This window comes from Achromobacter sp. Bel (assembly GCF_012928505.1).
Lineage (GTDB): Bacteria > Pseudomonadota > Gammaproteobacteria > Burkholderiales > Burkholderiaceae_B > Achromobacter.
The window spans coordinates 1-55,055 of record NZ_JABBJN010000037.1 but is presented as its reverse complement, the minus strand read 5'-3'; the positions used below and the strand labels follow the sequence as shown (position 1 = coordinate 55,055).

Annotated in this window: 57 protein-coding genes; 30 read left to right on the top strand and 27 right to left on the bottom strand. The window is 66.8% G+C overall.

Going from position 1 to position 55,055, the window contains the following annotated elements; genetic code table 11:
• The coding region (locus HG262_RS21330) for an enoyl-CoA hydratase/isomerase family protein (protein WP_169272919.1) at nt 1-581 on the bottom strand (581 nt) is incomplete at its 3' end.
• Nucleotides 582-745: 164 nt separating this feature from the next.
• On the opposite strand from HG262_RS21330, the gene HG262_RS21325 reads away from it, so the two are divergent.
• Genes HG262_RS21325 through HG262_RS21305 form a run of 5 tightly spaced genes read left to right on the top strand, consistent with a single transcriptional unit; the run spans nt 746 to nt 5,311 of the window.
• Nucleotides 746-1,675: a LysR family transcriptional regulator gene (locus tag HG262_RS21325; protein ID WP_169272918.1), complete on the top strand. Its 930-nt coding sequence runs from the start codon at nt 746-748 to the stop codon at nt 1,673-1,675.
• 54 nt (nt 1,676-1,729) lie between these two features.
• A complete protein-coding gene (locus tag HG262_RS21320) occupies nt 1,730-2,947 on the top strand; it encodes an AI-2E family transporter (protein ID WP_211187635.1) in 1,218 nt (405 codons plus the stop codon).
• Nucleotides 2,948-2,986: 39 nt separating this feature from the next.
• Nucleotides 2,987-4,054: an acyl-CoA dehydrogenase gene (locus HG262_RS21315; RefSeq protein ID WP_248293444.1), complete on the top strand. Its 1,068-nt coding sequence runs from the start codon at nt 2,987-2,989 to the stop codon at nt 4,052-4,054.
• Complete coding sequence (locus HG262_RS21310; RefSeq protein WP_169272917.1) at nt 4,042-4,632, top strand: class I SAM-dependent methyltransferase; 591 nt, start codon at nt 4,042-4,044, stop codon at nt 4,630-4,632. The genes HG262_RS21315 and HG262_RS21310 overlap by 13 nt, the downstream gene beginning before the upstream one ends.
• Before the next feature lie 10 nt (nt 4,633-4,642).
• The gene (locus tag HG262_RS21305; RefSeq protein ID WP_169272924.1) at nt 4,643-5,311 is read left to right on the top strand and encodes a glycosyltransferase; all 669 of its coding nucleotides are present in this window, start codon (nt 4,643-4,645) and stop codon (nt 5,309-5,311) included.
• A gap of 176 nt (nt 5,312-5,487) precedes the next feature.
• On the opposite strand, the gene eno is transcribed toward HG262_RS21305, so the two are convergent.
• Nucleotides 5,488-6,786, bottom strand: coding sequence for a phosphopyruvate hydratase (eno, locus tag HG262_RS21300; RefSeq protein ID WP_169272916.1), 1,299 nt, complete (start codon nt 6,784-6,786; stop codon nt 5,488-5,490).
• Between the two features lie 185 nt (nt 6,787-6,971).
• Between eno and HG262_RS21295 the strand changes: the two genes are divergently transcribed.
• From HG262_RS21295 to sodC, 3 genes are all read left to right on the top strand, one after another.
• The gene (locus HG262_RS21295) at nt 6,972-7,841 is read left to right on the top strand and encodes a LysR substrate-binding domain-containing protein (RefSeq protein WP_169272915.1); all 870 of its coding nucleotides are present in this window, start codon (nt 6,972-6,974) and stop codon (nt 7,839-7,841) included.
• A 163-nt stretch (nt 7,842-8,004) separates the two neighbouring features.
• Nucleotides 8,005-9,249: a DUF445 domain-containing protein gene (locus HG262_RS21290; RefSeq protein WP_211187639.1), complete on the top strand. Its 1,245-nt coding sequence runs from the start codon at nt 8,005-8,007 to the stop codon at nt 9,247-9,249.
• Between the two features lie 149 nt (nt 9,250-9,398).
• The gene (sodC, locus tag HG262_RS21285) at nt 9,399-9,923 is read left to right on the top strand and encodes a superoxide dismutase family protein (RefSeq protein WP_169272913.1); all 525 of its coding nucleotides are present in this window, start codon (nt 9,399-9,401) and stop codon (nt 9,921-9,923) included.
• 47 nt (nt 9,924-9,970) lie between these two features.
• On the opposite strand, the gene HG262_RS21280 is transcribed toward sodC, so the two are convergent.
• The 8 genes from HG262_RS21280 to HG262_RS21245 form a co-directional block, all read right to left on the bottom strand.
• Nucleotides 9,971-10,594 (bottom strand): glutathione S-transferase, encoded by a 624-nt coding sequence (locus HG262_RS21280; protein WP_169272923.1) that lies wholly within the window; start codon nt 10,592-10,594, stop codon nt 9,971-9,973.
• A gap of 133 nt (nt 10,595-10,727) precedes the next feature.
• A complete protein-coding gene (locus tag HG262_RS21275; protein WP_169272912.1) occupies nt 10,728-11,948 on the bottom strand; it encodes an MFS transporter in 1,221 nt (406 codons plus the stop codon).
• A 120-nt stretch (nt 11,949-12,068) separates the two neighbouring features.
• Nucleotides 12,069-12,860, bottom strand: a complete 792-nt coding sequence (gene map / locus HG262_RS21270; protein ID WP_169272911.1) for a type I methionyl aminopeptidase — start codon at nt 12,858-12,860, stop codon at nt 12,069-12,071.
• A complete protein-coding gene (locus tag HG262_RS21265) occupies nt 12,861-13,106 on the bottom strand; it encodes a ParD-like family protein (protein WP_105556735.1) in 246 nt (81 codons plus the stop codon). It lies immediately after the preceding gene.
• 100 nt (nt 13,107-13,206) lie between these two features.
• Nucleotides 13,207-13,923, bottom strand: a complete 717-nt coding sequence (locus tag HG262_RS21260) for a DUF2894 domain-containing protein (protein ID WP_169272910.1) — start codon at nt 13,921-13,923, stop codon at nt 13,207-13,209.
• Nucleotides 13,913-14,563 (bottom strand): OmpA family protein, encoded by a 651-nt coding sequence (locus tag HG262_RS21255; protein ID WP_169272909.1) that lies wholly within the window; start codon nt 14,561-14,563, stop codon nt 13,913-13,915. The genes HG262_RS21260 and HG262_RS21255 overlap by 11 nt, the downstream gene beginning before the upstream one ends.
• Complete coding sequence (locus HG262_RS21250; RefSeq protein WP_169272908.1) at nt 14,560-18,162, bottom strand: DUF802 domain-containing protein; 3,603 nt, start codon at nt 18,160-18,162, stop codon at nt 14,560-14,562. The genes HG262_RS21255 and HG262_RS21250 overlap by 4 nt, the downstream gene beginning before the upstream one ends.
• A gap of 10 nt (nt 18,163-18,172) precedes the next feature.
• Entirely contained in the window at nt 18,173-18,976 is an 804-nt protein-coding gene (locus HG262_RS21245; protein WP_169272907.1) for a DUF3348 domain-containing protein, read from the bottom strand.
• 212 nt (nt 18,977-19,188) lie between these two features.
• On the opposite strand from HG262_RS21245, the gene HG262_RS21240 reads away from it, so the two are divergent.
• From HG262_RS21240 to HG262_RS21220, 5 genes are all read left to right on the top strand, one after another.
• Nucleotides 19,189-20,415: a helix-turn-helix domain-containing protein gene (locus tag HG262_RS21240; protein ID WP_169272906.1), complete on the top strand. Its 1,227-nt coding sequence runs from the start codon at nt 19,189-19,191 to the stop codon at nt 20,413-20,415.
• Nucleotides 20,416-20,450: 35 nt separating this feature from the next.
• Nucleotides 20,451-21,083, top strand: a complete 633-nt coding sequence (locus tag HG262_RS21235; RefSeq protein WP_169272905.1) for a glutamine cyclotransferase — start codon at nt 20,451-20,453, stop codon at nt 21,081-21,083.
• Nucleotides 21,084-21,128: 45 nt separating this feature from the next.
• Nucleotides 21,129-21,500 carry a hypothetical protein gene (locus tag HG262_RS21230; protein ID WP_169272904.1) on the top strand — a complete coding sequence of 124 codons (372 nt, stop codon included), beginning with the start codon at nt 21,129-21,131 and terminating at the stop codon, nt 21,498-21,500.
• A 17-nt stretch (nt 21,501-21,517) separates the two neighbouring features.
• Nucleotides 21,518-22,324, top strand: a complete 807-nt coding sequence (locus tag HG262_RS21225) for a helix-turn-helix domain-containing protein (RefSeq protein WP_169272903.1) — start codon at nt 21,518-21,520, stop codon at nt 22,322-22,324.
• 106 nt (nt 22,325-22,430) lie between these two features.
• Nucleotides 22,431-23,174, top strand: a complete 744-nt coding sequence (locus HG262_RS21220; RefSeq protein ID WP_169272902.1) for a dienelactone hydrolase family protein — start codon at nt 22,431-22,433, stop codon at nt 23,172-23,174.
• Here the strand turns inward: HG262_RS21220 and HG262_RS21215 are convergent.
• Nucleotides 23,164-24,873, bottom strand: a complete 1,710-nt coding sequence (locus HG262_RS21215; protein ID WP_169272901.1) for an NAD(P)H dependent flavin oxidoreductase family protein — start codon at nt 24,871-24,873, stop codon at nt 23,164-23,166. The two genes, HG262_RS21220 and HG262_RS21215, sit on opposite strands and share 11 nt — an antisense overlap.
• Nucleotides 24,874-24,961: 88 nt before the next feature.
• Between HG262_RS21215 and HG262_RS21210 the strand changes: the two genes are divergently transcribed.
• The 6 genes from HG262_RS21210 (at nt 24,962) to HG262_RS21185 (ending at nt 32,590) form a co-directional block, all read left to right on the top strand.
• On the top strand, nt 24,962-26,455 hold the full coding sequence (locus HG262_RS21210; RefSeq protein WP_248293443.1) for a PLP-dependent aminotransferase family protein: 1,494 nt from the start codon (nt 24,962-24,964) through the stop codon (nt 26,453-26,455).
• A gap of 192 nt (nt 26,456-26,647) precedes the next feature.
• Nucleotides 26,648-27,772, top strand: a complete 1,125-nt coding sequence (locus HG262_RS21205) for a TRAP transporter substrate-binding protein (RefSeq protein WP_169272900.1) — start codon at nt 26,648-26,650, stop codon at nt 27,770-27,772.
• A gap of 88 nt (nt 27,773-27,860) precedes the next feature.
• Nucleotides 27,861-28,484 (top strand): TRAP transporter small permease subunit, encoded by a 624-nt coding sequence (locus tag HG262_RS21200; protein ID WP_169272899.1) that lies wholly within the window; start codon nt 27,861-27,863, stop codon nt 28,482-28,484.
• Complete coding sequence (locus HG262_RS21195) at nt 28,484-30,451, top strand: TRAP transporter large permease subunit (RefSeq protein ID WP_169272898.1); 1,968 nt, start codon at nt 28,484-28,486, stop codon at nt 30,449-30,451. The genes HG262_RS21200 and HG262_RS21195 overlap by 1 nt, the downstream gene beginning before the upstream one ends.
• Before the next feature lie 52 nt (nt 30,452-30,503).
• Nucleotides 30,504-32,036, top strand: a complete 1,533-nt coding sequence (gene proP / locus HG262_RS21190) for a glycine betaine/L-proline transporter ProP (protein ID WP_169272897.1) — start codon at nt 30,504-30,506, stop codon at nt 32,034-32,036.
• A 59-nt stretch (nt 32,037-32,095) separates the two neighbouring features.
• Nucleotides 32,096-32,590 (top strand): hypothetical protein, encoded by a 495-nt coding sequence (locus HG262_RS21185; protein WP_169272896.1) that lies wholly within the window; start codon nt 32,096-32,098, stop codon nt 32,588-32,590.
• Nucleotides 32,591-32,608: 18 nt separating this feature from the next.
• Here the strand turns inward: HG262_RS21185 and HG262_RS21180 are convergent, their stop codons facing one another.
• Nucleotides 32,609-33,895, bottom strand: coding sequence for a hypothetical protein (locus tag HG262_RS21180; RefSeq protein WP_169272895.1), 1,287 nt, complete (start codon nt 33,893-33,895; stop codon nt 32,609-32,611).
• A 7-nt stretch (nt 33,896-33,902) separates the two neighbouring features.
• Entirely contained in the window at nt 33,903-34,400 is a 498-nt protein-coding gene (locus HG262_RS21175; RefSeq protein WP_169272894.1) for a DUF6882 domain-containing protein, read from the bottom strand.
• Nucleotides 34,401-34,544: 144 nt separating this feature from the next.
• Between HG262_RS21175 and HG262_RS21170 the strand changes: the two genes are divergently transcribed.
• Nucleotides 34,545-35,084 carry a MarR family transcriptional regulator gene (locus tag HG262_RS21170; protein ID WP_211187633.1) on the top strand — a complete coding sequence of 180 codons (540 nt, stop codon included), beginning with the start codon at nt 34,545-34,547 and terminating at the stop codon, nt 35,082-35,084.
• Nucleotides 35,081-35,866 (top strand): HEAT repeat domain-containing protein, encoded by a 786-nt coding sequence (locus HG262_RS21165; protein ID WP_169272893.1) that lies wholly within the window; start codon nt 35,081-35,083, stop codon nt 35,864-35,866. Before HG262_RS21170 ends, HG262_RS21165 begins: the two co-directional genes overlap by 4 nt.
• A gap of 11 nt (nt 35,867-35,877) precedes the next feature.
• Here the strand turns inward: HG262_RS21165 and HG262_RS21160 are convergent, their stop codons facing one another.
• Entirely contained in the window at nt 35,878-36,627 is a 750-nt protein-coding gene (locus HG262_RS21160) for an SDR family oxidoreductase (protein ID WP_169272892.1), read from the bottom strand.
• A gap of 103 nt (nt 36,628-36,730) precedes the next feature.
• On the opposite strand from HG262_RS21160, the gene HG262_RS21155 reads away from it, so the two are divergent.
• The 3 genes from HG262_RS21155 to HG262_RS31205 are packed head-to-tail and all read left to right on the top strand — an operon-like array spanning nt 36,731 to nt 38,068.
• Entirely contained in the window at nt 36,731-37,648 is a 918-nt protein-coding gene (locus HG262_RS21155; protein WP_169272891.1) for a LysR substrate-binding domain-containing protein, read from the top strand.
• A 31-nt stretch (nt 37,649-37,679) separates the two neighbouring features.
• The gene (locus HG262_RS30865; protein WP_211187637.1) at nt 37,680-37,958 is read left to right on the top strand and encodes a TonB-dependent receptor; all 279 of its coding nucleotides are present in this window, start codon (nt 37,680-37,682) and stop codon (nt 37,956-37,958) included.
• Nucleotides 37,871-38,068: a hypothetical protein gene (locus tag HG262_RS31205; RefSeq protein ID WP_348984410.1), complete on the top strand. Its 198-nt coding sequence runs from the start codon at nt 37,871-37,873 to the stop codon at nt 38,066-38,068. Before HG262_RS30865 ends, HG262_RS31205 begins: the two co-directional genes overlap by 88 nt.
• Here HG262_RS31205 and gstA read toward each other — a convergent pair.
• Complete coding sequence (gene gstA, locus HG262_RS21145) at nt 38,052-38,666, bottom strand: glutathione transferase GstA (RefSeq protein WP_169272890.1); 615 nt, start codon at nt 38,664-38,666, stop codon at nt 38,052-38,054. The genes HG262_RS31205 and gstA overlap by 17 nt on opposite strands.
• A 98-nt stretch (nt 38,667-38,764) precedes the next feature.
• On the opposite strand from gstA, the gene HG262_RS21140 reads away from it, so the two are divergent.
• The 3 genes from HG262_RS21140 to HG262_RS21130 all read left to right on the top strand — a co-directional run bounded on the left by HG262_RS21140 (nt 38,765) and on the right by HG262_RS21130 (nt 41,097).
• Nucleotides 38,765-39,643, top strand: coding sequence for a LysR family transcriptional regulator (locus tag HG262_RS21140; RefSeq protein ID WP_169272889.1), 879 nt, complete (start codon nt 38,765-38,767; stop codon nt 39,641-39,643).
• A 94-nt stretch (nt 39,644-39,737) separates the two neighbouring features.
• Nucleotides 39,738-40,166, top strand: coding sequence for a GNAT family N-acetyltransferase (locus tag HG262_RS21135; RefSeq protein WP_169272888.1), 429 nt, complete (start codon nt 39,738-39,740; stop codon nt 40,164-40,166).
• 133 nt (nt 40,167-40,299) lie between these two features.
• On the top strand, nt 40,300-41,097 hold the full coding sequence (locus HG262_RS21130) for a DUF169 domain-containing protein (protein WP_169272887.1): 798 nt from the start codon (nt 40,300-40,302) through the stop codon (nt 41,095-41,097).
• Here the strand turns inward: HG262_RS21130 and HG262_RS21125 are convergent.
• Nucleotides 41,094-41,999, bottom strand: coding sequence for a LysR family transcriptional regulator (locus HG262_RS21125; protein ID WP_169272886.1), 906 nt, complete (start codon nt 41,997-41,999; stop codon nt 41,094-41,096). The two genes, HG262_RS21130 and HG262_RS21125, sit on opposite strands and share 4 nt — an antisense overlap.
• Before the next feature lie 106 nt (nt 42,000-42,105).
• On the opposite strand from HG262_RS21125, the gene HG262_RS21120 reads away from it, so the two are divergent.
• Both HG262_RS21120 and HG262_RS21115 read left to right on the top strand, forming a co-directional pair.
• The gene (locus tag HG262_RS21120) at nt 42,106-43,284 is read left to right on the top strand and encodes an MFS transporter (RefSeq protein ID WP_169272885.1); all 1,179 of its coding nucleotides are present in this window, start codon (nt 42,106-42,108) and stop codon (nt 43,282-43,284) included.
• Nucleotides 43,285-43,380: 96 nt separating this feature from the next.
• Nucleotides 43,381-44,049 carry an HAD family phosphatase gene (locus HG262_RS21115; protein ID WP_169272884.1) on the top strand — a complete coding sequence of 223 codons (669 nt, stop codon included), beginning with the start codon at nt 43,381-43,383 and terminating at the stop codon, nt 44,047-44,049.
• Between the two features lie 98 nt (nt 44,050-44,147).
• Here HG262_RS21115 and HG262_RS21110 read toward each other — a convergent pair whose 3' ends face one another.
• From HG262_RS21110 to HG262_RS21060, 11 genes are all read right to left on the bottom strand, one after another.
• Nucleotides 44,148-45,107, bottom strand: a complete 960-nt coding sequence (locus HG262_RS21110; protein ID WP_169272883.1) for a DMT family transporter — start codon at nt 45,105-45,107, stop codon at nt 44,148-44,150.
• Nucleotides 45,108-45,186: 79 nt separating this feature from the next.
• Entirely contained in the window at nt 45,187-46,056 is an 870-nt protein-coding gene (locus HG262_RS21105; RefSeq protein ID WP_169272882.1) for an AraC family transcriptional regulator, read from the bottom strand.
• Between the two features lie 32 nt (nt 46,057-46,088).
• Nucleotides 46,089-47,678, bottom strand: coding sequence for an EAL domain-containing protein (locus HG262_RS21100; protein ID WP_169272881.1), 1,590 nt, complete (start codon nt 47,676-47,678; stop codon nt 46,089-46,091).
• 111 nt (nt 47,679-47,789) lie between these two features.
• The gene (locus tag HG262_RS21095; protein WP_169272880.1) at nt 47,790-49,082 is read right to left on the bottom strand and encodes an RNA polymerase sigma factor; all 1,293 of its coding nucleotides are present in this window, start codon (nt 49,080-49,082) and stop codon (nt 47,790-47,792) included.
• Complete coding sequence (locus HG262_RS21090) at nt 49,079-49,486, bottom strand: VOC family protein (protein ID WP_169272879.1); 408 nt, start codon at nt 49,484-49,486, stop codon at nt 49,079-49,081. Before HG262_RS21090 ends, HG262_RS21095 begins: the two co-directional genes overlap by 4 nt.
• Before the next feature lie 2 nt (nt 49,487-49,488).
• A complete protein-coding gene (locus tag HG262_RS21085; RefSeq protein ID WP_169272878.1) occupies nt 49,489-50,034 on the bottom strand; it encodes an SRPBCC family protein in 546 nt (181 codons plus the stop codon).
• 18 nt (nt 50,035-50,052) lie between these two features.
• Complete coding sequence (locus tag HG262_RS21080) at nt 50,053-50,463, bottom strand: YciI family protein (protein WP_169272877.1); 411 nt, start codon at nt 50,461-50,463, stop codon at nt 50,053-50,055.
• Between the two features lie 462 nt (nt 50,464-50,925).
• Nucleotides 50,926-51,279: a YciI family protein gene (locus HG262_RS21075; protein WP_169272876.1), complete on the bottom strand. Its 354-nt coding sequence runs from the start codon at nt 51,277-51,279 to the stop codon at nt 50,926-50,928.
• A gap of 189 nt (nt 51,280-51,468) precedes the next feature.
• Nucleotides 51,469-52,413, bottom strand: coding sequence for an OmpA family protein (locus tag HG262_RS21070; RefSeq protein ID WP_169272875.1), 945 nt, complete (start codon nt 52,411-52,413; stop codon nt 51,469-51,471).
• Nucleotides 52,410-53,282, bottom strand: a complete 873-nt coding sequence (locus HG262_RS21065; protein WP_169272874.1) for a MotA/TolQ/ExbB proton channel family protein — start codon at nt 53,280-53,282, stop codon at nt 52,410-52,412. The genes HG262_RS21070 and HG262_RS21065 overlap by 4 nt, the downstream gene beginning before the upstream one ends.
• A gap of 180 nt (nt 53,283-53,462) precedes the next feature.
• On the bottom strand, nt 53,463-54,020 hold the full coding sequence (locus HG262_RS21060) for a GNAT family N-acetyltransferase (protein ID WP_169272873.1): 558 nt from the start codon (nt 54,018-54,020) through the stop codon (nt 53,463-53,465).
• Between the two features lie 126 nt (nt 54,021-54,146).
• Here HG262_RS21060 and HG262_RS21055 point away from each other — a divergent pair.
• On the top strand, nt 54,147-55,055 hold a 909-nt coding region (locus tag HG262_RS21055; RefSeq protein WP_248293441.1), incomplete at its 3' end, for an NYN domain-containing protein.

Sequence of the window (55,055 nt, the reverse complement as noted above, 5' to 3'; positions counted from 1 at the left end):
CGGCGGGTGTAGACAAGCCCCGCGGCCAGGGCGTCGTCGCCTTCGCCGACGGCGTCGACGAGGCCGGCTTTCAGCGCGGCGTCGGCGGACAAGTGCTTGCCCGAAAGCATGAGGTCCAGCGCTGCGCGGGCGCCGATCAGGCGGGGCGTGCGCTGCGTGCCGCCCGCGCCCGGCAGCAGGCCCAGATTCACTTCGGGCAGGCCCAGCTTGGCCGTGGACAAGGCCAGGCGGTAATGCGCGGCTAGCGCCACCTCCAGTCCGCCGCCCAAGGCCGCGCCGTGCAGCACGGCCACGACGGGTTTGGCGCTGGCTTCGATCTGGTTGCACACGTCGGGCAGGGCGGGCGGCTTGGGCGGTTTGCCGAATTCGCGGATGTCGGCGCCGGCGATGAAATTCTTGCCTGCGCCCACTAGCAGGATGGCGCGCACTTGCGGATCGGCCTCTGCGGCCAGGACGCCGGCGGCCAGGTCGCGGCGCACGTCGGCGCTCAGGGCATTGACGGGAGGGTGGTCAAGGGTGATGACCAGGATGTCTTCGTCGCGGCGCGCGTGGGCGGCGCCGGCAGGGCTCTTGTCCGTCATGGGACCTTGTCTCCAGTAAGGCGTCCGCCGTGGCGGCGCCTGGCGGGCCAGGAACGGCTCGTCTCTTATCTCCTTATTCTTTCCCAGTAAAGATGTCTTGACAATGGCATCTGGAATTGACATGGCGGATAATAAAATTTGACAATGAAGGCGGAGGAGCTCGTATGGACACCAAATCCCTGACATTGCTGGTGGAAATCCTGGATGCCGGCAACCTGAGCGAGGCCGCGCGCCGCCTGAAAATGACCCGCGCCAATGTCAGCTATCACTTGAACCAGCTGGAGCGTTCGGTCGGCATGCAACTGGTGCGGCGCACCACGCGCCACGTCGAGGCCACCGAGATCGGGCTCAAGCTGTACCAGCATGGCCGCAGCATCCAGGACGAACTGGTTGCTGCCCGCGAGTCGGTCGAAACGCTAGGCAAGACGCCGCAGGGCAAGGTGCGCCTGAGCGTGCCCAGCGGCTACGGGCAGTTCGTGATGACGCCGTGGCTGCTGGAATTCAAGCAGGCGTATCCGGATATCGTGCTGGACGTGCTGTTCGAGAACAGCGTCGACGATTTGCTGCGCGATGAAGTGGATATCGCGGTGCGCATCATGTCCGAACCCCCGCAGAACCTGGTGGCGCGCGAATTGGGCAAGGTCCGCTACATGGCGTGCGCATCCAAAGCCTACGCCGACGCCCGCGGCTTGCCACAGCGCCCCGAAGACCTGGCGGGCACGCCCGTGATCAGTGCGGCGGTCATTGGCCGGCCATTGCGGTTGTCTGCCTATTACGGCGGCGGGCCGCGCCAGCAGGTGGTGCTGGAACCCACCGTGATATCCCGCAATTACGCGTTCCTGCGCGATGCGATCCGCGCCGGACTGGGAGTGGGCGTGGTGCCGGACTATGTGGTGCACGACGATATCGCCCGCGGCGACCTGCTGGCGGCGCTGACCGAATGGCGGTTGAGCATCTTCGGCCGCGGCATGTACATGCTGTACATGCCGAACCGGCATCATCCCCGGGCCATCTCCATGATGATCGAGTTCATCCTGGAGCGGGCCCAGCGGGGCCATGAAGGCCAGGCGGGTTTGCTGGCGCCGGCGGGCTGACCCATCAGGCACGCCACTTGCTGTCCGCATTCCATGATCGAATGCGGGGGCAGGATGGAAATCACGACAGGGGTGGGGGCGGCGCAGGACACGGCGGAACCGGCGGCGCCGGGGGAAGCCGCGGGTACCGACGAGGCTGCCCGCTCCGCCACTGAGAAGTCGACGGCGCAAGAGGCGGGCTTGATCCCCGATTCGCCGCCGGACACGCCCCATGTGTGGGCGCGCGGCGCCTGCCTGACCACGTTGACCGTCCTGGCGGTGCTGTTCACGCTGAAGCTGGCGCAGGAATTCATCGTGCCCGTGGTGATGGCGATCGTCGTCGCCTATGCGCTGGACCCCATCGTGAGCCTGATGGGGCGCGCCCGCATACCGCGCGCAATCGGCATTCTGATCCTGATGTCCCTGATCGCCACCGGCTTGGCCGGCCTGGCTTACGTGACGCAGAACCAGGTCAGCTCCATCGTGCAGGCGCTGCCGGAGATTTCCGGGAAGCTCTCCCGTACCTTGGCCGGCGTGTCCAGCGGCGATGGTTCCTTCTTTGAAAAGTTGAAGGGCGCGGCTGGCCTGCTCCAGGACAGCGGGGGGATCGTGCCCGGCCGGCAGGTGGTCGTGGCCAAGTCCGACTCCGGCCTGAGCGATTTCCTGCTCTGGGGTTCAAAGGGCGTGGCCGCCTTCATCGGGCAGGCGACGATGAGTGTGTTCCTGGTGTTCTTTCTGCTGTTGTCCGGCAACGCCTTCAAGCGCAAATTCGTCAAGGTGGCGGGCAAGACCTTGTCGCAGAAGAAGATCAGCGTGCACATGCTGGACCAGATCAATAGCTCCATCCACCGGTACATGGCGATGATGCTGGTCACGAACCTGGCATTGGGCCTGATGTCGTGGGTCGCCTTTCGCCTGTTGGGCCTGGAGAACGCGACAACCTGGGCGGTGGTGGCGGGCGCGCTGCACATCATCCCTTACTTTGGCCCCTTGCTGACGGCGGTGGGGACGGGGATTGCCGCGCTTATCCAATTCGGCGAGATCGGCCCGGCGCTGGCGGTGGCCGGCAGTTCGGTGGCCATCGCCTTGTTGATGGGCGTGGTGGTCACGACCTGGATGTCCGGCCGCATCGCCAAGATGAACGCGGTGGCGGTGTTCATGTTGCTGCTGCTGTTCACGTGGCTGTGGGGCGTGTGGGGGACGCTGCTGTCGGTGCCCCTTGCCTTCATTGCGAAAGTGGTCGCGGACCACATCGAAGGACTGGAAGCGGTGTCGGAGTTCCTGGGTGAATAGGGAATGGGCACGCCATATGCTGGACGCAGTGCCCCCACCTTGAATCAAGCCATCACGCTCGCCATGCAAACTCGACCCGTCCGATCGGCGTTCCCCGAACTCTCCAGCCAGGTCATCGAAGACGTGCTGGCTCTCGCCCGGCCGCCGGTGGACCCCGGCCACTGGCTGCGCGAACTCGTGCGCGCCGGTTGCGGCCAGTTGCCCTTGCCTGGTTCGGGCGGAACCCTGTTGCGCTGGCGCGGGCTTGCCGCCGTCGCCTCGGTGGATCTGGGGCTGGCCAAACTATTCGAGGGGCACACGGATGCGCTTGCCATTCTTGCCGAACTGGAAGCGGGTTTCGACGCGCCCGAAGACGCCTGCTGGGGCGTCTGGTGCGCCGAGCCGCCGGACATGCGCGTGGGCATACGCACCCAGGCTGCCGGGGGGGTAATTGTCAGCGGCTTGAAGGGATGGTGTTCAGGTGCCGCGACGCTTAGCCACGCGATCGTCAGCGGCTGGAACGGCGCAGGCGAACCTTGCCTGGCGGCCGTGGCGCTGGACCAGCCTGGGGTGACCGTCACGACGCAAGGCTGGCACGCGGTGGGCATGCGTTCGTCGGCCAGTGTGAATGTCCTGTTCGACCAGGCGCAAGGCTCCGCGGTCGGCGCACCGGGCGCCTACGTCGACCGCCCAGGCTTTCTGCACGGCGGCGCGGGCGTGGCGGCATGCTGGTACGGCGCGTTGGCGGGCATTGCCGGGCGGTTGCGTGACGCCGTGGCGCGGGACCGGCCAGACCCGTACCGGCTGGCCCACCTTGGCGCCGTGGACGTCGCATTGACGCAAGCGCGCGCCGTTTTGCGCGAGGCTGCCTGCGCGATAGATGCACATCCCGCAGCGCGCTGCGCCCTGGAGACTGCCCGGGCGCGCCTGGCGGTGGAAGCCGCCGCGCAAGAGGTATTGAGCCGCGTGCCGCGCGCGTTGGGCGCCGGTCCGTTGTGCCGGGACGCCGCCCTGGCGCAAGCCCTGGCGGATTTGCCCGTGTTCATCCGGCAGAGCCATGCGGAACGTGATCAGGCCGAGCATGGCAAGCAAGTCGCCCAACACGGAGAGTCGCCTTGGACGCTATAGATGACCTGCATTTTGAGCGCTTGTACCGGCAGGACCCCGACCCGTGGCGGGTGGCCAGCGCCTGGTACGAACGCCGCAAGCGCGCCGTGCTGTTGGCGACATTGGCGCGGGAGCGCTATGGCCACGTCTTCGAGGCGGGTTGCGGCGGGGGCGACATGACGCTTGCCCTGGCCCGGCGCTGCGACCAGATCTGCGCCGTCGACCTCGCGCCCAGCGCGCTGCGACGCGTTCAAGCCAAGCTGCGCGCCGATCCCGTGGCCGCAACGGTGCGCATATTGGCGCTGAAGCTGCCGCGGCAATGGCCGCCGGTGCCGGCGGGCGGCTTCGATCTGATCGTCGTGTCGGAGCTGGCGTATTACCTGGACGATGCCGCCTGCGCGCTGTTCCTGGCGCGCCTGCACGCAAGCTTGGGCGCAGGCGGCGAATTGGTCGCCTGCCATTGGCGTGCGGCGTTCCATGACCGTCAGCAACCCACCGACGGTCTGCATGAGGCGATAGGGGCGCTGCCCGGCCTGCGTCGGCTGGCGCACCACCATGAAGAAGATTTTCGCCTGGACCTCTGGCGCAACCCCTCATAAGGAGCAGGCGATGATCGGAATCTGCATTCCCGCCCACAACGAGGAACGCCTGATTGGCGCCTGCCTGCGAGCGGCCACGCGCGCCGCGAACCACCCGCTGCTGGCGGCCGAGCGGGTCGAGATTGTCGTGGTGCTGGACCGCTGCCGTGACCGTACCGCGCAGTTGTCGGCGAATTGGCCGGTGCGGTGCCTGCGGGTCGAGGCGGGCAATGTCGGGGTCGCGCGAGCGTTCGGGGCGCAGCATCTTCTGGAGGCGGGCGCGCGCTGGCTGGCATTCACCGATGCCGATACCCGCGTGTCGGCGCGATGGCTGGTGGACCAGTTGTCGTTGGGGGCAGAGGTGGTCTGCGGCACCGTGGGCGTATCGGGCTGGGCCCAGCATGGCGCGCAGGCGCGGCAGGCCAGGCATCGCTTTTGCGCCCACTATCAGGACCGGGACGGCCATCGGCACGTCCATGGCGCGAACCTCGGCATCGAGGCCCGCGCCTACCGTCGCATCGGCGGCTTTGCCGCGCTGGCCTGCAGCGAAGACCAGGCGCTGGTGGACCGATTGGAGCAGGGGGGCGCCCGCATCGCCTGGACCGCGTTGCCGCGCGTGACGACCAGCGCCCGGCCGTACTCGCGGGTCGAAGGCGGCTTTGCCTGCGCCCTGCGTCAAGGCTGGGACGAGGCCGACTAGGGCGGCCACTGGCCTGATCGATGTGCTGCCCATGTCCGGCGCTATGGTGTATCTGCCCGTGGGCTTTCTTATGCCGTCTTGCAGGAAGTGACGGCTGCCGAAAGCGAAGCAAGACGCAGGATCCGCGCGTCCGTGCTGGTGCACGGCATCTCGGCGTCTCCCTTGATGGGGTGGTACTACACGCGGCTGTCTGCCCGGCCCCGCCGCGGCAAGGCGTCGCGGCCGGCGTAGACGGCTGCCGCGCCCAGTTCACGTTCGATACGCAGCAGCCGGTTGTACTTGGCGGTGCGATCGGCGCGCGACAGCGATCCGGTTTTGATCAGGCCGCAGTTGGCCGCCACCGCCAGGTCGGCGATGGTGGTGTCCTCGGTTTCTCCAGAGCGGTGCGACATGACGGCGCCGTACGCCGCGCGGCGGGCCATTCCCAGCACCTGCAGGGTTTCGCTCAGCGTGCCGATCTGGTTGGCCTTGACCAGGATGGCGTTGCCGATTCCCGCCGAGATGCCGGCCTCGAACAGGCCGGGGTTGGTGCAGAAGACATCGTCGCCCACCAGATGGCAGGCCTTGCCCAGCCGCGCGGTCAGGGCCTGCCAGCCGACAAGGTCGTCTTCGGCCATGCCGTCTTCGATCGAGACGATGGGATAGTCGCGCACAAGCCGGGCCAGGTAATCCACCTGCTGTTCGCGGCTGCGCACCACGCCTTCGCCCTGATAGCGATAGCCTGCCTCGGCGTGGAATTCGCTGGCGGCCGGATCCAGCGCCAGCGCAATGTCCGTGCCCGGAAGCAAGCCTGCCTGCTCGATGGACGCCATGATGAAGTCCAGCGCCTCCGGTGCCGTGCGCAAGACGGGCGCGAATCCGCCCTCGTCGCCCACATTGACGCTGTGGCCGGCCGCCAGCAGCCTGCCGCGCAGGGTGTGGAAGACTTCGGCGCCCATGCGGACGGCTTCGGCGAAGGTTTCCGCGCCCACCGGCAAGATCATGAATTCCTGGAAATCCAGCGGATTGTCGGCGTGCGCGCCGCCGTTGATGATGTTGATCATGGGCACGGGCAGCACTCGCGCCTGCACGCCGCCCAGGTAGCGCCACAGCGGCTGGCCGTGGCTGGCCGCCGCCGCGTGCGCCACCGCCAGCGAGACGCCCAGCAAGGCGTTGGCGCCCAGACGGCTTTTGTCCGCCGTGCCGTCCAGGTCGATCATGATCCGATCGATGGTGGCCTGCTGGTCCGCTTGCTGGCCCAGCAGCGCATCCCGCACGTCGGTATTGACGGCACGCACGGCGCCCAGCACCCCGCGGCCCAGATAGCGTGCGGGATCCGCGTCGCGCCGCTCCAGCGCTTCATGCTGGCCCGTCGACGCGCCGGACGGCACCAGCGCCAGGCCGCGCGCGCCGTCATCAAGCCGGACTTCAACCTCGATGGTAGGGTTGCCGCGGCTGTCCAGCGCCTCGTGGGAAGCGATATCGATGATCTTCATGGTTGCTCCTGATGGTCAGGTTATTGAAATATAAGAAGGGCCTTTATCCCCGCTGATCGGCGTGCAATACTGCGGTGCATCGCGCTGGTCTCGGGATTTTCAGGCGCTATCCTAGAAAATCCGCAGCCTCCCGAAAATGCAGTTTTTCTATTCATCTGTCAGTTTTATTGACATAAGGGAACACCGTGCGCCAATTGCCGCCCCTATCCGCCGTCCGGGCATTCGAGGCCATCGCCCGCACGGGCTCGGTCACGCGGGCCGGGCAAGAGCTTTGCCGCAGCCACGGCGCGGTCAGCCGGCATCTGAAGCTGCTGCAGGAACACGCCGGCGTGCCGTTGTTCGATAAGGACGGCACCGGGCTGAAGCTCACCCCCGCTGGGGAGACCTTCTACGCGTCCGTGCGCGCCTCGTTCGACCAATTGGAAAGCGCCTATGAACGATTGGGTCGGGAAGCCCTGGGCCCGGGGCTGCACGTGGCGTGCAGCGCCACCTTCGCAATGCGCTGGCTGGTGCCGCAACTGGCGGTGTTCTACCGGGAGCATCCCGATATCCGCATCCGCCTGTCGATGACGTCCGCCCGCGAAATGCGCAACGAGGGTGCGGATCTGCTGCTGGCATGGGACCTGTCGGGCTACACGGACGCCGACCGGCGCCGCGCGCTGACGCTTGCTCCCGTGCGTTTTGGCGCGGTCTGCACGCCAGCCTATGCCCGGCGAGCGGCGGCGGACCGGGTGCGCATCGCCCATGAGTACACGTCCAGCGCCTGGAACCAATGGGAGTCCCTGACGGGCGAACCGGTGGCGGCTACTGGCCAGTTGGCATTTCCGCACACCCATCTTTGCATCGAGGCCGCGCTGTCCGGACTGGGCGTGGCGCTGGTGGAAAAGCGGCTGATCCGCCGCGAACTGGAAGACGGCGCCCTGGTCGCGCCCTTCGGATTCGTGGCGTTCGATGGCGGCTTGCGCGCGTTGCCAGCCGCCAGCCGGGGGCTGTCGGGGCAGGCGGGGGAATTTGTGGCGTGGCTGCGCGAGGCGCTAACGGAACCCGCCGCGTAGCCGGGACGGAAAGATCCGCCAAGCAGACGGATAGGCGCCGCCAGTTGGTATGCTGACGCATCGCCCAGCCGGAACCTCCATGCCCGAACCGTCCCGATCCCCGACGCCGTCAACGCCCCATTCCGCCTTGGCCTCCGATGTGCGCCGCACGCAATTGCGGCGCATGAAGATCGCCGCGCTGGCCTTGCTGGCGGCCATGATCAGCGGATTCATCACCAGCCACGCGATGGGCGGGCAGGGCGTATGGGCTTGGGTGCGGGCGTTTTGCGAAGCCGCGACGGTGGGCGCGCTGGCCGACTGGTTCGCGGTGGTGGCGCTGTTCCGCCGGCCGATGGGCCTGCCGATTCCGCACACCGCCATCATTCCCAGCAACAAGGATCGCATCGGCGACAACCTGGCCGTGTTTGTCCGCGACCACTTCCTGGACCCCGACACCTTGATGGAGAAGCTGCGGGTCTTCGATCCCGCCGCGCGCCTGTCCCGTTGGCTCGTGCGGCCGCGCCAGGCGCATGCCTTGAGCGACGGCGCCCGTCGGGTGGCCTTGCAGACGCTGGACCTGCTGGACGACCAGGCCGTGCGCGGCGTCATCCAGGAGTTCGTGGTGAAGAACCTGCGCCGCTGGGACGCGGCGGGCACCGTGGGCGAGGTCCTGGGTCTCTTGACCCGCGACGGGCGCCATCAAGAGCTGCTGGACGCGGCCATGGAGCGGCTGGGCGGCTACCTGGGCGAAGATGAGGTGAAGGAACGCGCATCGGCCTTGCTGGTGAAATTCGCCCGCAAGGAATGGCCGCGCATCATCGCGGCGGTCGACGTGATCAAATCGGTGGACGGCATTGCCGACAACCTGGCCGACCGGCTGGCCTTGGCGCTGGTGCAGGAAGTGCGCGACGTGCTGTCCGAACCCGATCATCCCGTCAGGCGCGACTACGAAGCCTGGGTGCTGAACTACATTGAGCGCCTGACGTCCGATCCGGCGCTGTCGGCACAGGTCGAAGACCTGAAGCAGCGGGCCATCGACCATCCCAAGGTGCAGGAGTACGTGCAGGGCCTGTGGGACGACATCCATGCGGCGTTGCGGCGCGACCTGTCGGACGAGGATTCGGCGTTGGCCCGCCATCTGGAAAGCGCCTTGCTGGCGCTGGGCCGCAAATTGGGTGAAGACCCGGGCTTGCGCGACGCGATCAACAACCACGTGCTGGGCAGCGCCCGCCGCCTGACCGGACGCCTGCGCGTCGGCGTGACGGAGCATATTTCGCGCACCGTGAAGAATTGGGATGAACGCCATCTGGTCGACGAACTGGAACTGAGCGTGGGGCGTGACCTGCAATACATCCGCTTCAACGGCACGCTGGTGGGCGGGCTGATCGGCGTGGCGCTGCATGCGCTGGTGCTGCTGGTCAATCGTTAACAAGCCTGATCGCTTGTATCAGGAATGAAGATTGCTGGCCGATCCGGTGGCGCCGGTGCTATTGTCAGTGGCGCCCCTGGCCTTGGGCGGCGCCGTCCGCGCCGGGCTGGGCACCCGCACTTCGCGTGCATGATTCCAGGAGGCACTTCATGAAGAAAATCTCGATGCTTGTCGCGGCGCTGGCAATGGCGGGCGCCTCGGGCGCCGCGCTGGCCGAAGACGTCTCGATGTCGTTCCTGACGGCCGAGGGCATAGGCAAGAGCGCCGGCACGATTTCGCTGAAGGACACCAAAGGCGGCTTGCAGATCACGCCGAACCTGAAGGGCCTGCCTCCGGGCGAACATGGTTTCCACGTGCATGAAAAGGGCTCGTGCATGCCGGGCCCGGTGAACGGCCAGACGGCGCCCGGCGGCGCTGCCGGCGGCCATCTGGACCCGAAGGGCACCAAGGCCCACAAGGGCCCAATGGCGACCGACGGCCACCAGGGCGACTTGCCCTTCATCGTGGTGGCCGCCGACGGCACGGCCAAGAAGGCGGTCGTGGCGCCCCACCTGAAGCTGGCCGATGTGAAGACGCACGCGGTCATGGTGCACGTGGGCGGTGACAACTACAGCGACACGCCCGCGCCGCTGGGCGGCGGAGGTGGCCGGCTGGTCTGCGGCGTGGTGAAGTAGCCGAAGAGCGCGCTGGCTGCAAAGGCCGTAGCGGCCGCAGTGGCCGCTCAGGCCGTGCCGTTGCGGCCGTGCAGCCGGTAGCCCTCGCGGCCGGTCAGCCGGTCGTAATAGGCGGCGACCGCCGGCAGGGCGGGCTTGTCGAAAGGCGTGGCAAACCACCGGTTTACCGATAGCCCCACGGGAATGTCCGCCAGTGAAAACGCGTCGCCCGCCACATGGGCGCCGGTCAGCATCAGGCGCTGCTCCAGGATGCCCATGAAGTGTGCCCAGCCCTGGCATGACGCCTGGATGCTGGCCGCGTCTCGGTGGTCCGGCGACTGCCGCGCCAGCGCCATGAAGGCGTAGCTCCAGGACCGGTTCAGGTCGGTCGCCTGCCAATCCATCCATTGGTCCACACGCGCGCGCAGCTGGGGCTCGGCGGGGTACAAGTGCAGTCCGCCATATTGGCCGGCCAGGTAGCGGATGATCGTATTGGACTCCCACAGCACGAAGTCGCCATCCTGGATCACCGGCACCATGGCATTGGGATTCAGCGCCAGGAAGCGCGGGTCGGATGTTGCCCGGAAGCCCGCGCCCCAGTCTTCCCGGGTGAAGGGCAGGTTCAGTTCGGCGCAGGCCCAAAGTACTTTGCGCACGTTGATGGACGTCGCTTTTCCCAGTATTTTCAGCATATTGCGAACCGCCCGGATCAATGGCATGAAGGAATCCGGGCAGTCTACTGGCAGCCCGGTCCCGTCGCCAGATACAGATCGGGGCGACGGCGGGGGTAACAGCGCGGTCGCGCGTGCCGGGGCGAGCTTGCCTTCAGGCGCCCGCCGCCTCGGGCTGCTGGCGCAGCCGCCGCACGGGCGACGCGAACAGCACTAGAAACTGCACCAGGAATCCTGCGGTGGATACCCACAGGCAGGCATCCAGGCTGACGCGGGCGGCAAGCGTCGCGCCGATCAGGGCGCCCACGGGACGGGCGCCAAACGTGGCGGTCAGGATCACGGCCGACACGCGGCCCAACAGCGCATTGGGCGTGACGGCCTGGCGCAAGGTGGTGGTGGTGATGGTCCAGAGGATGGGGCCGGCGCCGAACAGGAAAAAGCCCACTCCCGCCCAAACGCCCGAAGGCAAGGCCAGCGTCGACAGCAGGATGCCGCTTGCCGCCAACGCCGACAGCGGACCCGAGGCGATCATCGCACCGAACGACAGCCGGCGCGCCAGCCACGGTGCAGCCAGGGCGCCGGCCAGCATGCCACCGCCATACACACCCAGCGTAATGCCAACGCCGGCGGCCGACAGGCCCAGGCGTTCGATGGCGTAGACCACGTAGACGGCCTGCAGTACGAACCAGGCGGTGTTGAAGAACACCGCGGTCGCAAGCACCGGCCGCAACAGCGGATGCGTGCCGACAAAGGCGGCGCCTTCGCGCAGTTCGGCCAGCAAGCGCCGGCGGGCGACGGGCCGGGGGGCGTCGGACGGCAGCCCCGCCAACAGGGCCGCCGCCAGCAACGACAGGGTGGTGGCGATGACATACGCGATGGGCGCGCCCATCCAGCCGACTAGCGCGCCGCCTGCCGCGGGCCCGGCCGAGAATGCGCTGCTGCGCGCCAGCTCCAGCCAGCGGTTGGCGCTGGCCAGCTCGCTGGCAGGCACGAGCCGGGGCACCAGGGCTGGCGCGGCCACGTTGTAGGCGACCGTGCCGACCGCGCCCAGGAACCCCAGCGCCGCCAGCCAGCCCAGGCCCAGGCCGCCCATCCCCAGCAGTGCCAGCAAACCCAGCAGGCTGGCCGCGCGCACGCACTCGGCGGCGGTCATCAGAGCCCGCCGCGACATCCGGTCCGCCAGCACGCCGGCGGGCAGGGACAGCAACAGGAACGGCAGGGTCTGCGCGGTTTGAAGATAGCCGGTCTGCGCGGCCGTGGCGCCCAGCGCCAGCACGGCGACCAGCGGTGCCGCCGCCAAGGCCATCTGTTCAGAAAATTGGGCGGCCAGGTTCGAAGCGGCCAGACGGCGGAAGGCGGAGGGCAGGGCAGGCATGGGAGACGCCCGTTCGGGGCGCTGGAAACGGCAAGGGCACGATCATGATCGTGCCCTTGGCGGCCTGCACTCCGGTCCTTGCGGCCGGCTTGGCGCTTGCGTGGCCGGCGTGGTGGATCGTCAGGGGATAGACGGATAGTCGCCGTAGCCGTCCGGCCAGGGCGTCAGCACTTCGTACCCGGTTTCGGTCACGACCACCATGTGCTCCCATTGGGCCGACAGCGAGCGGTCTTTGGTGACGACCGTCCAACCGTCCGGCAACTGCTTGGTCGCGGGCTTGCCGGCGTTGATCATGGGTTCGATCGTGAACATCATGCCGGGTTGCAGCACCATGCCTTCGCCAGGACGCCCGTAATGCAGCACTTGCGGATCGTCGTGATAGATCTGGCCGATGCCGTGGCCGCAGTATTCGCGCACGATGCTGAAATGCTCGCGGTGCGCGACGGTCTGGATGGCATGGCCGATATCGCCCAGCGTGGCGCCGGGCTTGACCGCCATGATGCCCGCGCGCGTGGCTTCGTAGGTGGTGTTGACCAGGCGGCGCGCCAGCGGGCTGGGCTGCCCCACGTAATACATGCGGCTGGTGTCGCCGAACCAGCCGTCCTTGATGACCGCGACGTCGATGTTCAGGATGTCGCCGTTCTTCAGGACCTTGGCCGACGGGATGCCGTGGCAAATCACATGGTTGACCGACGCGCAGATCGTTTTCGGAAAACCGTGATAGCCGACGTTGGCCGGAATCGCCTTCAGTACGTTCACGATGTACTCGTTGCAGATGCGGTCCAGGTCATCGGTGGTGACGCCAGGGCGCACGTGTTCGCCGATCATGTGCAGTACTTCCGCCGCCATGGCGCCGGCCTTGCGGGCCATGTCGATGTCGGCGGCGGACTTGATGGAAACCTTCTTCGCCATTTACGCGGCCTCCTGCTGGGCGGCATCCGGTAAGCGCCGGGACAGCGAGGCGATGGTAAAGCCTTCGCCCTGTTCGATGCGGATCAGCAACTGGCAGATGTCCGCGTGGCGCAATTCGGGATAGAGCTCGGACAGCATGCCGATGCGCATCCAGTGTTCGGCCTGGGAATTGATCGAGCGGCTGAGGGCGCCGCTGGCGACGCGCAGATTTTCATGCATCTGCTCGGAGATTTTGACGAGACCCATGGTGGAGGTGATCCGTATATGGTTTGTATATGGATCGTATCTTACTGCGCGACAGCAAGCGGTGCAAATCGCCCGTTTAACTGCACGCTTGGCGGTCGCCTCAGCGCGTTTTGGCGCGTGACGGCTTCTTGGCCGTTCCCGTCTTGGTCGTTCCGGTTTTAGCCGTTGCGGTCTTTGGCGCGCCCGCACGGGCCGCGTCCTTCGGCGTCGGCGCCGTGGCGGCGTGCATCTGCTCCATCCACATCAGCGCGTCCGTATACGACAGGAACTGCTGCAGATAGCCCGGGGAGAGCTCGCGCATCAGCGACAGCGCGCGGTGCACCAACTGATTGGAATTGAGCGGGCCGGCGTTCTTATGGACCTGTTCCTGCGATTGGCGCACCTGGCGGTCGGCGCTGACCCGCGACCAGACACCCCGGAAGTAATCCAGCATCTGCACGTCGGGATAGGTGGCCCGCAGGCCCAGCGTGTCGCGCGTCCAGCCGCTGACGCCGCCAGGGGGATCCGGGTCGGCCAGGTAGTCGATCAGGCCGGCCAGGGCGCTGGCGCTGCGAGTGACCTCGGGGGCGCCGGCTGCGGCCGTGTCGCCTCGCCCGGCGGATTCCGTGCCCAGCTCGTCTTCGTAGGCTTGCAGCAACGCCGCCAGCCTGCCGTCCAGCAATTGCCGGGCCGGGCCGTCCAGCGCAGCGGTGCGCCGGGCCATCGCGTCCAGGAAACGGAAGCGCACCGGGTCGACGCGGTCGGCCCCGCTGTCGCGCCAGGCATCCAGCGTCGCCTGCGCGTCCCGCGCGCCGCCAAAGCTGCCGTCACTGCTCATGCGGCTTTCCCGGGTCGTTGGACGGCTTGGGGATCGGCGTGATTTCCACGCGGCGGTTCTTGGCGCGTCCTGCTTCGTCGGCGTTGGAGGCCACCGGTTGCTCGGATCCGAAGGCGGCCGCGAATACCGTGGCGGACGGCACCCCTTCGTCGATCAGTGCCCGCGTGACCGTCAGGGCGCGTTGCGCCGACAGGTCCCAGTTGTCCGCAAAGCGGCGGTTGCCTTCGCGCACCTGCTGGTCATCGGTATAGCCGCTGACCATCAGGATTTCGTCGTGCGTCTTCAGATACGCGGACAGGGGCTCGATCAGGGTCTTCAGAATCTCGCGGCCTTCGGGTTGCAGCTGGTCGGAGTTCAACGCGAACAGCACGCTGCCGCTGATGCCGATGCGGCCGTTGATCAGCGTGACGCGGCCCGCCGCCAGCGGGCCTGCCAGCGCCTGCTCCAGCGTTTCGCGCCGCTGCGTTTCTTCCTGCCGCTGCTTGACCTCTTTTTCCAGTTGCGTCGACAGCTGCAGCTGCACGCCGATCACGCTGACCAGGATCAGTACGAAGGCGCCCAGCAGCACCGACATCAGGTCGCCGAAGACGGCCCAGGCCGGGGCGGTCGTCTCCACGCCGCCGTCGATGTCCTCGCTCATGCGGCTTCGGCTCCGGCGGTGGCGCGCTGGATGGCCAGCTGCTGCAGGTTTTCGATGATCTGCTTTTGCGACATCAAGCTCAGATCCACCACTTCACGGGCCTGCGCCACGTAATAGGACAGTTGCTCGTCGCCGCGCGCGATGGACTTGTCCAGCGCCGCTTCGATGCGTTGCAGATGGGCCACCAGCTTGTCGTTGGACTCGCCGAACTGTTGCACCGCGGTGCCGAACGATTCGCCCAGGCTGGCCACTTCCACGGCGCTGCTGGTGACGTGCGCCGCCACGTCCGCGAGTTTGCCGGTTTCGGCTTCGACGCGGTCGGTGAACTGCGTGCCGACGCGTTCCAGCAGCTCGGCCGACGAGGCGACCAGCGCGTCCACGGCCGTGCGTTGCTCGGCGGCCGTGTGATTCACGGCCGTCAGCAAGGTGTCCAGGGTGTCCAGCAGGCGGTTGCGCTCTTGCAGCATGTCGTTGTCGCGCACCATGCTGTCGGACAGTTTCTGGCGCAGTTCGCCGATGACCTCGGCGGCCGCCTTCGGGGCTTCCGAGGCGGCTTGCACCAGGCGGCCGATTTCGGCGATGGTGTCGCTGGCGTGCGCCTGCGTCTGCGAAGTGATGTCGTGGGCGGTCTGGGCCAGGGTGGCGCAGATCTGCTGCTGCTGGTCGGCGGTGGCGGCGCCTGCCTGTTGCCATTCCTGGCGCAGCGCATCGGCCATGCCGGCCAGCTTGCCGGTCCACGCGGCCAGACGCGCTTCGTCGTTGGATGCGAGCGCAGCTTGCAGGTCGGCGTGCGATTGATCCAGCGTACGCAAGAGCGACGTCGAGTGCTGCTCGAACGTGGCGGCTGCGGTTTCCAGCGCCTGGCGGTTGGCGGCGGCCAACTGCTCGCCCACATTTTCCTGGCGCGCTTGCGCGTCGGTCCAGGCCTGGGTGACATGGCTTGCCGCCGTTTCCAGGCGGGTGGATACGTCCTGCAGCAGGCCGGCCTGCGCCTCGGTCTGGGCGGTGATGTCCCGGGTGGCCTGGGTCAGCGTGTTGCTGAGGGCTTGCTGGCGGTCGGCGGCTTGCACGCCGGCCAGTTCCCATTCCTGGCCCAGCGCATCGGCCATCGCGGCCAGCTTGGCGGTCCAGGCGGACAGGCGTTCTTCGTCCTTCGCGGCCAGGGCGGCTTGCAGGTCCGTATGCGATTGGTCCAACGTGCGCAGCAACGCGGCCGAGTGTTCGCCGAAGGCCGCTGCGGCGGTGGACAGCGCGCGCTGGTTGTCCGCGGCCAGCTTCTCGCCGACTTGCTCCTGGCGCGTCAGGGCGTCGGTCCAGGCTTGGGTGACTGCGCGCGCCGTCGTCTCAAGGCGGGTTGACACGCTCTCCAGCAGGCGGGTTTGCGCCTCGTTGCGGTCGGCGGCGTCTTGCGCGGTCAAGGCCAGCGTGTCGCTGATTTCCTGCTGGCGGGTGATCGTATGGTCGCCGGCCGCCTTCCATTCCTGGCCCAGCGCCGCGGCCATCGTGGCAAGCGTGCCGGTCCAGGCGGTCAGCCGGGCTTCGTCCTTCGCGGCCAGCGCGGCTTGCAGGTCCGCATGTGACTGATCCAACGTACGCAAGAGCGACGCCGAGTGTTGCTCGAAGGCGGCTGCGGCGGTGGTCAATGCATGCTGATTATCCGCGGCCAGCTTTTCGCCGACCTGTTCCTGGCGGGCCAGGGCGGTGTTCCATTGGTCTGACACGCGGGTTGCCGCCGTTTCCAGGCGGGTGGACACGCTTTCAAGCAGCAGGGCTTGGGCTTCGGTCTGGGACGTGACGTCGCGCGCGGTGCGGGCAAGCGAATCCGTCCAGGCGGCCAGGCGCTCGTGATCCTTGGCCGCCAGGGCTGCCTGCAGGTCCGCGTGCGATTGGTCCAGGGTGCGCAGCAGCGACGCCGAATGCTGCTCGAATGCGGCGGCGGCGGCGGTCAGGGCCTGCTGATTGTCCGTCGCGAGTTTTTCGCCGACCTGCTCCTGGCGGGCCAGCGCGGCGTCCCAGCGATTGGACACGTTGTTCGCGGCGGCTTCCATGCGCGCAGCCACGCCTTCCAGCAGGCTGGCTTGGGTCGCCGCCTGGGCGTTGATGTCGCGCACGGTCTGGGCCAGCGTATCGCTGATGGCTTGCTGACGGTCGGCGGCTTGCGCGCCGGACTGCTGCCATTCCTGACGCAGGGTGGCGCCCATGGCGCCCAGCGTTTCGGTCCACGCGGCCAGGCGTTGCTGGTCGCGCGAGGCCAGCTCGGATTGCAGCAAGGAGTGCGACTGGTTCAGCGTGCGCAGCAGCGATGCGGAATGCTGCTCGAAGCTGGCGGCGGCGGCCGTCAGGGCTTGCAGGTTGTCGCCCGCCAGCTTTTCACTGACGCGTTCCTGCCGCGACAGCGCGGACGCCCAGGCGTCGGACATGTCGCCCGACGACGCTTCCAGTCGTGCGGATACGCCGTCCAGCAGGGCGGACGAGCGTTGTTCAAATGTCTGGGCAAAGCGGTCCAGCGACGCGCGCAGGTCCTGGGCCAGCGTTTCGCTTGCGCGCTGCTGGCCGGCCAGGGCCTGGTTCCAGATATCGGCCACATTGGCGGTGGACGCCTGGAAGCCCGAGGTCAGGCTGGCCAACTGCTGCTGCACGGCCTGCGCCACCGTGTCTTGCAGACTGGCGGTTTCGCGTGACAGGCTTTCCATCGTGGCCTGCACCACGGGCTGCAGGGCCACGCCGGCGGAGCGCGCGCTTTCGGCCACGCCTTCCTTCATGGACTGTTCCATCACGGAGGCCAACCGCGCGTACGCGGCCTCGGCTTTGCCCTGGAACACGTCCTGGCTGGCCAGTTGCCGGTCGTTCATGGATTGGGTCTGCTTTTCCATGCTTTGCATCATGGCTTGCAGGCGATCGACCAGCGTCGGCATGGCGTCGGCTTGCCGTTGCATCACTTCGGCCTGCCGTTGCAGCAGTTTGAAGGATTCTTCGCGCTGGTAGCTCTGCGAGTAGACCCGCAGGGTCGTCGCGATCTTCGTGTCGAGCAGTTGCGCGGCCTGCACGCGATCGCGGCGGCACAGCGCGGCCAGCAGGCCCAGCATGGCGGACGTGGCCACGCCCGCGATGGACGTGCCGAACGCGAAACCCAAGCCTTTGACCGGCGCGGCCAGCGACGCGCGGATGGCACCCAGGTCGGTGGCGCTTTCCAGTGCCATGCCCGTGCCGCGCAGGGTCACGACCATGCCCAGGAACGTGCCCAGCATGCCTAACAACACCAGCAGGCCCACCAGATAGGGCGTGAGCGCCGGGCCGGGCAGACCGACCCGTTCGCCTTCCACCCGCAGCCGCGCCGCGTTGCGCAGGCTGGGATGCAGCTGCTCCAGCCAGGAACCCAGGCTGGCTGGCGCTTCCGACAGGCCGTTGGCCGACCGCGTCAGGCTGGCGGTGGCTTGCTGGTAGCGCAGCAGCTCCAGCGTGCCCGCCAGATAGCAGACGCCGATCAGTAGCGTCACGGCCAATGCCAGGGGGTTGGTGCCGGCATAGCCTGCGCCGATCCAGCCCACGACGGCCAGACCGGCCAGGAAAACCACGAAATTGATCAGATACTTGGACATAGTGTCCCGGTTAGCTGGCGCGAAGGGCGGCAAGCAGCCCTTCGACCGGTTGTAAACGAACATCCAATTCGGCAAGCAGGACGCTCCGCATATCCTTGCGGAACACGTCCAGCCATGCGCCGGGTGTTATCGGCACGGGCGCGGGCTCAGGCGCTGTGACGCCTTCTGCCTCGGCGTCCGCGCCGTCTTCAATTTGCGTATCGGCGCTGGCCTGGGCCAACGCCGCCGCTTCGGCCAGCCGCAGACGGTCGAAATGCCCGCCAAGCAGCTTGGGGATGACGCCCAGCAGGGCGCGTTCCTTCGGCAGCAGCGCGCGGTCCATGATGGCATCCACCACCGCCAGACGCGTCATCTCGCCGTTCTTGGCCGCGACCATGCCGCGCAGGCGACTGCGCAGATTGCCCACGCTGGTTTCCATCGTGTGCTGCAACGACTGATACCGCTGCCGGAAATTCGAGTAATCGGCTTCGGCTTCCGCGATGGCCGCCGGCTGCTTCGCCGGCACGTGCCCCGGAAGCGGCCGCTTGGCGGCCGTGGCCGCCGTGTCGCTGGCAATGGCTTCGGCCAGCGTGGTCCGGACGCGCACACACTCGCGTTCCTCGGTGCTGCTGAATGTCCGTGCGCCGGGGGCAATCATCGGCGGGCGGGTGTTCAAGGCCGCGGAGAGCGCGATCGCGTCCGTCCAGCCGAGCCACTGGCTCAGATGGTCGGAAAGCGTTTGCCTGGATTCCGGAACATCGACATCCGTCAGGCGAGTCAGCAAGCGAATGAGCGTCGGGCCGCTTAAACCTGTGCGCTGTGGGGCTTGCAACATACCACCAGAGTGTCAAAAAGGGGGGAGTTTACACGCTGGCGAGGGGGGAATGGGGGCGTGGAGAGGGCCGGTCGGTTAAAAATGGGGCCGCATCACTGTCACGGTGCAACAGTGTGACGGCCTGCGTGGGTGCCAGGGCGCCACGCCCGGATGGTAGATTAGTTTCCCAGCCCGGCCCGGCCCAGCAGGAGCGACAGCATGGCGGCACCCCGATGGATATTCTGATATCGAACGCGTCGCGCGCGTTGGCGGCGGGCGATCCGATCGGCGCGCTGAACCACGTGGCGTTGCGCGACGACGCGCCGGCGCTGGCGTTGCGCGGGATCGCGATGGCGCAATTGGGCGATTTCGTTCGGGCCAAAGCGCTGCTGCGCCGCGCCGCGAAAGCCTTTGGCGACCAGGACGCCGCCGCCCGCGCCCGCTGCGTGGTGGCCGAGGCCGAGGTGGCGTTGGCCTCGCGCGACCTGGCCTGGCCGGAAAGGTCGCTGGCCACCGCCCGCGCGACGTTGCAGGCGCACGGCGACACGGTCAATGCCGCGCATGCGGCGCAACTTCAGGCGCGCAGGCAGTTGCTGACCGGCCAGCCGGAGGACGCCGGCCGCACCTTGGATGGCGTGGAGGCGGCCGGCTTGCCGGCGGCGTCGCGCGCGATCCATGAATTGATCCGGGGCGGCATCGCGTTGCGCCGGATCCAGGCGTCGGCCGCAAGCGCGGCGTTGACGCGCGCCGCAGACGCCGCGCGACAGGCGGGCATTCCGGCGTTGCTGGCGGAAGTGGATCACGCGTTTCGGGCGTTGCATGCCCCGGCCGGCCGCCGGATCGGGCAGGGCGGATCGCAAGACATGCCGCTGGGCGAGGTCGAAGCGCTGCTGGCCTCAAAGGCGTTGATCGTCGACGCGTGCCGCAACGTCTTGCGGCGCGAGGGGCAAGCCGTGTCGCTGGCCAGCCGTCCCGTCTTGTTCACGTTGGCGCGGATGCTGGCCGAGGCGTGGCCCCAGGATGTGTCCCGGGAACAACTGATTGCCCAGGCTTTTCGGACCGGCTTCCAGGACGAGTCCCACCGTGTGCGGCTACGCGTGGAAATAGGGCGCTTGCGCGCGGCGATGCGACCGCTGGCCAGCGTCCACGCGACGAAGCACGGTTTTGTCCTGAGGCCGGAGCGCGCGCCTGAGGTGGTGGTGCTGGCTCGCCCCGTGGATGTGGCCGACCGGGATCAGGCGGCGGTGCTTGCCTGCCTGGCGGATGGTCAGGCATGGTCGAGTTCCGCCTTGGCACTGGCACTGGGCGCCAGCCAGCGGACGGTGCAGCGGGCGCTGGATGCGTTGGCGGCGGCGGGGCAGGTGCAGCCGTTGGGCCACGGGCGGGCGCGCCGCTGGATGACGCCGCCGGTGCCGGGTTTCACGACAAGCTTGTTACTCCCTCTTGTTGCTGCCCCGTGAGTAGCATGACTTCTCCTACTGAACAGGATGCGATCATGAAACGAACCCCAGCCCAAATCCTCCGTGAATACGGCCCGTTCCCCGGCGTCGACAACGTGCATGGCGTCACGTTCGATGGCGCCCAGGTCTGGTTTGCCGTGGGAGAAAAACTCGTCTCGCTGGATCCCGTCACAGGCGACACGGCGCGCGCGTTGAACGTCGCCGCCAGCGCCGGCACGGCCTTCGACGGCAAGCATTTCTATCAGATCGCCGACGGGCGCATTCAAAAGCTGGATCCCAAGAGCGGCCGCGTGCTGGCGACGATCCCCGCGCCGGGCGGCGGCGGGGATTCCGGCATGGCCTGGGCCGAGGGCTCGCTCTGGGTGGGCCAGTACCCGCAGCGCAAGATTTATCAGGTGGACCCCGAGACCGGCCGCGTGCTGCGCACCATCGAATCCGACCGCTATGTCACCGGCGTCACGTGGGTGGACGGCCAGCTCTGGCACGGCACCTGGGAGAACGACGCCAGCGAATTGCGTCGCCTGGAACCCGCAACCGGCGACGTGCTGGAGTGTGTCGAGATGCCCGCCGGTGTCGGAGTGTCGGGCCTGGAGTCGGATGGCGCGGACCGCTTTTTCTGCGGCGGGGGCAATAGCGGCAAGGTCAGGGCGGTGCGGCGCCCCGGGTAGAATCGGACATGGGGCTTGGCCCCTGGACTTCACTCTGGGAAACGCATGAAGCTTGCTACGCGAGGTATTTTGGGCATGGCCGTGGTGGGCTTCGCGGCGCACGCCGAGCCGCTCGTCGTCCCGACCCCGGCGCAGGCGCATGCCGCCGTGGTCACGTTGCTGGGCGACGATCTGCCCGGCATGAAGCAGTCGCAGCTGGCCATCGGCACCTGCCTGCCCGCGCCCAACCCGTCACACAATGGGCGGGTGTCTTGCACCACCATGCTGCTGATGCCGGCGGGCACCTCGGAGGCGCCGATGGATTTCTATCAGGACGGCGGCAAATGGGTGGCCTCGCCGCCAACCAACCTGGAATTGCCGTTTCCCGATCCCAAGCTGGCGAACCAGCACTGGGCGCCGGGCTCGGGCAAGCCGTAAACGGCGGAAGCGGCTTCATGCTTGTGCAGCCTCCGGCCGCGGCGCTGGCCGCATGGGTGCAAGGCTATTGGTTCATCCAGGACCTGGCCGGCGAACATGAAGGGCGCGCCATCCGCACCAGTCCGATCCCGCTGGCCGTGCTGTCCGTGAACATGGGCCGGCCGAACGCGGCCCAGGACGGGTCGCTGGTACCGCAAGCGTCCCTGCTGGGATTGCAATCGCGCGCCCGCACCTGGCGTTCGTGGTCCGACACGTACTTTGTGATGGCCATGCTGACCGTGCCGGGCCTCATCCGCTTGTTTCCGCACGCGGGCGAGGGCAGCGCCGACCGTCTGCTGGACCTGGGCGCGCTCATCGGGGATGCGCAGGCGGGTTCGTTGCCGGCCGATATCGACTCTGCCGCCGGGCCGCGCGCGATTGCCGCGCGACTGGATCAATGGCTTCTCCGCAGGCTTGCGGCCTTGCCCGCCGTGCCCGAGGCCCGGCGCGTGGTCGCCGCGCATGACGTGTTGCGGCAGGGCGGGCGTGTCGAGTGTGCTGCTCACGCCGCGCAAACGGACCGACGCCAACTGCATCGGTGGTTTCTCCGGCATCTGGGCGTCGGGCCGAAAGACTTGGCTGACCTGGAACGGCTGCACAACAGCTTGCGCGGCATGCAGACCGGGCTTGGTGATCCCGTCGCCGGCTATAGCGATCAGGCGCATCAGATTCGAAGCTGGCGACGTCGCCTGGGGGTGACACCGGGCGCTTACGCGCGTCAGGGCCGCAGCGCCTTGGCGGCCCAATTCGGCGCGGACGGGCGGGAGCCCTGCTTCTATCTCTGACGCCAGGTATTCGGCCCGCGTCGCGCGTTGCGCCTGTCCCATTTGTTCAATACGGACGGCCCGCCGCTATCTACCATCGGCATTCCCTACATTCGGAGAACCTGGAATGCCGCATGCTTCCCCCACAGCCTTGCGCACGCTGGCCGTCGACTACTCGGATTCGGACACTGTCTTCGAGGGCTACGCCGTGGCGCCTTCGCACGCGTCGGGACCCTTGCCGTGCATTGTGCTGGCGCACGATTGGAGCGGGCTGACCGCGCCCACGATGCGCCTGGCCGAGCGCTATGCGGGGCTAGGCTACGTCTGCGTGGCGATCGATGCCTACGGCAAGGGCGTGCGGGGCGATCCTTTGGGCGACAACACGGCGCTGATGGCACCGCTGATGCGCGACCGGGCGTTGCTGCGCCGACGCTTATTGGCGGGGTTCGAGGCGGCCGGCGCATTCCCCGGCGTCGACCCCACGCGGATGGCTGCCGTGGGATATTGCTTTGGCGGGTTGTGCGCGCTGGACCTGGCGCGCGCCGCGCCTCGGCACTTGCGGGCAGCCGTCAGTTTTCATGGCGTGCTGCAGGCGCCGGATACGACGCCGCCGGGCCGCATCGAGGCCAGCGTGTTGCTGCTGCATGGCTGGGATGATCCGGTCGCGCCGCCTGCCGATGTACTGGCGATCTCCCGCGAGTTGACCGAGGCCGGCGCAGACTGGCAGTTGCACGCTTATGGCCATGCCCAGCACGCCTTTACCTTCCAGGATGCGGCGTTTCCTGAACGCGGCATCGTCTACGACGCCAACGCCGATGAGCGGTCGTGGGCGGCCATGCGCGCCCACCTTGCCGGGGCGTTCAAGCGGTGAGGGGGCGCAGCAGCACGTCCTCGTAGAACGCGCCGATGGGTGAGGCCAGGTCGCGAACCTGGATCTCAAGCACCCAGATGCCGTCGCCGGGGATGAAATCGGCGTTCGCCAACTGGTGCTTGCCGTACAGCGCATGCGGAAAATCCGATACCCGGTGCCCCGCGATATCGTGCACCAGCGCGCAGCCGTATTCGTGAGCATAGACATCGGCCAGGTCATACAGGGCTTGCCCGGTCAGGCCGTCCAGCCACGCCAGGCGAGCGCGCTGGAAGACGTCGCGGGCCGCTTGGGCGCAACGCTGCTGGTCGGCGTCGGCGCCGGTCACGAAGGTGTCGCCATAGTCGCCTTCGTAACCGTCCCAGACCGGGCCGATATCGACGACGAAGATATCGTTTTCGCCCAGCGTGCGCCGCCGGTCGGTGGGTTGCACCGCCGGGGATTGCGAGTCGGGGCCGAAGCGGATGTAGGTGGGATGCCAATTGTGGGACGCGCCCATGCGCTGTAAATGCTGGTCGGCCAGCGCGATGGCCTCGCCGGTGGTGATGCCGGGCGTCATCAGGGCGGCGATCTCGCGCACGGCGTCCATCGAGCGCCGGCGCGCATCCAGGATGCCGTCCAGCGTGAAGCGTTCGCTGACGCGTTCCCAGGGATGCGGCGGCTGGCCTGGGGACGCGACGACCGGCCCCGTGTTGCCGGAAGGCAGAAACGCTTCGGACTGGAAGCGTCCTTCCGGCAACCCCATTGCGCGCAAGCGTGCCTGCGCCGCGCGGACCATGGCGCCATTGCCGCAAGCGTAGACCAGCGTGCGCGCCCAGTCGTGGCCCGCTTCGGCCGCCACGTCCTGCACATAGCGCATGTTGGCCCCGTCGGCGTAAGCGTCGTCCGACACGACCGGATGCCACCGGAAGACGCCGTCCTTGCCTTGCAATGCGTTCAGCAGGCCGCTGGCGTAGCAATCCTGCGGCGTCCGGCCGCCCCAGTAGAGCGTCACGCGTTGCATGCTGCGGCTGTCGAGGGCCGCCATCAGGATGGGGAACACGCCGGCAAAGCCCGTGCCCGTGGCCAGCAGCACCAGATGGTCGATGCCGTCGGGGCGGGTGGCCGGCCACACGCAAGCGCCGTGCGGCCCGTCCAGCGTCACCGTGTCGCCCGGCGTCAGCGTGGGCAGCAGCTGGTTGGTGAACGTGCCGGCGGGCGTGCGGCGGATGTGGAACGCCAGCCGTTGCGGGCCGGCGGCGGTGGGGAGATTCGCAATGGAAAAGCGGCGATGGCTGCCATCATCCAGCAGCCAACGCACATGTTGCCCGGGCTGGTAGTCGAAGGATGCGTCGCCGGGGACTTCGATGATCAGTTCGGTCACGTCCGCCGTCAACGGACGGCGCGAGACCACGCTTGCGCGCACGGGCTGCGCCGCCTTGGCTGGCGCGGTCCAGTGTGGAAAGCGCAGCGTCAGGTCGCTGGCCGCGCGGCACTGGCACATCAGCAATTCATCGTCGGCAGGCACATAGGAACGCTCGGTCGGCGGCGCGATGCGTTCGTAGCGCCCCGCCAGCACTTGCGCCCGGCACGAGCCGCACTCTCCGCGCTGACAGGAAAACGGGACGGGCGTGCCGTCGGCCAGCGCGGCATCCAGGATAGAAGCCTGGCCGTCTGTTGCGAACGCGCCGTGGGGCAGGGTGATGGTGTAGGACGAGGTCATGGCAGGTTCCGGGTGACGGATGGCAGAGGGCATCCAGACCACAATTTATCGATAGAATGGCTTATCCAATAGAGCCATATTTCTAATAATGAACAAGCCACTTTCCAGCCGGAAGAAATTGGAATCCAGCCTGGACTTGCCGCAGGAGTCGCCCCGCGACGGCGAATCGAAGCAATCCTGGGTCTATCGGCAAATCCAGGAGCGGATCCTGAAGGGGGCGCTGGCTTCCGGTGTACGCCTGCCGTCCACGCGCAGCCTGTCGCAACGCTGGCAGGTGTCGCGCTCGACGGTCGAGGCCGCCTACGACCAATTGCGGAGCGAAGGGTATACGGCGGGCGCGGTCGGGTCGGGCACCTACGTGTCGGCCGTCATCCCGGACAATTTCTTTCATCGGGGCCTGCCAGGGGCTGCCGGCCCCGACAAGAGGCCTGCGCGGCCTGAGGGCCCCTCTGCCGTCCAGCCCGCGCCCCGGCTCGAACCGCTGTTCGCCGCCCGAACCGCCGATGCATCGCTGTTCCCCATGGCAACCTGGCGCAAGGGCCTGATGGCCAGCGCGCAGCGCGTCACGCCCGGCCAGTTGGCGAACGAGGAATCCCAAGGCTGGCTGCCGTTGCGTGAACAGATCGCGCACTATCTGGGCGCCGCCCGCGGCATTTCGTGCGAGGCCGATCAGGTCGTCATCCTGACCGGCATCCGCGACGGCCTGGACCTGAGCGCCCGCATCCTGCTTACCCGTCAGGACAAGGTGCTGGTGGAAGACCCGGGCTATCTGAACGCCATGCCGCTGTTCAGCCAGTTCACGCCCCGGGTCGTGCCGATCGCCATCGACGAGCACGGCTTTTCGGTAGCGCGCGCACGCCGTCAGCGCGGCGTGAAGCTGGTGCACGTGACACCTGCCCACCAGTCGCCCACCGGCGTCACGATGCCGGTCTCGCGCCGCCTGGAACTGCTGGCGTGGGCCGAACAGGCGGATTGCTGGATCATCGAAGACGACTACGACAGCGAATTCAATTACGACAGCGCGCCGCTGGCGGCGCTGAAAAGCCTGGATACGGCGGACCGGGTCATCCATTGCGGCAGCTTCAACAAGACGATGTTCAACGCGCTGCGGATCGGCTATGCGGTGGTGCCCAGGCGTTGGGTCGCCGCGTTCGCCCGGGCGCGCCATACGACGGGACGTTCCAACAGCATGATCGAACAGATGACGCTGGCGGGATTTGTGGAAGACGGCGGCTTTGCGCGCCACGTACGCAAGGCGCGGGCGGTGTATGCCCAACGGCGCGACCTGGTAATGCGGCTGCTGACACAGGCGGCGGGCGCCGAGCCCTTGCGGACCAGCGGCGAGCACGCCGGCTTCCACCTCCTGTGGTGGCTGCCTGCCGGGCAGGATACGGCCGCGTTGCAGGATCGGGCGAGGGCAAGAGGCTTGGCGTTGCAGCCGGTCGCGGACTACTGCCGGCGCGTGGCCTTGCCGGCGGGACTGGTGATCGGCTACAGCGGGCTGGACGAGGACGAACTTGTCCGTCAGGGGGCGTTGTTGCGTGAACTGCTGGCCGCGGTGCGCCATGGCCGAAAGGATTAGTCCAATGGTCTAGGGTAATTCCTGACAACAAGCTGATTGTCAGCGCGTAGTCAGAAAGGTTTAATCAGCACAAAGTTGCAAAGCGGTCGCAGTCCCGGCACCGGGAAGCTCGCAGCAGGCGTTTCTCTCGTGTCCATGCAGGTGCAGTCACTACAAGCTGTCCCATGTAGTCCACCAAGGAGACAACAAGCCATGCAACAACCCACGAAACCCCGCCGCAAATTCATCTCCGGCGCAGCCGCGGCAGGCGTCGCCGCAATGGGATTCCCAGCCGTCGCCCGGGCGCAGAACGCGCCTGTTTCCCTTCGGTTCCAAAGCACCTGGCCCGCCACGGACATCTTCCACGAGTTTGCGCGCGACTATGCGCAGAAGGTCAACGACATGGCCGGCGGCCAGTTGAAGATCGAGGTTCTGCCCGCCGGGGCGGTGGTGAAGGCGTTCGATCTGCTGGATGCGGTGTCGGCGGGCACGCTGGACGGCGGCCACGGTGTGGTGGCCTATTGGTACGGGAAGAACACGGCCGTGGCGCTGTGGGGATCGGGGCCGTCCTTCGGCATGGACGCCAATATGCTGCTGGCCTGGCACGAGTACGGCGGCGGCAAGGAATTGCTGGTCGAGATCCAGAAGGCGATGGGCGTGAACGTGGTGTCGCTGATGTACGGGCCGATGCCGACTCAACCCTTTGGTTGGTTCAAGCGGCCGGTGACCAAGGTCGAGGACGTGAAGGGCGTGAAGTTCCGTACGGTGGGGCTGGCCATCGACATGTACACGGCCATGGGGGCGGCAGTGAACGCCTTGCCGGGCGGTGAGATCGTGCCGGCACTGGACCGCGGCCTGCTGGACGGGGCCGAGTTCAACAACGCGTCGTCCGACCTGGCGCTGGGCTTCCAGGACGTGTCCAAGATCTGCATGCTGCAGAGCTTCCACCAGAGCGCCGAGCAGTTTGAAGTGCTGTTCAACAAGGGCAAGTACGACTCCTTGCCACCGCACTTGAAGCACGTCTTGAGCTATGCGGCCCAGGCCTGCAGCGCGGACATGTCCTGGAAGGCGGCCAACCGTTATTCGCAGGACTACATCAAGCTGCAGAAGGACCACAACGTCAAGTTCTACAAGACGCCTGACGCGATCCTGCAGGCGCAGCTGAAGATCTGGGACGAGATGATTGCCAAACGGTCGGCCGAGAACCCGCTGTTCAAGAAGGTGCTGGACTCGCAGCGCGCATTCGCCGAGCGGGTGGGGCGTTGGCATGGGGACGTGTCGGTGAACTACCGCATGGCCTACAACCACTACTTCTCGCGCGGCACCAAACCGGCCTGACGCCTGCCTGGCCGCCCGCTTGGCCCCAGGGGCGGCAAGCGGGCGGCGCGTGCGCCGCCGGCGCCATGCGTCTCGTCCTGGATGCCCGATGATCCGACTCATACGCTTGATTGACCGCATCTCCACTTTCGTCGGGCAGACGTTTGCCTGGTTGATCGTCGTGCTGGCCCTGCACGTGTGCTGGGAGGTGGCGGCGCGCTATGTGCTGAATCGGCCCAGCGCCTGGGCGTTCGATATGCAGATGATGTATTACGGCATCATGTTCATGATGGCCGGAGCCTACACATTGGCCAAGAACGGTCATGTGCGCGGCGACATCCTGTACGGCTTCCTGCCGCCCCGGGTGCAGGCGGGGCTGGACCTGCTTCTCTTCATCGTATTCTTTTTCCCGGGGGTGATCGCACTGGTGTGGGCCGGCTGGTATTACGCCGGTTACTCCATCGCTATCGGCGAGCACTCTTCGCTGATGGCCGACGGGCCGCCCATCTATCCCTTCAAAGCGTTCATCCCCGTGGCGGGCGCCGTCCTCTTGCTGCAGGGCGTGGCCGAAGTGTTGCGCTGCGTGCTGTGCCTGCGGCGCGGCGCGTGGCCGTCGCGTGAAGAGGACGTCGAGGAAGTCGACGTGGACAAGCTGAAGAAGATGGTGCACGTGAAGGACGAAGACATCGCCCAATTGGACCGCTACGTGACGACGCCCCGGGAGCCTCGCTGATGAAAATCCACAAGGCGTTGTGGTTTGGCCTGTCGTGTATCGCAATCGTGTTGCTGATGATCGCCTTCCTGACGCCGTGGGGCGATCTCACGACGGGGCATATCGGCCTGCTGATGCTGGCGCTGATCGTCGTGGCGATCATGCTCGGCTTCCCGACGGCGTTCACGTTGATGGGCATGGGGGTGCTGTTCACCTTCCTGGCCTACTACATGCAGAGCGCGGACGCGGGGCGTTCCATCGGGCAGACGCTGGACCTGATGGTGCAGCGCACCTACGCCACGATGACCAATGATTCCCTGATCTCGATTCCGCTGTTCGTCTTCATGGGGTATCTGGTCGAACGGGCCAACCTGATCGAAAAACTGTTCCGGTCCATGCACTTGGCCCTGGCGCGCCTGCCCGGCGCGCTGGCGGTGGCCACGCTGGCCACCTGCGCGATCTTCGCCACGGCGACCGGCATCGTCGGGGCGGTGGTGACGCTGATGGGCCTGTTGGCCATGCCCGCGATGCTGAAGGCCGGGTACAGCGTGCGGTTGACGGCGGGGGCTATCACGGCGGGCGGTTGCCTGGGCATCCTGCTGCCACCGTCGGTGATGCTGATTGTGTATGGCGCAACGACCGGGGTGTCGGTGGTGCAGTTGTACGCGGGTGCGCTGTTCCCCGGGATCATGCTGGCGGCGTTGTACGTGCTGTACGTGGTGCTGGTGGCCAAGCTGCGTCCGGACATGGCGCCGCCGCTGCCGGTGAACGAGCGTGGCGTGCCGCTGCCGCCCGAGACCCGGGCGCTGGCCGCGGCGGGCTACACGCGTGCCCTGTCCGGCATGGTGGCCGCCCTGTTCAAGGGCCGACGCAACCGCGACGTGCCCTTCGGTTTCCTGTTGCGCAATATGGCGACCGCGCTGGCGCCGCTGGCCGTGACCCTGTTGCTGGTGGCCGTGGTGCACCACGGGGTGACGCGGCCACAGGTGGTGTACGACATCCCCGCGGAATTGCAGCTCGGGTCGGGCGGCTTTGATACGGGTTCGGGCTTGAGCGAGCCCGACGTCGGCGGCCTGGCGGAACCGCCCTCGGGCGAATTGGCCGAACCGCCTTCTTCGGACGCTGGCGCCTCAAGCCTGTCCGAACCGCCGGGCACGCCAGCGGCATCGGCGGCCCCTGGTCAAGGCGCCGCCGCCGCTCCGGCCGCAGCTGGCGCAGCCGCCGCGCAGTCCATTCCAGCGCCCAAAGGGTTCTGGATATTCGTCGCGGTGTGTGCGGCGATGCTGGTCGTGTTCTACGCGGCGCTGACCTGGGCCCGGCTGGAAATCTTCAAGATGCTGATGTCGTCGTTCTTTCCGCTGGCGGTCATGATCGCGGCGGTGCTGGGCTCGATCGCCTTCGGCCTGGCCACGCCCAGCGAAGCGGCGGCCATGGGCGCCATGGGCGGGGCGTTGCTGGCCCTGGCGTACCGGCGGCTGAACCTGCCGGTGCTGCGGGAATCGGTGTTCCTGACAGCGAAGACCAGCGCGATGGTGTGCTGGCTGTTCGTGGGGTCGTCGATCTTTTCGGCCGCGTTCGCCCTGCTGGGCGGCCAGCGCATTATCGAAGACTGGGTGCTGTCGCTGGGCCTGACGCCCATCCAGTTCCTGCTGCTGGCCCAGGTCATTATTTTCCTCTTGGGCTGGCCGCTGGAATGGACCGAGATCATCGTGATCTTCATGCCCATCTTCGTGCCGCTCTTGAACGCGTTCGGCATCGATCCGCTGTTCTTCGGCCTGCTGGTGGCGCTGAACCTGCAGACCGCGTTCCTGTCGCCGCCCGTCGCCATGTCTGCGTTCTACCTGAAGGGAGTGTCGCCGCCGCATGTGACGCTGAACCAGATTTTCCTGGGCATGATGCCGTTCATGGGGATCCAGGTGGTGGCCATTTTCCTGCTGTACATGTTCCCGGGGATAGGGATGTGGCTGCCGACGGTGCTGTACCGGTAGGGGAGTATGCTTTTGTCAGCACCATCCTGGACATACTACGGGAAGCTGACTCATGACATCCACCCCCGCTTCATCGCAACAGGCACGGCCGTTGGAGATCGGCGACATCACTGTCATCGACAATTCCAAGCTGAAGAAGGCCGTGACGGCCGCGGCGCTTGGCAATGCCATGGAATGGTTCGACTTCGGCGTGTACGGCTTTGTGGCCTTCGCTCTGGGCAAAGTCTTCTTTCCGGATGCGTCGCCCGCGGTCCAGACGATCGCGGCGCTGGGCACCTTCTCGGTGCCGTTCCTGGTCCGGCCGTTGGGCGGGCTGTTCTTCGGCGTGATGGGCGACCGGTTTGGCCGGCAGAAGGTGCTGTCGCTGACCATCATCATCATGGCGATCAGTACCTTTTGCATCGGACTGATCCCGTCCTACGAATCCATCGGCATCTGGGCGCCGATCCTGCTGCTGGCGTGCAAGCTGGCGCAGGGCTTCTCAGTAGGCGGCGAGTACACGGGAGCAGCGATTTTCGTCGCTGAGTACGCGCCAGACCGGCAACGCGGCTTCCTGGGCAGCTGGCTGGACTTTGGTTCGATCGCGGGGTTCGTGCTGGGTGCCGGGCTGGTGGTGCTGCTGCAGACGATCCTGCTTGAGCAGACCTTCCTGGACTGGGGCTGGCGGCTGCCGTTCTTCCTGGCGGGGCCACTGGGGCTGCTGGGCCTGTATCTGCGCCACGCTGCCGAAGAGACACCCGCGTTCACGCAACAGCTTGAAAAAATGGAGAAGGAAGATCAGGATGCCGTGCAGGAGCGGCCTACGGTGTCGTTCCGCGAGATCTTCTCCAAATTCCGCAAGGCGCTGCTGATCTGCATCGGCATGGTGCTGGTGACGAACATCACCTACTACATGCTGCTGACCTTCATGCCCACCTACCTGACGAGCAGTCTCGGGTATTCCGAAGCGCACGGGGTGTTGATCATCATCGTGGTCATGATCGGCATGCTGTTCGTGCAGCCGGTCGTCGGTTTCGCCAGCGACAAGGTGGGCCGCAAGCCCTTTCTGCTGGCGGGCAGCCTGGGCCTGCTGGTGCTGGCGGTGCCGGCCTTCAAATTCGTGGGCAGCGACAATACCGGGCTGATCTTCCTGGGCCTGCTGTGCATCGCGGTGCTGCTCAACTGCCTGACCGGCGTCATGGCTTCGACCCTGCCGGCGCTGTTCCCGACGCGCATCCGCTACAGCGCGCTGGCCAGTTCATTCAATATCGCCATCATCATCGCCGGCCTGACGCCGACGCTTGCCGCGTGGCTGGTCGAGGAAACCGGGAATCTGATGATGCCCGCCTACTACCTGATCGTCGCGGCCACGATCGGGCTGATTACGTCATTCTTCCTGCCCGAAACGGCAAACCGGCCACTACGGGGCGACACGCCGAATGCGTCGAGCAAGCGTGAAGCCAAGGTGCTGCTGCAGGAGGCGTACGAAACGATCGAGCAAAGCGTGCAGGACGTCGACACCGAGATCGCGGCGCTGGAAGAAAAACTGGAGGCCTTGCGGCAGCGGCGCCAACGGCTTGCGGACCGTCATCCTTCCCTGGAATAATCGGCCGGCCCCGGGTTTCGGGGCCTTGCCTATCCCGCAACCTGTCACGGAGACGACCGATGATCGCCAACATCCAGAACAAACCGAAATGGCTGTTTTCGCAATTGGGGCAGCTGGTCATCGGCGTGGGTCTGCTGGCGCTGGTCTTCAATTACGTCTATCGGTTCACGGTGGACCGGAGCATCAATTCGACGGTCTTCCATGTGTCGACGGTGGTGCTGGGGCTGATCGCGTTTCTGATCATCCGCCGCGACTATGTCTTCGTGAACCGTTATGCGTTCACCGAAAACGAGATCACGGTCCATACCTTGCTGGGCGTCAAGAAACGCTATGCCACCTCGGAGTACGAGTTCGTGCCGTCGCTGCATAAGGCCGTGAACCTGCCGGAGCAGCGCGCCGCGTTGTCGTTCTACGTGCGCAACGCCAAGACCAAGAAAAATGTCCGGAATTATTCGTGGACCGGTTTCGCGCCCGAGGATTTCCAGGCCGTTTCCCGGATGTACGGCTACCGCGGCGAGACGGACTTCAGCCAGAAGGATTTCGGCAAGCGTTGAACCTGCCGGCCGTCTTGGCTATTCGGTGACCAGGTACGCCTGGCCGCCGGGCGCCAGATAGGGCGTCAGGTCCTTGAAGGGCACTGTCGCATGCGTGCCCAGACAGACGCCCATCGCATGGCCGATGCCGGAAATCGACAGGGTCAGCATGCCCGGCGATTCCGTGCCCAAGGCCAGATAGCTGGGCCATAGATCCGAGCAGCTGCCCAAGGAATCGTCTTCCGCCTCACCCTTGGCGTCGCCTTGGGTGTTGCCCTTGGCGGCGGCTAGCGGCGCGCGTGCTTTTTCCATCAGCGCCAGCAGCGTGGGGCTTTCCTTGCGCCAGCCGTTCTCGCCGGGGGCGTAGGCATCGAACACGCGGTTCCAGTCCAGGTATTCACCGCGCAGCAGGTCGAAGGTGTAGGGCTCGAAATGGTTGTCGGGGTGGGCGCCGCCGCAGTACAGGCTGCCTGATTCCGTCACGGTCATCAGCGCCGTGGACAGCCATTGCACGGTGATGGCTTCCTCGTCGTAGCTGCCCAGCGTGCCGGCGGCCGGGTTGCCGTCGGTGTAGATCGACGCCATGCAGGCCAGCGCCGCCAGGCTCATCTGCCAGTGCCGCTGTTCCAGCAAGGCGTTGACGCGTTTGGCGATTTGCGGGTCCGGGTGGCGGCTCAGCCGGGGGTAGCTGAATTGCGTGCGGGGGTCGCGCCACATGCGATAGGCGACCGGGCCGCTGCCGCTGTCCTGGCCGACGGGCACGGCATGGCCGGCCAGCTTCAATGTTTCATAGGGGGCGGTTTCGGCATTGATGCCGACGTTCACGTCGATGCCGCTACCCACGCCGCCGCTGATCGCATTGCTGACGGCCTGCACGCTGCCTGGCGCCGACGCCTCGGGATCGTATTCGGCGACGCGGCGCAAGGTGAAGCTGCGCGGTTTGCCGCTGCGCGCGTCGCGCCATTGCCCCGTGTATCCGTTCGCGTCGCGCTTGCCTTGCCAGGTGGCGGCGGCAATCGTCGCCAGCTCGTCCGTTTCCGGGTCCTTGCCGGCGTCGACAAGCGCCTGGAAGGTCTTCGGTTCGACCAGCGCCTGCGCCGTGCCTTTCAACGGAATGTCGACGCCATGCTTGGGATAGAAGTAGCGGCCGGTCAGCATGCCTTTTTCCCCCGGCCGGCTGTCCAGTTCCATCACCACGTCGCCCACGCCTTGCAGCGTGCCCGTGTACACGGTGCGCGGGGCCGCGTGGGCCAGGTTGCCGGCGTGCGCCAGAAGCGTCAGCGCGACGGCGCCAAGGGTGGAACGGGGCAGGTGGAAGGGGATCATGGGGCGATCAGTCTTCGGGTTGGCCCGATGCGGCCGACAAGGTCACTTGCCCGAACGTCATCCACACATAGGCGGTTTCGGATGCTTGGGCCCGATAGGTGCCGGTGGCTTCGCCCAGGCGCATGGCCACGGCCGTGAACTCCCAGGCCAGCGCGTCGTCGCACTGGACCTTGCGATGGGTGTAGGCGGGAAGGCCGTGCGCGCGTCCAAAGGCCAGCGCCAGCTGCGCGTGTTCGGACAGTTCGGCGGGCACGGAGGGGTGATCCCACCCCCACAGGAAGCTGCTGTCGGCGCTGTTGGACGTGCCGACAATCTGCACGGGCGCCGTCGCGGTGATGCCGCCGGGCAATTGGAAGACGATGCTTGCGCTGTCCATGTCCACCGACCATTGCTCGGCCTCGTCCAGGTGCCAGGTGGCGCAATGCGCGCCGGTGGCGGCCTGCATGCCCTCCAGGCTCTGGGCGATGAAGGCTTGGACGTCGAAGGACTGGGTGGTGTCGGACATGCTGGGTGGTTCCGTGAATGGGAAGCCGGAATGATAGGGCAGATCAGGCCAGACTTCGGCCATCAGTCTAAGCACGGGCAGTTTGCTTACAACTAATTAGGTGCCTTACTATATGCCGTTGAATTGAAGAACAGGAAGACGCCCATGTCCGACGTTGTGCGCACGCCGCCCATGCTTGAACCGAAACACCATGCGCTGCTGGACGAGGCAGCGCGCCGCGGGCTGGCCTCGGCCGACGACATCGGCCTGTGCTTTCAGTTGCTGTCGCTGGCCAACGCCATCCACCGCGATTGCGCGGCACGACTGGCTCCGCAGCAGTTGTCGGAAGGCAAGTTCGTGCTGTTGTTCCTGTTGCACGAGCAGGCGGATGGCCTGTCTGCCCATCAGCTTGCGGACGGGGCAGGCGTGACGCGCGCGACCATCACCGGCCTGCTTGATGGGTTGGAACGCGACGGCTTCGTGCTGCGCGAACCCGGCCAGTTGGATCGCCGCAGGGTAGTGGTGACGTTGACGGCCAAGGGCAAGGCGGTGGCGGCGAAGCTGTTCAAGGAACACGCGGACTGGATCGGTTCCCTGTTCGGGGGCTTGGCCGCTTCGGACAAGGCTCGGTTAAGCGATCTGCTGGCGCGTGTGTGGGTAGGCACCGACACCGGCCGCGCCGCGTTGCGCAAGGAGCCGCAATGACCCGGACCGCATCGCCTGCCGCCAAAGCCTCTGGCCGCGGCGTCAAGGACATCAGCGCCGCCCGACTGGCGCAGTTGAACGCGGGCGCGCCCGCCACCACCCTGACCGAATGCCTGGCGGTGGATTTCGCGGCATTGATGCAGGCTGTTGCGCCGGAAGTCGGCGCCGAAGCCCTCGCGCAGATGCGCGCGCAAGCCGCTACCGGCATTTCCAAGCGCATGGCGGTGGCGGCACGTCTCCTGGGCGACTACGTCGGTCCGCAGTCCGATGCGCAATTCAGGACGCACGAATCGGACACCGTGCGCGGCTGGGCCTGCTTCATGGTCGGCGCGCAGCCGGACCTGCCATTGCAAGCGCGCCTGGACCGTATTCGCCCCTTGGCGGACGACGCCCATTTCGGCGTGCGCGAATGGGCGTGGCTGGCGCTGCGCCCGCGCCTGGCCGACGACCTGGAGGCTTCGGTACAGGCCCTGCGGCCGTGGACCCAGGACCCGTCCGAGCGTGTGCGCCGTTTCGCCAGCGAATCCCTGCGTCCACGCGGAGTCTGGTGCGCCCACATCGCGGCGCTGAAGTCGGACCCGGCCATCGCGTTGCCGTTGTTGGAGCCGCTGCGTGCCGATCCGGCGGCCTATGTGCAGGATTCCGTGGCCAACTGGCTGAACGACGCCAGCAAGGACCAGCCAGCCTGGGTGCGCGCCGTCTGCGCGCGGTGGCTGGCCGGCAAGCCCGCCGCCGCGACCGAGCGCATCTGCAAACGCGCATTGCGTTCGATCGGGGCGTAGCGGCATCGGTGTCAGAGCTGGCTCATCCCGCCGTCCACGATGATCTCGGTGCCGACGATAAAGGCGGATTCCGGCGCGGCCAGGTGCAGCACGGTGGACGCCAGTTCTTGCGGCGTACCGAAGCGGCCGAGCGGAATCTGCGCCTGGATGCCGGCTGCGGTCTTTTCCAGGGCCTCGGCGTCCAGGCCCAGCTTGCCGTAGATGGGCGTCGAGATCGGGCCCGGGCTGACCACATTCACGCGGATGCCGCGGGGCAGCAGTTCGGCTGATAGCGTCTTGGCCAAGGAAATCAGCGCGGCCTTGCTGGCGGCGTAGATGGATGACGCCGGCATGCCGATGTGGGCGTTGATCGACCCGTTCAGCACGATGGAGGCGCCCGGGTTCAACAGCGGATCCAAGGCTTGCAGCTGGAAGAACACCCCTTTGATGTTGGTATTGAAAGTCTGGTCCCAAAGGTCTTCGGTGGCCTCGGCCAGCGTGGCGAACTTGGCGATGCCGGCGTTCACGAAGACCGCGTCCAGCCGGATGCCGGCCGTTTTCAGGGCGTCGGCCAGGGCCGCTGTCGCGCCGGGCGCGCCGGCGGTGTTCTGGATGGCCACGGCGCGCGCGCCCAGCGTGGCGCGGGTGGTTTCCAGGGCGGCGGCATCGCGCCCCGTGACGATGACGCGGGCGCCTTCGGCCGCGAAAGCCTGCGCGGCCGCCAGGCCAATGCCGCTGGTGCCGCCGGTGACCAGGACGGTCTTCTGTTCAAAACGGTTCATGGTGATCTCCTTGGGAGTCGTTCGATAAGGTGTAGCCATAGTGCGCCGAGGGCGGCGCTTTGTCGTACGATCTTTCGGGCGAACACGTTCGAAGGAATCGCACATGTTGACGGTGAATGAATTGGCGCTGCTGGAAGCCATCCGCGACAGCGGCAGCCTGTCGCGCGCGGCGGTGAAACTGGGGCGGGCGCCGTCTTCGGTGTCGCACGCGGCCCGGCAATTGGAAGAACGGTTCGATGCGCTGCTGTTCGATCGCCGCCGCTACCGGCTGCAATTGACGCCGGCGGGCCAGTTGCTGGCGGACGAGGCCGCCCGGCTGATGCTGGACGTGTCGCGCCTGACGCAACGCGTCAAGCAGGTGGCCAGCGGTTGGGAAGACCGGCTGCATATCGTCAGCGACGAGATCCTGGAATTCGAACTGATGTCGCCTTTGATCCAGGCGTTCGACGATCTGGATTCGGGGGTGGCCCTGCGGTTTGCGCATGAGGTGCTGGGCGGTACCTGGGAAGCGCTGCGGGAAGGCAGGGCTGACCTGATCGTGGGGGCGACGAACGAACCCCAGTCTATGCCGAATCTGCAGTGGGCGGCACTGGGCGAAATGGAGTGGCTGTTTGCCGTATCGCGCCACCACCCGCTTGCCAGGACCAAAGCCCCCTTGCGCCAGGACCAGATCCAGCAGCACCGGGCCGTGGTCGTGGCGGATACGGCTCGCGGCGCGTCGGCTCGCGCCTATGGACGGGTGGGAGGCCAGGCGGTGCTGGCGGTGCCCAGCATGCGCGCCAAGATCCTCGCGCAGCGCGACGGCCTGGGCGTGGGCTGGGTGCCGCGCCATCGCGTGGCGTCGCTACTGGCGCGCGGCGAACTGGTGGAAAAGGCGACCGAGACGCCGCGCGAGCCGAACTTGCTGTATCTGGCGTGGCGCGGCGGGCATGAGGGCAGGGCGCTGCAATGGTGGCTGGACGAACTGCGCCAGCCCAGGATGGCGCAAGCGCTGATGCGCGGCATCGACGTTTTCCGTTGAGCCATTTTGTGTGAGTGTTGCAAACGGGGGAATGGCGGGTGGCGGGGCGGAGCGACCTCTGTACCTGCAAGACCAGGTCAAGCTGGACAGGTTCGTGCTGACGCTGGGCGGCCGCTACGACTGGGCCAGGATCGACAACCAGGACCTGCTGGCCAACACCCGGACGCGCCGCAACGACAGCGCGTTCAGCGGGCGCCCGGCTACGAGGTCCAGAGCGGCGGCGTGCGGTCCTTCGCGGTGGTGGACGGGTCGCTGCGCTACGACTTGGCGCAGGTGTCGCCCGCGCTGCGCGACATGGTCGCGAGCCTGACTGTGCAGAACCTGTTCGATAAGAACTACGTGTCCATCTGCAATTACTCCTTCGGTTGCTACTACGGCAAGGCGCGCAGCCTGATGGCGGGTGTCACGTACCGCTGGTAGCGTCTTCAGCCGCCAGCGCCGCCTGCACGCTGGGCCGTCCTGCGATCCGGGCCATATAGGCCGCCAGGGCGGGCCAGCGCGCCAGGTCAATGTCGAAGCACACCGCCCAGCGCAGCACCGTGTAAAGGTAGGCGTCGGCGACGCTGAAGCGGTCGTCAAGCAAATACGGGCCTGCGTCCAGGTGGCGCGCCGTGTAGTCCAAGCGCTTTTCCAGCCGCGCCTGCCACCAGCGCCTTGCGGCGGCCGGCAGGTCGCGGTTGAACAGCGGGCCGAAGCCGCCGTGGATTTCGGTGCTGATGAAGTTCAGCCATTCCTGCAGCCGGCTGCGCGCCCAACTGCCGTTGGGCGGCGCCAGCCCGGCCTCGGGCTTCAGGTCGGCCAGATACTGGACGATGGCCGGGCCTTCGGTCAACACCTGCCCGTCGCCGCATTCCAGGGCGGCAACATACCCCTTGGGATTGATGGCCAGGAAGTCGCCGCCGTCGGCGGTGCGCTTCGTCTGGTTGTCCACACGCACCAGCGTGAAGGGGAGGCTCAGTTCGCGCAGCACGATGTGCGGCGACAGCGAGCAAGTGTGGGGGGCGTAATACAGCTTCATGGGTGGGTTCCGGGGTCAACAGGATGCCCAGCTTGAGGCTGTGCAAAGCATCGGTAAAATTACTTTTTTAGAAATATGACATAAGTAGAGGTGATGCCATGATGAACCTGATGCATTGGCGGCTGGTGCTGGCGGTGGTGGACGCCGGCAACATCACGCACGCCGCCGCGCAGGTGGGCATGACCCAGTCCGGCGCCAGCCAGGCGATCGCGCAATTGGAAGACACGCTGGGCGCGCCGCTCTTCACGCGCGAGCGCCGGCAGACCGTGCCGACGGCGTTGGGGCTGCGCGTGGCGGACGAAGCCCGGGCCATGCTGGGGGCGCTGCATCGCATCCAGGCCTTGTCGCGTGAGGCGCGGGGCGCCCAAGGCGGCACGCTGCGGCTGGCCAGTTTCCCGATGGTGTTCTCGACCGTGCTGCCGCCGGTGTTGCGCCGTTTCCGGCAACAGCACCCCGAGATCGACGTGATATCGCTGGAAGCCACCGACGATGAAGTCGAAACCTTGTTGGCCGCGGGCACCGTGGACGTGGGCGTCGTGTTGAACGCCGCGCCCGGCAGGTCCGTATGTCCCTTGGGCCAGGACGAATGGATAGCGGTGCTGCCCGCCGCGCATCCGCTGGCGCGCTCCGGCAGCGCTGTCGCGTTGGCGGAACTGGCGGCTCAGCCCTTCGTGCTGGCCACCGGCGGGTGCAGCGTGCACGCGCAAAGCCTGGCGGCCGATGCCGGCCTGGCCATCGCTGACGTGCGCGCCTCGGTCCGCGACTGGGCCAGCGCCTTCGCCCTGGTCCGCGAAGGCCTGGGCGTGACGCTGGTGCCTGCGCTGACCTTGCCGGAAAGCCGGCGGGGCTTGCGGGTAATGCGGCTGGCGTCGCCGCTGTACCGGTCGTTCAGCCTGGCGGCCTCTGCGCAGGCGATGGACAGCGCGCCGGTCAAGGCGCTGTTCGCCATGTTGCAGCGAGATGACAAGGCGGGGTAGGCGGGGCGGGCGGACCCGGCGTGCTTGTCATGGCGCGGACACGGTGCTGTCATACGCTTTCGCGCTTTCTTGCACACATCCACCGGAAGCCCTTATGCAGATCCGCACCGCCACACCCCAGGACAGCGCCGCCATCACGGCATTGCTGACGCAATTGGACTACCCGGGCACCGCGTCCTTCGTGCCGCGGAAGATCTCCCAATTGGCGGCGCACCCCGATGCCCGGCTGCTGGTCGCCGAAGATGAGGCAGGTCAGCTGCTGGGTTTTATCGGATTGCATTTCATGATCCAGCTGGCGCTGCCGGGCGATTTTTGCCGCATCACGTATTTCTGCGTCAGCGATCAGGCGCGCAGCGCAGGCGTGGGTCGGCAACTGGAAGCGGCGGCTGAAGACCTGGCCCGCGCGCGAGGATGCGACCGCATCGAAGTGCACTGCCATGAACGCAGAGCGGACGCGCACCGGTTCTATTACCGGCAAGGGTATGAGGAATCGTCAAAGTACTTGATGAAGCGGTTGTCTTGAACGTCGACGCGTCAACGCTTCTGCGCTGCCAGGCTTGCGCCACCTGCACGCAGTGCTACTGCCTTCCAATTCCGTAAAATCCCCAGACATCCAACGCTGGCATCCGCCGCGCACAACAGTCCAAAGGACGGGAATGGAAGAGACAACGCACGACACGCCCCTTGACTGGGCGTCGCTGGTCGACGACCTGAACAAGCTGCTGCGGTTGAAAACCACAGTCATCGGCATGAAGCTGTTCGAGGATGAGGCCGCCATGGCTGGGGTGAAGGGGTTGCGGCGGCCCCAAGCCACGCATACGACCGATCAGATCGTCGGCATGGCGGCGCGGCTGGGTTGGACGGTGGGCATTACCGGGGACGACCTGGTCGGCTCGCAATGCCGCGCGGTGGTCGGCTTGGGACCGCAGGACGAGGCCTGGAAAAGCGGCAAGGACTACGTGGGCGTGTGGCATGCGACCGAGGCGGACGCGCGGGCGCGCCAGGAGGCGTTGTCCTGTGTGCCGGCGGGCAAGTATCGGGGGCTGGTGGTGTCGCCGCTGGCCTCGGGCCGGCTGGACCCGCCGGACATCTGCCTGGTGTACGCCACCCCGGGCCAGATGATCATTCTGATCAACGGCCTGCAATGGAAGAACTACCGGCGCTTCGATTGGAGCGTGGTGGGCGAGACGGCCTGTGCGGATTCGTGGGGCCGGGCGCTGGCCACGGGCGAACCGAGCTTGTCCTTGCCCTGTTTCGCTGAACGCCGCTATGGCGGCGTGCCCGACGAAGAGATGTTGATGGCGCTGCCGCCGCGTTATCTGCCGGTGGCGATCGCGGGCATGAAGGCGTTGGCCGCCAATGGATTGCGTTATCCGATTGCGCCCTACGGCATCCAGAACGATGTGCGGGCCGGGATGGGCGTGAGCTATGCGCAAGTGCCCGGGAAGGCCTAGCCGGCGTCGCGAAGCGCGGCCGCGAGCGCGCGTGCCGCGGGACCCAAGGGTAGGTCGATGCGATGGGCGAGATAGGTTTCGGTGGCGACTTGGCTTGCGCGGCCCAGGCTGTCCGTGGGCAGGCGCAGCAGCCGGCCTTCGGCCAGGTCGCGTTCCACCAGCCACAGCGGCAGGCGGCCCCAGCCCACGCCTGCCAGGATCAGCGCATGCTTGGTGTCCTGGCCGCTGACGCGGCACGTCTGCGGCGACAGCACCGCGAAGTCGCGCCCTTCGGTCAGGGTGGACGGGTCCGATTGCACGATCTGCAAGTGGTCGGCCAGTTCCGGCGCGCCCAGCGCGGCGTCGGCAGGTGGGCGCTGGGCCAGTGGGTGGGCGGCACCGACGACGGCGACCATCTGCACCGACGACAGCGCCTGCACGGCGATGCGCGGGTGGCGAAAATGTTCGCCGGCGATGATGCCCAGCGTGTGGCTGCCGGTCAGCAAGGCATCAAGGGGACCGCCCAGCGGCAGGACGGACACGCGGGTCGCGACCGTCGGGTAAGCGGCGCGCATGGCGTTGAGCGCAGTGCCGACAGCCGCGATGGGAAACAGCGTGTCCACCACCAGCGACAGTGCCAGCTCGACGCCTTCGCCCAGGCCTTGCGCCCGGGCGCGCAGGGCGTCCATGCGCAACAGGATGTCGCGGGCATTGACCAGCAGGGCCTGGCCTTGGGGCGTCATGACCGGCCGCCGGCCACTGCGGTCGAACAGCGTCACGCCCAGTTGGCCCTCCATCGTGGCGATGGCGTGGCTGACCGCCGACTGCACGCGCGACAGGCTGCGCCCGGCGGCCCGGAAGCTGCCGGTATCGGCGACGGCGGCGAACACGCGCAGTTGGTCCAGCGTCAGAGCGTCTATCATCTTCCGGCTGATCTATTCAATCGATCGGTCTCATCAAAAGATTATCACTTATCAGGATCAGCGCCCGCAGGCATGCTGTCGGGATCGCATGGGAAGAGAGGTTGGGATGAATCAGGGTGAAACCCGGTGGGCCGGGGTGCTGGCCATCGTGGGCGCGGGCGTGGTGGCGTCGTTGCAGGTGGGCAAGGTCATCATCGCCGCGCCGCTGCTGCGCCAGGACATGGGGCTGGACCTGGCCTCGATCGGCACATTGACCGCCGTGTTTTCGATCCTGGGCGTGATCGGCGGGATTGCGGCGGGCGGCGTGATCGCCCGCTTCGGCGCGCGGCGCATGCTGTTGCTGGGCCTGGCCGCGACGGCGTTGGGGACGGTGGCGGGCGCCACCGCACCGGGCTACGGCATCCTGCTGGCGTCCCGCGTGGTAGAAGGCCTGGGTTTCCTGATGATCACGGTGGCCGGGCCGGCCGCGTTGCAGCGCATGGTGTCGGCCCAGAACCGGGATTTCGCCTTTGCGCTCTGGAGCTGCTATATGCCTGCCGGCATGGCTGTCGCGATGCTGGCGTCGCAGGCCTTTGACCACTGGCAGGCGTACTGGTGGTGCGCGGGGGCCGCGGTGGGGGTGGCGCTGGCCTGCGTCGCGGCGCTGGCGCCGGCCGTGCCCGGCAGCGCCAACCTGTCCTGGGGCGGTTTACGTCAGGACACCGCCGATACGCTGGGCGCGGCGGGGCCGGTGCTGCTGGCGCTGTCGTTCACGCTGTACAGCTTGATGTTCTTTGCGCTGTTCACCTTTCTGCCCGTGTTGCTGATGGAGCAACTGGGACTGACGCTCGCGCAGGCGGGCCTGTACAGCGCGATCGCCAGCGCCGCCAACATCATCGGCAACCTGGGCGCGGGCATGTTGCTTGCGCGCGGCTGGCGACGGTCGACGCTGATCGCCGCGGCCAGCGTGACGATGGGCGTGGTGGCGTTGCTGATCTTCCGGTCGGTGTTGCCGGCGATGCCGACCTTTCTGCTATGCGTGCTGTTTTCCGCCGTGGGCGGCCTGATCCCCGCGACCCTGCTGGGCACTGCGCCGCTGGTGGCGCCGCGCCCGGCGTTGACGGCGGCGTCGGTGGGCCTGGTGATGCAGGGCAGTAATCTGGGTCAGGTGATCGGCCCGGTCACGGTGGGCGGGGTGATCGACCGCTACGGCTGGGCGTCGGCGTCCTACGTCGTGCTGGCGGCGGGCCTGGGCGGGGTGGCGATCGCCGCTTGCTTGCGCCGGGTGCGCGCCGCGCGCCTGTAGGCGACAGGGCGTGCCCGCCCGTTGCCAGGCGGTCAAGCGGTTGGCGCGGCGTCATGAAGCAGGCCTATCATGGAGGTCGATTCTGTTGGAGCCGCCATGCCTACGCCTGCCACCCGCCTCGTGATCTTCGATTGCGACGGTGTTTTGATCGATAGTGAAATCATTGCGGCGCGCGCCCAGTCGCGCGCGCTGGCCGAACACGGTATTGCCATCACCCCGGAAGACGCCGCCCGTCGGTTCGCCGGGATTCCCGATGCCGACATGTGGCAGACCCTGCAGGCCGAGAACGCCTGCACCTTGCCCGACGGCTTCGCGCGGCAGTATGCCGATCGCCTGGAAACGACATTCCGGCAAGAGTTGCGGGTGTTGCCCTACGTGCATGAAACCCTGGCCACGCTGCGGGCACGCGGGTTGGAGATCTGCGTGGCCTCCAGCAGCACGCCGCCCAAACTGGAAGCGGCGCTGAAGCTGGTGGGGCTGTGGGACGCCTTCGCACCCAACGTGTTCAGCACGGCGCAGGTGGCCAAAGGCAAACCGGCGCCGGACGTCTTCCTGTTCGCGGCGCGCCAGATGCGCGCCGCCATCCTGGACTGCGTGGTGGTGGAAGACAGCGTGCCGGGCGTGCGCGCCGCCCGCGCCGCGCGCATGCGGGCCGTGGGTTACGTGGGCGCATCGCATAACGGGCCGGACCAGCGCCAGCGACTGCTGGACGAAGGCGCGTCCGAGGTGATCGACGACCTGCGCCGGCTGCCTGATTTGCTGTAGTTGGGCGGTTGTAGTCGGGTCGCCGTGGTCAGGTCGCTATGGTCAGGCAATGGCGGTCAGGCAATGGCGGTCGGGCCGGGGAGGTCAGGCCGCCAAAGTCAAACCGCCGCGGGAACCGGCTCGGGCTTGACGCGCACCGCGCGCAGCACGCCGACCACCAGCAATGCGATGCCTGCCATCGTCAGCGGTTCGGGCATCGTGCCGCGCAGGATAAAGGCGTAGGCCAGCGCCGCCAGCGTTTCGAACACGATCAGCTGGCCGGCCAATGCGGTGGGCAGCCGTTGGCTGGCCTCGTTCCAGCACAGCGTGCCCAGCCAGGACGCGAACAGGCCAATGATGATCATCAGGCCCAGGAATACCTCCGGGCGCGGACCCCACGGCATGGCGAAACCGCTGCCGGTGGCGGCCATGCCGCCCCACAGCATGGCGTAGCCCGCCAGGGCAAGGGGCAGGGTGGCCACGCCCTGGGCCGTTGCCCAGGTGCTGGGACTGCGGTCCGGATGCGCGCGCAGCCAATCGGCGTTGCGCAACGGATACCAGGTCCAGCAGGCGACGGCGCCCAACGCCAGTAGCGCGCCGACGGCATAGCGCGACAGGTCGGCATCGGCCTCCTGCCGAAGCGCTTGCAGCTCCACCTGGTTGACGCAGCCGATGCCCAGCGCAATCAGGGCCAGCGACGGCGCCAGACGCTTCCAGGGCAGCTTGCCGTCGCGGCGCGCATTGCGCAGGTTGGCGCAGACGGCGATGACGACCGGCAGCGTGCCGATGATCATGGTGGGGACGGGGCCGCCCGCGCGCTGGATGGCGCTGGCCAGGCACAGGTAGTACAGCAGGTTGCCGATGGCGGCCAGCTTCAGGGCCTCGATCCAGTCGGCTCGGGTCAACAGGCGCAGGCGGTGGCGGTCCAGCCACGCCAGCGGCAGCGCGATCAGGCCGAACGCCAGGTAGCGCGCTACGGATTGCAGCGCGGCTGGGTATTCCGGCAGCAGCAGGGGCCCCACGAATACCAGCCCCCACATCAGGCCGGCGGCCAGGGCATAAAGCGTTCCCGCCCACATATATTGCTCCCGGTGATCAATGCGGGCAGTCTAGCCAGCGCGTAGCGGGCCCGTCTTGTACCAGATTGCGATGCGCCCGCTAACTGCGGACCTGCTTCTGGTAGCGAGCGGGGGTCACGCCGTAGCGGCGCGAGAAGGCGCGGGTCAGATGCGCCTGATCCGTCAGGCCTGCGGCCAGCGCCACCTGCGCGGGCTCGATGCCGGCGGCCAGCAGGCGCTTGGCTTCGAACAGCCGCAACGCCATCAGCATCTGTTGGGGGGTGGCATGATGCTGCGCCTGGAAGCGGCGCAGGAAGTGGAACGGGCTCAGCCCTGCCACGGCTGCGAGCTCGTCCAGTGTCAGACGGCGCGACAGATGGGCGCGCAGGTAATCGATGACGGGCGAAAAGCGCAGCGCGCCTTCGTTCGGCGCCGCCCGGGGCACTTGCGCGTGGCGGCGGAATTCGCCCAGCAGCGTGTGCAAGGCGCTGTCGAAGGCCAGGGGTTCACGCGCCTGCCACAGGATGTCGAGCAGGGCGGTAACGCGCTGCGCGCCAGCGCTGTCGTGGCCGACGGCCGTGTCAAACCACCAATCGGATTCCCCGGTGACGCGTGCCACCACGTCGGGATCGATGTAAACCATGCGGTAGCGCCAGCCGGTTTCGGTCTCGGCGCGGCCGGTGTGCAGTTCGTCCGGATTCATCAGCACGACGGATCCCGATGGGGCCAAATGCTCCGTGCCCCGGTAGCGGAAGCGTTCCACCCCGGATTCGATGGCGCCCAGGCCGTAGGCCTCGTGCGTGTGGGGTTCGAAGGCATGGCGCACGATGTGCGCGCGGTACAGTTCCACGCCCGGCTGGTGCGCCGCATGACGGAATTCGGCACGGTCATTGGGGTGGTCGAACGCCGCCGGCACGCCTGTCAGCACGGGCGCGGCCGGCTGGCAGGCGGCGGCGGAATCGGAATGCATGTCCGGGATTTAAGCATGCCGCAGCGGTGGCGTCAGATTGATTGCGACGACGGCGGGGCGCCAGGACCCACCTGGGCAATGAATCCCTCGAGCTCCTCGATGCTCATGGGTCGGCCAAACAGCCAGCCTTGCGCGTACTGGACGCCGCGCGCTTGCAGGATGGCCCGCTGTGCTTGCGTTTCCACGCCTTCGGCGATGACTTGCATGCCGAGCGAGCGCGCCAGGTCGATGATGTGGAAGGTCACCAGGCTGGTCGGCGCTCCGGTGCCGAGCGTGTCCACGAACATCTTGTCGATTTTAAGAAAATCCAGTTCGTAAGTCGCCAGGTACGACAGGTTGGAATGCCCCGTGCCAAAATCGTCGATCGCCATGCGGAAGCCGCCTGCGCGCACTGCCAACAGCACATTGCGCGCTTTTTCAGGCGCCATCAGCCCGCGTTCGGTGATCTCGAACATGAGGCTGGCAGGGGGGATGTCCGCGTGTTGGGCCAGTTCCCTCATGCGTATCTGGGCATCGTGTGAATGCAGGTCCTCGGGTGACAGGTTGATGGAAATGTGCACGCCAGGGTTGGTCCGAAGCAGCCCGGCTGCTTCCCGCACGACGATCTCCATCACTCTGGCGGTGATCCGTCCGATCACGCCGTGGGCCTCCGCAAGCGGGATGAAGACGTTCGGGCTGACCAGCACGCCGTCTTCATTGCGCCAGCGGGCCAGCGCTTCGGCGCCCACGCAGCGGCCGTTGCTCAGATCGATGATGGGTTGGTATTCGACGAAGAACTCGTTGCGCTCGAAAGCGGCTTGCAGCTCGCCGCTCAAGGACAAGCGCCGCCGGGCGACAGCGCCCACGGCGCCTGTCAGCAGCACGCCCAGGGCAAGGCCCACAGGCCCCAGGACATACGCGGAACTCCGTACCTGGGCCGCCACCAGCGACAAGGGCATCGCCGCCAGCGCTGCGCTGTCGGTCGTCCGCGAAGGCCGGATGACCACCAGATAGCCGTCGTCTTCGAACTGGATGAGCTGGTCGCGATAGCGGTTGGTCCACTCGCCGCGGATAATGCCGCGGTGTCCCGCGACCTGGCGGTCGGCGCCGATGAAGAACGCCAGGGACAGGGCCGAATTCCGGTTCAGCAGATCCAGGCCAAGGTCGGCGTCGGCAAGCGCGGCATACCCGTCGCGTCCCACCACGGTGAAGGCCTGGCCCGGCAAACCGGGCAATTCGACCGCGCTCCAGAAGAGCATCCCCGATTGGCGGCTGGCGTCGGGCTTGCCGAGATTGACGCGCATGTCCAGCGTGCCCAGCGTGGTGCAGATGAGTGCATCCCCCTCCAGGCGGCCCATGCCCGCCACATGGCTGAAAGCGCCGGACAGCATGCCCATGCGGGCTAATTGTTCCGTAGAACAAGGCGCTCCGGCGGGATGGTTGTTCAGGGCGCTGATGGCGTCGTTGATTTGCAGGCGCGCAGTGTCGGCGCGTTGCAGCACCTCTTCCGTTATGTCGTGCAGCGTGGCCAATGCATCCTCGCGCCCCTGCATTTGCGCCAGGAACATCGACAACGAGAAGGGTACGAGCAGAGCCAGTACGCCGACCGCCGATGCCAGCAACACCGTGCCAGTCTTGTTCATGCGCCGCTCCATCCCCCGTATTTTTGTGTCGGATGAGGCTACTCCTGGCTGGGGGGCGCAGCGCGCGCGTTGACAATATTTGACAGTCGAAAGGGGCGGGCGGTGTTATCCCTAGTTGGAGGAGCGGCCCTGTTCGTGCATGTCGCGGGCACGCGCCAGCAGCAGTTCGCGTTCGCGCGCGTTGCGCGTCATGCCGGCGGCGCGCTCGAATTCCGCGCAGGCCTCGGCGTGGCGGCCGAGTTTGGCCAGCAGGTCGCCGCGCACGCTGGGCAACCAATGGTAGTTGGCCAAGGCGGCATCGGCCGACAGGGCGTCCGCAAGCTCCAGCCCGGCCTGCGGGCCGAACGCCATGCCGACGGCGACGGCGCGGTTCAACGCCACGACGGGCGACGGCATCACTTGCGCCAGCGCATCGTATAGCGCCACGATGCGCGGCCAATCGGTTTCCTGCGGCGTGCGGGCGCGCGCATGGCAGGCGGCCAGCTCCGCTTGCAGCGCGTACGCGCCCAACGCGCCGCCTTGGGCGGCCGACCGCGCCAACGCCGCCAATCCGCGGCGGATCAGCAGGGGATCCCAGCGGCCGCGGTCCTGCTCCATCAGCAGCACGGGGCGGCCTTGGGCATCGGTGCGCGCAGGCAGGCGCGACGCCTGCAGCTCCATCAACGCCACCAGGCCATGCACTTCGCCTTCGCCGGGGGTCAGTTCCGCCAGGATGCGGCCCAGGCGCAACGCTTCGTCGCAAAGCGCCGGGCGCATCCAGTCGTCGCCCGAGGTCGCCGAATAGCCTTCGTTGAAAATCAGGTAAATGACTTCCAGCACGGAGGCCAGCCGGGGGCGGCGATCTTGTTCTTGCGGAACCTCAAAGGGCACCTTGGCCGCCGTCAGGCTGCGCTTGGCCCGCACGATGCGCTGAGCGATCGTCGACTCCGAGGCCAGGAACGCGCGGGCGATTTCGGCCGTTGACAGCCCGCCCAGTAACCGCAGCGTCAGTGCCACGCGCGCCTCCGTGGACAGCACGGGATGGCAGGCAGTGAAGACCAGGCGCAGCAGGTCGTCGCCGATATCGTCTTGCCGGGCGGCATCCAGCGCATCCACGAAATCGGGCTCCACGTCGGCCTGCAAGGCCTCCAGTTCGTGGCCGATCTGATCGTGCTTGCGGGTATGCAGGGCGTCCAGGCGCAAGCGGTCGCGGGCGCGGTTCTTTGCGGTGGTCATCAGCCACGCTCCCGGGTTGTCCGGCACACCCGTATCGGGCCAGCGTTCAAGAGCAGCCACCAGCGCATCCTGCGCCAGCTCTTCGGCCAGGCCGACGTCGCGCACCAGCCGCGCGACGCCGGCGATGACGCTGGCGGCTTCGATCCGCCAGACCGCCTCTATGGCCCGATGGGTGGCCGCCTGGCTCATGCGCCGGCCGCTTCGCCGGGGACCATGTACACCAGTTCCCAGATGTGGCCGTCCAGGTCTTCGAAGCCATGGCCGTACATGAAACCATGGTCTTGCGGCGCACGCGGCGCGGTGCCGCCGGCGGCCACCGCCCGGGCGACCAGATCATCGACTTCGGCCCGGCTTTCGCAAGACAGGCAGATCAGCACTTCGGTGGCCTGGGTGGCGTCGACCAACGGCTTGCCAGTGAATCCCTGGAAAAAATCCTTGGTCAACAACATGGCGTAGATGTCGTCGCTGATGACCATGCAGGCGCCCTGGTCGTTGGTGAATTGCGGATTGAAGGTGAAGCCCAAGCGCTTGAAAAAAGCCTGGGACTTCTGCATGTCGCCGATAGCAAGGTTGACGTAGATCTGCTTGTGCATGTTCATGCTCCGGTGGGGGGCTGGCGCTTTTCGGCCAAGGTCTTCAGATTGGTGAGCCCATCTTCAAAATCCTGTCCGACCATACGGTCCATATTGAAGAAGATGTGCATCAGTTTTGCAACGAAGTTCAACCGGCCTTCCATGACCCAGGCGACGCGCGTGCCGCTGTCTGCCGGCGTCAGGCTGAAGGTCACTTGATTGACGGCTGCAAATGGCTTGACGAAGGCCAGGCGCATCGCGACGGTGGTGTCGGGCTGGACCGATTCGATGCGCATTTCGCCCACGCCGACCTTGTCGCTTTCCCGGGCATAAGTAGCGCCCGGGCCGACGGTGGTTGCGCCGTAGCTGCCTTTGATGTCGGGGTCCTTCTTTTCGTATGGATTCCAGGTATTGAACGCGCGCAGATCATTGATCAACGGGAACAGTCGGTCGGGCGGAGCCTGGATCTGCGCGGTGCGCTCGACCCGGAATGTGTCGGGCCGGGTGGCCGCGTAGGCCAGCAGCAGGACGATGGCGGCCACGACGATCAGCAACAGGGTTTTCAGCATGATGGGGTCCTACGCGGATCAGTGGCCGACGCCGGGAATGTCGCGAAAGCGGTCCACCGCGTTGCTGGGCGCGAAATCTTCCAATTCATACAGCTGGCGCACTTCGATGGCGCAGGGTTGGCTGATGAAAGGCTCGGGAAAGCGCAGCGCCCACTGCATCGCTTCTTCGCGCGAGCGCACCTGGATCAGGGTGTAGCCGGCGATCAATTCCTTGGTCTCGGCAAAGGGGCCGTCCACCACCGTGCGTTGGCCGCCGTCATATTGCACGCGCCACCCTTGGGACGAGGGTTTCAAGCCGTTGGCGTCCAGCAGCACGCCGGCCTTGGCCAGCGCCTCGTGATAGGTCGCCATCGAGGCAAGCAGGCTTTCTTCCGGCATCAGGCCGGCTTCGCTATCGGGCGTGGCCCGGACAATGATCATGAATCGCATCTGAGTCTCTCCTTGGGTCGGGACGTCGCAGCCTGGGTTCCGGTTGGGACTTTCGGCTTGTACTGGCACGACGAACGGGAAGACATCAGATCGACAACGGATTTGCAGACCTAGGGTAAATACCAGCATAAAAGGCGAGGCGGGAACTTCCCTGCAGCCTGTTACGAACTGCCGGACCTGGTTGCAGCTGCCTCTCCTACACTCGCGGCGTCTTAACCCAAACGAGTGCTGATATGAGAATGTTGTGTGGTCTGGCCTTGGCGGCTATGTTGCTTTCCGGTTGTGCCGTGTATACGCCCAGCGGTTCGGTGGTGGTCGATCCCCACGACGGCGGCGGCCGCGGCGGGTTCTGTCCGCCCGGCCAGGCCAAGAAAGGGAACTGTTGACCCCGTAGGCCAACAGGCTGGCCCGGCAATGTCGGGCCAGTTTTGCTTTGCAGGGTTTTCCGCTGAGCGCCAAGCCCTACATGAAACACGGGCCTAGTTCGCGGATTTCGACGGTCGCCCATTGCGCGGCCGGACATTCGGCGGCGAGCGCCAGCGCCTCTTCGCGGGTGTCGCACGTCAGCAGGAAGAACCCGCCGATCATTTCTTTGGCTTCGGCGTAGGGGCCGTCCATCAGCGAGCGTTCGCCGTCGCGGATCTGCAGGCGGACGCCTTCGGATTCGGATTTCAGGGATTCGGCGTGCGTCAACAGGCCGCGCGCCTTCAGGTCTTCGGCGTAGCGCACCATCTGCGCGTAGGCGTCGCGGCCTTCTTCGGGCGTGCGTTGGGCGCGCTGGCCCACGGGTTCAACGATCAGCAGCAGGTAGGACATGGGGAGGGTTCCGGTTCGGCTCACGGTGGCGATTCCGGAAAGCTTACGTGAGTCTTCCTGGAAAATCGATGCAGTCCTTTCCCTGCCGCCCCTCCGGGCGTTTGATGCACCGGTGGCGCAGCCTTTCGTCGGCCCGTAGCACAGGCGTGCCGCTGCGATCAAGACGCCCTGGGCGCCAGCCCGGCCGGTTCAGGGCGCTTTGGCAACGGCCTTGACCGCGGCTTGCGCTTCCTTGGCCGGGAGCTGTTTCGGCGCGATGTCCATGATCAGTTCGACGCGCCGGTTGGCGGCGCGGCCGGCGGGGGTGTCGTTGGATTCGATGGGCCGGGTTTCGGCGTAACCCACCGCCCGCAGCCGTTCGGCGGACACCCCGTCGCGCACCAGTTCGCGCAGCACGCTGGTGGCGCGGCTGCTGGACAGTTCCCAGTTGGACGCGAATTGGCGGGTCTGGATCGGCACCGGGTCGCTATGGCCTTCCACCGACACCAGGTATTCGTTCTTGGTCAGGATGGCGGCCAGGCGCTTGATGACCTCCAGGCCGGCGGGGCTGAGCGTGGCCTGGCCCGAGGGGAACAGCAGTTCATTGCTGATGCGGAAGCTGACGGACTGCTCATTGATGATCACGTCGACCGATTTGCCCAGGTCGCCCAGGCCCAGGGATTCCTTGGAAGGCGCTTTCAGCGGCGGGACGGCGTCGGCCACCTTCACGCCGTCGTCGGCGGGCGGCACTTCGGCGGCGGGGGCGTCGGCGGGCGGTTCCGCCCAACTGGCGGGGATCGGCGTGGTCTCGAATTCGGCGTATTCCCCGTCGTATTTGGGCAGGCCGCTCGTGGCCAGCGTGCCCACCAGGTCTACCGGCGTGTCGGATGCGGAAGGGGCCTGGCCATGCAGGCGCGTCACGGCCAGCATCACCACCAGCATCGCCAGCAGCAGGGTGATCAGGTCCAGATAGCTCAGGAGCCAGTTCTCGGCGTCCTGCTCCACGGTCTCTTCGACGTGCCAGCGGGCGTAGCGGTCCTTGCGGTCGGTCTGGCTGGGGCGCCAGCCGCTGTTGTCTGCCGCTTTCTGGGCGCGCAACTGGGCCTGGCGGGCCTGTTCGATCCGCTGCGCCAGGGAGGGGGAAATCAGGCTCATTGACGCGCGGTGGCCGGACGGGTGATGGAGACGGGCTGGGCAGCGGGCTTGGCCGGGCCTTCCGTCTTGGGTTTGAGCGCGGGCGTGGCGGCCAGGCCGCCGTCGTAGATTTCGTCTTCGACGTGCATCACGAACGAATTCAGCGTTTCGCGCACGACGGCAGGGCCGCGCTTCTCGCACATCATCGAGATGCCTTGCAGCACCATGTTCATCGACTCGATGCGGCGCGCGGTGCGGCGTTCGAGCTTCAGGGCGATCGGCTTGCAGACCAGATTGGCCAGCAGGATGCCGTAGAAGGTCGTCATCAGGCCCACCGCCAGGTGCTGGCCGATCATGGTCATGCTGCCGTCGCCCAGCACCGCCATCAGGTTGATCAGGGCGACCAGCGTGCCCAACATGCCGAACGCGGGCGCGAAGGTGGCCATGACGCGGAACATCTGCGCTTCGGCCTGTTCGCGGGCGCGCAGACGGGCGACGCGCCATTGCAGCACTTCAATGATCTGGTCTTCCGGGGTGTTGTCGATGATCAGCTGCACGCCGGTACGCAGGAACGGGTTGGAGACCTTCTTGAGTTCCTGCTCTACCTTGTGGACGTCGGTGTTCATCCACAGCTGCGCCATCGCCACCAGTTCTTCGATGTCGCGCTGCTGATCGTGCTGGTCGTTGCGGAACACAGTGCGCACCAGCTTGAAGATGCGCAGCACTTCCTGCAGCGGGTAGGCGATGAACAGCGCGGCGCAGGTGCCGCCCAGGACGATAGCCAGGCCGGGCAGGTTGAAGTACATGCTGGCGTCGGTGGCGGACAGCGCGACGACGATAAGCAGGGTAAGCAGGCCGACGACGGCCCCGATGACGGAAGACGGATTCATGGATCTTGCCCGAAGGGGAAGGCACTCCGCGCGCGGAATGCTGGATTTTCGGGAAATTCTAGCCAGGAGCCATCGCAGTCAATCCGCCGGAAAGCAGGGCGAAAGGGCCGGTAAGCGCCGGCTTAACCTGTAGGTCAGTGGCGGGCGCAAAAGCCGAAAAATGGGGTCGGATCTTGGGGGTCAGGCTTGGCGCGGAAGGCGCGCCAGCCATTCGTCACGCGTGATTTCCCAGATCTCGGCCGGTTGGCGGCCACTGACGAAACCGCGCTCTTCAACACCGACGACGCGCATCCCGCTGCGTTCGGAAATCTTGCGCGACCCCGTGTTGGCGACGGCTTTGGGCGCTCGCAGCAACGGTTTTCCCAGCACATTGAACCAATAGGCGGTGACAGCTTCGCTGGCTTCGGTCATGTAGCCCTTGCCGTGATGGGCGGGGTCCAGCCAGAAGCCGCGGTTGTTGCGGGAATCGTCGTCCATCAGACTGATGACCCCGATCAGGCGGGCGGGAGCGTCCAGCGTGCGAACGGTCCAATGCCATTGTTCGCCCCGACGGATGGCGGGCAGCGCGACATGCTCGATGTAGTCCCTGGCGCCGTGGTCCGGGTACGGCCACGGCACCTGGTCCGCCAGGAAACGCACGATCTCCCATTGCGGAAAAATGCGCTGGACGGCCTCGGCGTCGTCCATGCAGAGCGGCTGCAAGGTCAGGCGGGCGGTAGTCAAGGCGGGGTAGGTCATGGCGGGAGGGATGAGGGCGCCCGGGCGCGCGCAGAAGGGGGGCTGAGGGGGGCGCAGCCGGATATGTATATCATGAGCGGTATCTGGCGGTCAGCCGCTATCGCCGCCGCAGCATTGGAGAACCTCATGAATACCCCCAACGAAAACGTCAGCATGGCGCTTTTCTGCGACTTCGAGAACGTAGCGCTGGGTGTGCGCGACACCAAGTATCAGAAGTTCGACATCCGGCCCGTGCTGGAGCGCCTGCTGCTAAAAGGCAGCATCGTTGTCAAGAAGGCCTATTGCGATTGGGAGCGCTACAAGGAATTCAAGGCCCCCATGCACGAGGCCAATTTCGAGCTGATCGAGATTCCGCACGTGCGCCAGTCTGGCAAGAATTCGGCCGACATCCGCCTGGTCGTCGATGCGTTGGACTTTTGCTACACCAAGTCGCACGTCAACACGTTCGTGATCATCAGCGGCGATTCCGATTTTTCGCCGCTGGTGTCCAAGCTGCGCGAAAACAACAAGAAGGTGATCGGTGTGGGCGTGAAGCAATCCACGTCCGACCTGCTGATTGCCAACTGCGACGAATTCATCTTTTATGACGACCTGGCCCGCGAAGGCCAGCGCACCGCCGACGCCCGGCGCGACACCCGGGGCGGCGCCCAAGCCGGCCAGCGCCGGACGCCGGATGAAGAGCGCAGCCGCAAGGAAGAACTCGAAACCCGCAAGACCCAGGCCGTGGAAATGGTTGTCGAGACGTTCGAAGCGCTGATGGCCGAACGGGGCGACAGCGGCAAGATCTGGGCGTCGGCGCTGAAGGATGCGTTAAAGCGCCGCAAGCCGGATTTCAACGAGTCCTACTACGGCTTCCGCGCCTTCGGTAACCTGCTGGACGAGGCGCAGTCGCGCGGCTTTCTGGAAGTGGGCCGCGAAGAGAAGTCCGGCACCTATGTGTATCGCGACAGCGCCGATAGCGCGCCGGCCGTGAACCGCGTGGGCGGCAACAGTGGCTCCCGCGCCGCGCAAGGCCGCCAGGCGGCGCCGGCAGAC

What these genes read in the sequence shown, in the direction of transcription:
- HG262_RS21325 (WP_169272918.1), top strand. Translation starts at nt 746, where the DNA reads ATGGACACCAAATCCCTGACATTGCTGGTGGAAATCCTGGATGCCGGC.
- HG262_RS21320 (WP_211187635.1), top strand. Translation starts at nt 1,730, where the DNA reads ATGGAAATCACGACAGGGGTGGGGGCGGCGCAGGACACGGCGGAACCG.
- HG262_RS21305 (WP_169272924.1), top strand. Translation starts at nt 4,643, where the DNA reads ATGATCGGAATCTGCATTCCCGCCCACAACGAGGAACGCCTGATTGGC.
- eno (WP_169272916.1), bottom strand. Translation starts at nt 6,786, where the DNA reads ATGAAGATCATCGATATCGCTTCCCACGAGGCGCTGGACAGCCGCGGC.
- HG262_RS21290 (WP_211187639.1), top strand. Translation starts at nt 8,005, where the DNA reads ATGAAGATCGCCGCGCTGGCCTTGCTGGCGGCCATGATCAGCGGATTC.
- sodC (WP_169272913.1), top strand. Translation starts at nt 9,399, where the DNA reads ATGAAGAAAATCTCGATGCTTGTCGCGGCGCTGGCAATGGCGGGCGCC.
- HG262_RS21280 (WP_169272923.1), bottom strand. Translation starts at nt 10,594, where the DNA reads ATGCTGAAAATACTGGGAAAAGCGACGTCCATCAACGTGCGCAAAGTA.
- HG262_RS21275 (WP_169272912.1), bottom strand. Translation starts at nt 11,948, where the DNA reads ATGCCTGCCCTGCCCTCCGCCTTCCGCCGTCTGGCCGCTTCGAACCTG.
- map (WP_169272911.1), bottom strand. Translation starts at nt 12,860, where the DNA reads ATGGCGAAGAAGGTTTCCATCAAGTCCGCCGCCGACATCGACATGGCC.
- HG262_RS21265 (WP_105556735.1), bottom strand. Translation starts at nt 13,106, where the DNA reads ATGGGTCTCGTCAAAATCTCCGAGCAGATGCATGAAAATCTGCGCGTC.
- HG262_RS21260 (WP_169272910.1), bottom strand. Translation starts at nt 13,923, where the DNA reads ATGAGCAGTGACGGCAGCTTTGGCGGCGCGCGGGACGCGCAGGCGACG.
- HG262_RS21255 (WP_169272909.1), bottom strand. Translation starts at nt 14,563, where the DNA reads ATGAGCGAGGACATCGACGGCGGCGTGGAGACGACCGCCCCGGCCTGG.
- HG262_RS21250 (WP_169272908.1), bottom strand. Translation starts at nt 18,162, where the DNA reads ATGTCCAAGTATCTGATCAATTTCGTGGTTTTCCTGGCCGGTCTGGCC.
- HG262_RS21245 (WP_169272907.1), bottom strand. Translation starts at nt 18,976, where the DNA reads ATGTTGCAAGCCCCACAGCGCACAGGTTTAAGCGGCCCGACGCTCATT.
- HG262_RS21240 (WP_169272906.1), top strand. Translation starts at nt 19,189, where the DNA reads ATGGATATTCTGATATCGAACGCGTCGCGCGCGTTGGCGGCGGGCGAT.
- HG262_RS21235 (WP_169272905.1), top strand. Translation starts at nt 20,451, where the DNA reads ATGAAACGAACCCCAGCCCAAATCCTCCGTGAATACGGCCCGTTCCCC.
- HG262_RS21230 (WP_169272904.1), top strand. Translation starts at nt 21,129, where the DNA reads ATGAAGCTTGCTACGCGAGGTATTTTGGGCATGGCCGTGGTGGGCTTC.
- HG262_RS21225 (WP_169272903.1), top strand. Translation starts at nt 21,518, where the DNA reads ATGCTTGTGCAGCCTCCGGCCGCGGCGCTGGCCGCATGGGTGCAAGGC.
- HG262_RS21220 (WP_169272902.1), top strand. Translation starts at nt 22,431, where the DNA reads ATGCCGCATGCTTCCCCCACAGCCTTGCGCACGCTGGCCGTCGACTAC.
- HG262_RS21215 (WP_169272901.1), bottom strand. Translation starts at nt 24,873, where the DNA reads ATGACCTCGTCCTACACCATCACCCTGCCCCACGGCGCGTTCGCAACA.
- HG262_RS21210 (WP_248293443.1), top strand. Translation starts at nt 24,962, where the DNA reads ATGAACAAGCCACTTTCCAGCCGGAAGAAATTGGAATCCAGCCTGGAC.
- HG262_RS21205 (WP_169272900.1), top strand. Translation starts at nt 26,648, where the DNA reads ATGCAACAACCCACGAAACCCCGCCGCAAATTCATCTCCGGCGCAGCC.
- HG262_RS21200 (WP_169272899.1), top strand. Translation starts at nt 27,861, where the DNA reads ATGATCCGACTCATACGCTTGATTGACCGCATCTCCACTTTCGTCGGG.
- HG262_RS21195 (WP_169272898.1), top strand. Translation starts at nt 28,484, where the DNA reads ATGAAAATCCACAAGGCGTTGTGGTTTGGCCTGTCGTGTATCGCAATC.
- proP (WP_169272897.1), top strand. Translation starts at nt 30,504, where the DNA reads ATGACATCCACCCCCGCTTCATCGCAACAGGCACGGCCGTTGGAGATC.
- HG262_RS21185 (WP_169272896.1), top strand. Translation starts at nt 32,096, where the DNA reads ATGATCGCCAACATCCAGAACAAACCGAAATGGCTGTTTTCGCAATTG.
- HG262_RS21180 (WP_169272895.1), bottom strand. Translation starts at nt 33,895, where the DNA reads ATGATCCCCTTCCACCTGCCCCGTTCCACCCTTGGCGCCGTCGCGCTG.
- HG262_RS21175 (WP_169272894.1), bottom strand. Translation starts at nt 34,400, where the DNA reads ATGTCCGACACCACCCAGTCCTTCGACGTCCAAGCCTTCATCGCCCAG.
- HG262_RS21170 (WP_211187633.1), top strand. Translation starts at nt 34,545, where the DNA reads ATGTCCGACGTTGTGCGCACGCCGCCCATGCTTGAACCGAAACACCAT.
- HG262_RS21165 (WP_169272893.1), top strand. Translation starts at nt 35,081, where the DNA reads ATGACCCGGACCGCATCGCCTGCCGCCAAAGCCTCTGGCCGCGGCGTC.
- HG262_RS21160 (WP_169272892.1), bottom strand. Translation starts at nt 36,627, where the DNA reads ATGAACCGTTTTGAACAGAAGACCGTCCTGGTCACCGGCGGCACCAGC.
- HG262_RS21155 (WP_169272891.1), top strand. Translation starts at nt 36,731, where the DNA reads ATGTTGACGGTGAATGAATTGGCGCTGCTGGAAGCCATCCGCGACAGC.
- HG262_RS30865 (WP_211187637.1), top strand. Translation starts at nt 37,680, where the DNA reads ATGGCGGGTGGCGGGGCGGAGCGACCTCTGTACCTGCAAGACCAGGTC.
- gstA (WP_169272890.1), bottom strand. Translation starts at nt 38,666, where the DNA reads ATGAAGCTGTATTACGCCCCCCACACTTGCTCGCTGTCGCCGCACATC.
- HG262_RS21140 (WP_169272889.1), top strand. Translation starts at nt 38,765, where the DNA reads ATGATGAACCTGATGCATTGGCGGCTGGTGCTGGCGGTGGTGGACGCC.
- HG262_RS21135 (WP_169272888.1), top strand. Translation starts at nt 39,738, where the DNA reads ATGCAGATCCGCACCGCCACACCCCAGGACAGCGCCGCCATCACGGCA.
- HG262_RS21130 (WP_169272887.1), top strand. Translation starts at nt 40,300, where the DNA reads ATGGAAGAGACAACGCACGACACGCCCCTTGACTGGGCGTCGCTGGTC.
- HG262_RS21125 (WP_169272886.1), bottom strand. Translation starts at nt 41,999, where the DNA reads ATGATAGACGCTCTGACGCTGGACCAACTGCGCGTGTTCGCCGCCGTC.
- HG262_RS21120 (WP_169272885.1), top strand. Translation starts at nt 42,106, where the DNA reads ATGAATCAGGGTGAAACCCGGTGGGCCGGGGTGCTGGCCATCGTGGGC.
- HG262_RS21115 (WP_169272884.1), top strand. Translation starts at nt 43,381, where the DNA reads ATGCCTACGCCTGCCACCCGCCTCGTGATCTTCGATTGCGACGGTGTT.
- HG262_RS21110 (WP_169272883.1), bottom strand. Translation starts at nt 45,107, where the DNA reads ATGTGGGCGGGAACGCTTTATGCCCTGGCCGCCGGCCTGATGTGGGGG.
- HG262_RS21105 (WP_169272882.1), bottom strand. Translation starts at nt 46,056, where the DNA reads ATGCATTCCGATTCCGCCGCCGCCTGCCAGCCGGCCGCGCCCGTGCTG.
- HG262_RS21100 (WP_169272881.1), bottom strand. Translation starts at nt 47,678, where the DNA reads ATGAACAAGACTGGCACGGTGTTGCTGGCATCGGCGGTCGGCGTACTG.
- HG262_RS21095 (WP_169272880.1), bottom strand. Translation starts at nt 49,082, where the DNA reads ATGAGCCAGGCGGCCACCCATCGGGCCATAGAGGCGGTCTGGCGGATC.
- HG262_RS21090 (WP_169272879.1), bottom strand. Translation starts at nt 49,486, where the DNA reads ATGCACAAGCAGATCTACGTCAACCTTGCTATCGGCGACATGCAGAAG.
- HG262_RS21085 (WP_169272878.1), bottom strand. Translation starts at nt 50,034, where the DNA reads ATGCTGAAAACCCTGTTGCTGATCGTCGTGGCCGCCATCGTCCTGCTG.
- HG262_RS21080 (WP_169272877.1), bottom strand. Translation starts at nt 50,463, where the DNA reads ATGCGATTCATGATCATTGTCCGGGCCACGCCCGATAGCGAAGCCGGC.
- HG262_RS21075 (WP_169272876.1), bottom strand. Translation starts at nt 51,279, where the DNA reads ATGTCCTACCTGCTGCTGATCGTTGAACCCGTGGGCCAGCGCGCCCAA.
- HG262_RS21070 (WP_169272875.1), bottom strand. Translation starts at nt 52,413, where the DNA reads ATGAGCCTGATTTCCCCCTCCCTGGCGCAGCGGATCGAACAGGCCCGC.
- HG262_RS21065 (WP_169272874.1), bottom strand. Translation starts at nt 53,282, where the DNA reads ATGAATCCGTCTTCCGTCATCGGGGCCGTCGTCGGCCTGCTTACCCTG.
- HG262_RS21060 (WP_169272873.1), bottom strand. Translation starts at nt 54,020, where the DNA reads ATGACCTACCCCGCCTTGACTACCGCCCGCCTGACCTTGCAGCCGCTC.